The following is a 57,671-nucleotide window of genomic DNA, read 5'->3' on the forward strand; positions in this document are numbered from 1 at the left end:
TATTACATTTAGAACTCGAAACCAAATAACTCCTAACCAAAAAATGAAACACAACCTCCTTGATACGAAGGATTACATTGTATTCTTAATCTACTTTATTATTGTGGCGGCCTATGGCTTGTACATCTACAACAAGAAAAAATCTGCATCCACAGGCTCAAAAGACTATTTTTTAGCAGAAGGATCTTTAACCTGGTGGGCTATTGGCGCATCATTAATCGCTTCCAATATTTCTGCCGAACAGTTTATAGGTATGAGTGGTTCGGGCTTTAAAATGGGGCTGGCTATTGCTACTTACGAGTGGATGGCTGCGGCAACTTTAATTGTTGTTGCTGTATTCTTTATTCCGGTTTATCTTAAAAATAAGATCTCCACCATGCCTCAGTTCCTGCACCAGCGGTATAATGGTACTGTGGCCATGATTATGGCTGTTTTTTGGCTTTTACTTTATGTAGTGGTTAATTTAACTTCAATCTTATACCTGGGCGCCCTGGCTGTAAGCAGTATTTCTGGCTTTAACCTGGAATTTTGTATGTATGCCATCGCTATTTTTGCAATTATCATTACGCTTGGCGGCATGAAGGTAATTGGTTATACAGATGTTATTCAGGTTTTCTTTTTGATTCTTGGAGGCTTAGCCACTACCTATCTGGCCTTGAACCTGGTATCTGATCATTATGGAACTAAAGGAATTTTAGACGGGTATAGCTTAATGACCAGTAAAGCTTCAGAACATTTCCATATGATTTTAAAACCTGACAATGAGAATTACATTGACTTACCAGGTTTAAGCGTACTGGTTGGTGGTATGTGGATTGTGAACTTAAATTATTGGGGCTGTAACCAATACATTACCCAGCGGGCACTTGGTGCAGATTTGAAAACGGCCAGAAGCGGTATTTTATTTGCTGCATTTTTAAAACTTTTAATGCCAATTATTGTGGTACTTCCGGGTATTGCAGCTTATGTTTTATACAAAGATGGTGCATTTCAAACGGAGATGCTACAAGGAGGCAGCGTAAATCCTGATCGTGCTTACCCTGTTTTATTAAACTTATTACCAGCAGGGTTAAAAGGGCTTTCATTTGCCGCATTAACGGCTGCAGTAGTAGCTTCGCTTGCAGGTAAAGCCAATAGTATAGCCACCATTTTTACGCTTGATATTTATAAAAAAGTATTAAAACCCGAGGCTACTGAAAAAAACCTCGTTGTTACCGGAAAAATAGCAATTGTTGTTGCTATGGCATTGGGGGTAATTATTGCGCCGCATTTAGGGATCGATAAAAAAGGTGGCTTCCAGTATATACAGGAATATACAGGTTTTGTATCTCCTGGTATTTTTGCCATGTTTATATTGGGCTTCTTTTGGAAAAAAACAACTTCAAATGCAGCACTTTTTGCAACCATTGGAGGTTTTGGTCTTTCTCTTCTACTTAAATTCTTACCTGGATGGACAGATTTATCTTTCTTGTCGGGCATGGGATTCTCAGTAAAAAATTCAATAGGAATTTACGAAATACCATTTATTGACAGGATGGGTTTTGTGTTTGTATTCTGTATTATTGGTATGTACATTATAAGTATGATCGAAAATAAACAAGGTAAAGAGAATAAAGGACTGGAAATAGATGCGAAAATGTTTAAAACCACAACAGGGTTTGCCGTTGGTGCACTATTGGTTATTGGTTTAATTACTGCGCTTTATACCATTTACTGGTAGGCTAAAAGTGAATTAATTTTCATTAATCACCACTCATTATAAAATTAAAAAGGCTTCTCAAATTGATTGAGAAGCCTTTCTTTTTATAAATATAATCCTTATTGAGAACAAGGACCGTCGGGAATTTCTTTAGTAATTTTAAGTACTTTGGTTACCACAAGTGTCGAATCGAAATCATCAGAAACTGTTGCGGTATCTGATTTGGCAAAATAGCCTTGTAATTCTACATAAACGGGTTCATATGGTTTTTCGAAATTAAGATTGCTGTAAGATAGTTCTAAATTTTTAACGCTGTCGGCAACCCAATATTCGCGGCCATCTTCACATAAAGTAAAAGATTTCATCTCAGGGCCAAAAGTATAAAGACCTTTAACCGTTTTAATGTTGCTTTTTCCTTCAACGGATTTATCTGTTCTATTACAAGCGGTAACAGCCACACCAAGGAGCATAACAAATACAGTTGCTTGTTTAAATAATTTCATGTTTAAATAGTTTGATTAATTTGGCTTATCTTCTTTACGCTCAAATTAGCTGACAAAGCAGATGCCAAAAATGAAAAAATACCTACAGTAATGAATACTAAAACAAAATCTTTCCATTTTAACGCTATAGGATAGGCACTTATTAATGTTGTGTTTTCTTCTCCCATTTTTATAATACCCGTATAATGTTGGAAAAGGCAGAAAATTAGTCCGATGATGAGCCCCAATATACATCCTGACATGGTTATCATCATTCCTTCAAATAGGAATATTTTTTTGATCAGTTTCTTTTCTGCACCTAAACTACTTAAGATGGCAATATCTTTTAATTTATCAATTACCAACATAGTTAATGAGCCTATTATATTAAATATAGCAATAATTAATATAAAAGTAAGAATAACATACACTGCCCATTTTTCAGTATTTAGAATGTGATACAGCGATTTGTTTTGTTCTGCACGGTTTTTTACTTCAAAGGTTTTACCAAGTTTTGTGGCTGTTTCTTCCTGGAAACGATCTACATCCGTGCCTGGCTGCAGGTTTATTTCTATTGACGAGACATCTTTTTCTTCACCTAAAAGTTCTCTGGCAAACTCAAGAGGCACAATTATACCATTGTCAAACTCTTGCTGAACCTCAAAAACACCACTTACCCGGATGCTCTTTATAACAAAATCATCCGCAGGGTTAATGTTGCTTACCGAAATGTTCTTTTTAGGTGAATATATTTCCAGCTCTGTAAAAGGATCTACGGTATTTACAGCTAAATAACTTTGCAAAGCTGATCCTATTACTGCATTATAGCCGCTCTGGTTGTGCAAAATAAAACGGCCTTCTTTAATGGTACTGTCCAGTTTATCATTTTTAAGGTAATCAAAACTTACACCTTTTACCATGCCCACTGCTTGTTTATTATTGTATTTTAACAAGGCATTTTCCTGTAAAACCTCAGTAAAAGAATATACATCTTTATGGATTCGAAGCTGGTTGAAATAAGCTGTATTTGGATTAAATGTTTTGCCCTTTGCCGGTGTAATGGCAATTTGAGGTGTAATGGTATTAAACATGTTCAGTACCACGGTTTCAAAACCATTAAATACCGAAAGGATAATCAGCAGCGCTGCACTGCCCACCATTACACCAACCATTGATATCCCTGATATCAGATTGATTGCATTGGTTGATTTCTTTGCAAACAAATACCTTTTGGCGATGTAAAATGGCGTATTCACGGGATAAAGATAGTTAAAATGAAAGATGGAAAATGAATGGGGCGAAATGCAGCCCTTTTAAGTTCCTCCACTTCCACTTACATTAAAAAAATGGGTTATGTTGTTTTTCAAATCCAATGGATGTTGCAGTGCCATGTCCAGGATATACCTTACAATCGTCGGGAAGTAAAAATAGTTTTTCTTTAATGCTTTGAAGCAATTGCTGATGGTTTCCCCCTGGCAAATCAGTACGGCCAATGCTGCCATAAAACAATACATCACCACCAATCAAAAAATGATCGGCCTTGCTGTAAAAGCAAAGATGTGCAGGCGAATGGCCGGGAGCAAAAATAAGCTCTAAAGTACTGTGGCCAAAATTAACGGTTCCTGTTTCGGGTAGGAAAGTATCGGGCTCAGGCGAAAGTTCGTAACGGGTAAAACCCATTTGTGGGGCATAACCAGGTATTGCATGCAAAATTGGTAATTCTCCACTATGAAACTGTGGTTTTAGCCCCCAGGTATCAAAAATAAATTTATTGCCAAATACATGGTCTAAATGGCAATGTGTGTTTAACAATAAAACAGGTTTAAGCGCTTCTGCCTTTATAAAGTTGGCCAACTCATTTTGTTCCGATCCATCGTACATCCCCGGATCAATGATGGTACATTCTTTTGTTTCATCATACAAAACGTATGTATTTTCACTATACGCGTTAAACGTAAATATTTTAATGCTAATCATATTTGCTAAAGCTTAATTCTTCCACCTAAACGTAGAAATCATTTGATCGATATCTTTTTTAATAAATTTAACAACCGGTTCTATTGAATCGTATTGCGGCCGTTCATTAAAATAAAGTGCCCCCCTGAAATAATGCTTGGTACTGTCGGTTAGGAAAAACTGCACGGATGAGGCGGTGTTCCCTTCAATTGAATAATAAATTCCATAAACCTTATTTTCAGGATAACTGATCATTTTCTGATCAATAGCACTGGCTTTAATGGTGTGTTTAAAAGCGAGTTTTCTGGCGTCTTCTACCATTTCATCGTATTCAGATTTATTGGCTACATCGTAATAAGTGAGGTGTAAAAAACCATTAAACTGTTTAAAATGTAAATTATACCAGTATTTTTCTGCGTTTTTGCCTGCATCACTTTCCATGATGGCATATACCGGATAATTGAAGGTATAAGGAGCTGCGCTATTAAACGGCTGGTATTTTTTTTCCGGATAAACAATTCTGAAATATGCCTTTGGCTTTGGAGCATAGGAATTATTTTGGCAGGAGTCCATAAATAAAACGAGTATGACGGAAGCGAAAATTAAATCTCTTGTTTTCATTATTTTAATCATACTTTATGATTTATAAACCCTTTTACAATGTGTAAGGTAGGTATTTAAGGGTAAATATAAATTTAGCTGCTCCAAATTTCCCATGCCTTTTCTGCCTGGTGATATAACATTTCCAATCCATTTTTAATTTTGGCACCGCGGGCCGCCGCCTTACCTAAAAAAGCAGTTTCTAATGGATTATATACAATGTCGTAAGCCAAGTGCTTTGAGCCCAATAAAGAATAATCGATCTCCGGATAAGTATCTACATTTGGCGACATGCCAAGGGGTGTTGTATTGATTAATAAAGTATGGGATTGTATAACCTCAGCAGTTAAATCCTGGTATAAAACCGTGCCTGGTGTTTTCCGGCGTACAACGGTAATAAATTCTATATTTAACTTATTTAAAACGTACTTTATGGCTTTTGTAGCACCTCCATCTCCAAATACAAGTGCTTTGGTATGGTGAGATTCAAGCAGCGGTTTTAGAGATTCTTCGAAACCGTAGGCATCTGTATTATATCCTTTCAGGTAATTTTCTCCATCATTATTTTTGATGCAGATACAGTTAACCGCGCCAATTTCTTTGGCAACTTCATCAACCTCATTTAAGAAAGGCATTACATTTACCTTATGCGGAATAGTTACATTTAGCCCGCAAAGCGTGGGATCGTTTGCCAGCAAATCGGTAATGGAATTTATATGCGCTATTGGATAAAGCTCATACTGATAATCTTTAAGGCCTTCGTTTAAGAATTTTTCAGTAAAATATTTTTTTGAGAAGGAATGAGAAAGCGGATATCCGATTAAACCGTAGGTTTTCATTGTTGTAAAAATTTCGCTATTGCGAAGAATGAAGCAATTTAAAGCATTCGTTCCCCGCAATAACGGTAATACTATTATTTTCCTAAATTAAGGAAATGATCAAAGGTATCTCCACGTAAGCCTAAACGAATGGTTTCTAAAGGAATAACTTCTGCCGGAGCAATATTACCCAGGTTTACATTTGTGCCGATAAGTTTGATAAACCAAACTTGTTGTTCTTTTTGCGGAGCTTCCCAGATGATGCTTTCTTCCGGAATTTGGGTCAGAATCTCATCTACCAATCCTTCTCTTACTTCTCCACTACCTCTGTAAATACCTACATTTCCACCTTCGCGGGCTTCAGCAATTACTTTCCACGAACCGGCTTCCATTTCTGCTTTCATTAATTTAATCCATTTGTATGGCGCAAATATTTTAGCAGCATCTTTACTTCCAACTTCAGAAATTACAGTGACCTGTTTGGCCAGCTTACTGATAAAATCACACTTAATATCGTGCTCAATTTCAATTGATCCATCAGAAACTTCAGCGTATTCCATTCCGTACTGGTCTAAAACCCGTTGATAATCATCAAACTGATTACGGATAATAAACGCTTCGAATAAAGTGCCTCCAAAATAAGTTGGTATTCCTGCACTTTTATATAAAGCTAATTTCTCTTTAAGGTTTGGGGTAACATGACTTGTAGCCCAGCCCAGTTTAACAATATCTGTATGTACACCGGCAACTTCAATAAAGTCTTCTACCTGGCGCAGGCTTAATCCCTTGTCCATAACCATTGTTAGGCCTTTTTGGCGTGGTTTTTCTGGACGTTCAGGGACGTTTAATAATGGGTAATTCATATAGTGTACAAAAGTGAAAAAAAAATCGAGATTAATTGTCAATTTTTTTTAACAAGCTTATTAGCGAATGTATCGGTTTATAACGTTAAGAATTGCACTGTTATCCTGTAATTGCGGTAAATATTCAAATAAAATATAATGCTTTTCAGGATCAGTGGTTAAAGCGGTTTCCAGGTATTCAAGCGCATCGCCATAACTGCCTAAAGCAAAAAGATAGGCCACCATGCGGTAATATAATTCTGCAGCTTCCGGATTGTTTTTAATTGCTTCAGACATCGTTTCTGATGCTTCGCGCAATTTGCCTTGTTCGTATAAAACGGTACTAAAATCCAGCCAGGCTTCAATATCAAGTGGGTTGTATTCTAATACTTTTTCATAGGCTTCTATAGATTCATCAATCTGGCCCAGTTTATAATAAGCATCTGCCATGGCAAACCAAAAATCAGGATTTTCAGCTTCCAGTTCGATGGCTTTTTTATAAAAATGCAAGGATTCGAAATAACGTTCTTCGTGATTTAAAGTTACGCCAATGCCGAACCAGGCATCGGCCATCTTTGGATCCATTTTAACCGATTTCTTATAGTAAGAACGGGCTTCATCCATTTGCTCCAATTTCTCATAACACTCTCCAATAGCGCAATAAGTATCTGCATTGGGTTGCTCGTACTCAAAAGTATGTTTGTAAACCGTTATGGCTTCGTCGTACTTATCCAGTTGTACCAGTGCATTGCCTTTGTTAAAATAAGCAGAACTAAAATCTTCCTTAATTAAAATGGCGTAATCATAAGCGTCAATAGCTTTTTCCCACAAACTGAGTTTATGGTAGCTGTTGCCTAAATTATACCATGCCGCATAAGAATAAGGATCTGTATCAATATATTGCTGATAAAATTTGATGCTTTCTTCCTGTTTGTCTAAAACATCATAACAAAAAGCCAGTTCGTATAAACCGTCCTGATTTTCCATATTTTGCTCTAAACTTAGCTTAATATAGGTAATCGCACTTTCGTAATCAGACATGCTTTGATAAACATAAGCCATTTGCAACAAAATTTCATCTGTACTTTCGGCCAAACCCAGGGCTTTTTCATAATTTTCAAGCGCCTCGGCATAACGTTCGGTGTTTTGAAAAATATTACCGCGTAACAAATAAATATCAGGTTCTGATGGCTCAAGCAATTCAGCCTTTTGCAAAGCCATAAAAGCCTGCTCGTGGTTGTTGGTTAAAATATAAAGATGAGCTTGTTTGATTAAGAAAACAGTTGCATATGGGTGCTGGCTTACTGCATAATCAACTACCTGTAAAGCTTTAACCGGATCGTTTTTCTCAATGTAAAAATCTACTATATATTCAAAAGCATGCGCATCAAAAAAATACTGGTCCTTATTTCGGATCATCTCTTCGTAACGCTCTACTGAACGTTGCGCATCTTCGTTGGATTCAAAAAAGAATTCTTCTTCCATATCGTTATCATTAAAGAACCGTGCCAATTGCAGAAAAACAACATTATAAGTTTACAATATTTAATTATTCGTTTTAAAAATAATTATTAACATTAGTCTTTACGACAGATGTAAATACCTGAATATAAACTGTATTGATTGTGATTAAGATGTGTGAATAATCAAATGATTTTTGCAGCATCGCGGTTCCATTTCCCTACTTTTACAAAAGTAACATAAATTTATTCTAAAATCAGTAATTAAGAAGTCATGAAAAGAATAGTCATTTCTGCCTTGTTTTTAATACTTTTTGCGCCGAAATTATTTGCTCAAACCGGCGAGGAAGAATTGGTTAAGGCAGCCGTTAACAAGTTATTTACAGGGATGAGAACTGCGGATAGTACCCTGGCGCATACGGCTTTTGCCAATGGCAGTTTAATGCAGACCATTGTTAATAAAGAGGGAAAAGTTTCTGTTAAAACGGAATCGGTTAATGCGTTTTTAAAAATTATCGGTACACCTCGTAAAGAAAAATACGATGAAAGGATTGTTTTTACTAAAGTACTAATTGATGGCGCTTTAGCAAGCGTATGGACCGATTACAAGTTTTATGTAGACGATAAATTCAGCCATTGTGGAGTTAATTCTTTCCAGTTGGTAAAAGGAGAAGCCGGCTGGCAAATTGTTTATGTAATTGATACGAGGCGGAAAGATGCCTGTAAAGAATAATTCCTCCTGCCATTCCTGAGCCTACCGAAGCATCTTATATTAAGGTATTCCGGTAGGCTCAATGTGACAGAATTTTGGGTTAAATTATTTATTGTTTAAATCAGCGGCTGCTTTTTTAAATAAATCTGCTTGTTTTTCAAGATTGGCTTTAACATCTCCACTGGCTGATGAAGCTTGTTTTGTTTTAGTCTGAACAGTTGAATTATAAGCTTCGGCCAATTGTTTTGCTAAACCAGATAGCTTTAAACGGGCGATTACATCACTTATATTTTTAATCCCTTTTTCGGATATAGCCGGGTTTGTGTTTCTGGAAAGGTATTGGTAATACGCCCCAATTGTAGCATATACTTTATTTCTGTCCCCATTAGCCATAATATTTTCAAAAAATGGCTGGTGTGCATCGGCAGGTTCACTCACATATAAAGCAGCAATAGAAGGTGCTATATGGTCTTTTGTATCCTGATCAAACTGTGCCAAAGCAGCAATGCTTTCTTGCGGGGCAAGTTTAGCTAAACCTCCAATAGAAGCTGCAATTACTTTGTACGACCTGTCTTTTAGTCCATCTGTTAATAAAGATTTATAAGATGCATCTCCGGTTGCCGCTAATTTTGAAATGGCAGCCGATCTTACATCTGTGCTCTTATCAGTTTTTGCCAATTGAATTAAAATAGGCAATGCAGAGGTTTTTACCTGTGCATCTGTTAAGTTAAGGCCCCGGATGCTCATTACCTTTAAATTGGCAGCCTGATCTTTTAAGCCGCTTAACAATAATTCCTGGGCTTTTGCCTCTTTACTTTTTGAGGCAAAACCTAAGGCTTTTATCCGGTTTGCAAAACTTGGCGCATTTTTATATTGGAAATAATAATTTTCGAGCGTTTTATTATCCTGAACCTCTCCTACCAATATTTTATCTGCGTCAAGGTCAATTAAATCAGGTTTGCTGCTTACTTCAAAACTAAAGCTTTGTTCCCGGCTATCTATTAAAATATCTTTGCTTATTTTTTTTCCACCGGCATAAATATCAACTTTTAGAGGCAGATTGAAAACCTGAACTGAACTATCCTGAATTTGTTTAACCTTAATTATTGCTTTACCGTTATCATAACTGTAGTCGACATTCAGAATTGGGTGGCCACCATTATAATACCATTGATTAAAATAAGGGCTCCAATCTTTTCCGGTTACATCTTCCATAGCCAAACGCAGTTGATGAGTTTCGCCGTTTTTGAAAGCATTTGTCGTTAGATAACGGTTTAAAGATTTGAAGAAAGCTGCATCGCCCATTTGGTTTTTAAGTGCGTACAAAATGATTGATCCTTTAGCATAGCTGATGTTATCAAACATGTCTTCTTTATCGTTGTAATGGAAACGCGCCAATACCGGGCTTTCGCCATCTTTGGTTGAACCTAAATAAGATTGTAGCTTTTCGTAACGCGACTGATCTTCGGCATCTTTTCCAGCATCGTGCCCATGCCAGATTACTTCGCCAAAAGTGGCAAAAGATTCGTTCATGGTTAAGTTAGACCACGATTCTGCTGTTACATAATCTCCAAACCATTGGTGGAAAAGTTCATGGGCAATGGTGCCTTCTTCGTTTCCATCCAATAATTCGCGGTCTGTTTTTTGAACATGTTCTCCATGCAAAGTGGCTGTTGTGTTTTCCATTGCACCCGAAACATAATCGCGGCCCACAATTTGTGAATACTTATTCCATGGATAATCCAAGCCTAAAGTTGTGCTGTAAAACTGTATCATATCTGGTGTTTTACCAAAAATCTGTTTTGCATAAGGTGCATATTTTGGTTCTAAGTAGTAGTTCACTTCTTTTCCTTTCCAGGTATCTTTGGTTATTTTGAAATCGCCTACAGCCATCATAAATAAATAAGGTGAATGTGGTAAATCCATTTTCCAAGTATCGGTACGGGTTCCGTTTGCATTGGCTTTTTGCGTAACCAACTTACCGTTAGAAAGCGTTACGTATTTCGATTGTACAGTCATCGAAATTTCTGCCGTTGTTTTCTGATCTGGTTTATCTATAGTTGGAAACCAGGCTGATGAAGATTCAGTTTCGCCCTGGGTCCAAATTTGAGTAGGTTTATTTTTATCACTGCCATCCGGATTAATAAAATACAATCCTTTTGCATCCGTAATTGCAGCACTACCCTTTACTTTAAGCTCATCAGGCTTTGCTGTGTAAGCAATGTAAACCGTGTATTTTTCGGTGTTGGTGTATTTTTTATTTAAAGTAATGTATAGTTTATTGTCGTTGTAGCTATATTTTAAAGGCGTATTTCCTTTTAAGCCAACCAAAGAAACCTCTTTAATGTCCATGCCCTGCGCATCAAGAGTTAAAGAGTCTGTTGCATAGAAATGAGGCTTTAAAGTTACCCACTCCTTACCATACAGGTAGCGCTTTGCGTAATCAAAAGAAACATCCAGTTTGGTATGTACAAGATCGTTTACTTTGGTAGCAGTAACGCGATAAATTTTTAAATTATCTTTTGCTTCGGGTTGTGTTTGTGCTTTTAAGCCCGTAGCATACGATAAGCCTATAGCTATTAAGCCATAAAGCATGAAATGCTTTTTCATATTTTAATATTTATTTAAAGGGTTATTGGATAAGGGTAACGACTCAAAGTTACAATTTATAAGAAACTAAAATTTAATATGAAGCGGTTCTGTTAATTTTTTGTTTTTTTGTATAAACCACATATATAAAAATTATGCAAGCAGATATTAAATCAATTTTAAAAACATTAGGTGTCCAAGCCGAAAATGCTGCGTTTAGTACGGGCAGTAATTGGGGTGGAGAATCAAATTCGAAATCTTTAGAAAGCTTTTCTCCTGTTGATGGAAAAATAATTGCGACTGCAAAAATTGCCACGCCAGCCGATTATGAAACGGTTGTTGCCAAAGCACAAGAAGCATTTGTTTATTGGCGCACCATTCCTGCGCCTAAAAGAGGTGATGTGGTAAGGCAACTGGGCGATGCTTTAAGGGCAAATAAAGAAGCGTTGGGAACACTGGTTTCTTATGAGATGGGTAAGAGTTTACAGGAAGGTTTTGGTGAGGTGCAGGAAATGATTGATATCTGCGATTTTGCAGTAGGTTTATCGCGCCAGTTGTATGGTTTAACCATGCACAGCGAACGCCCTAACCACCGAATGTACGAACAGTGGCATCCGCTGGGTATTGTGGGTATTATTTCTGCTTTTAATTTCCCGGTTGCAGTTTGGAGCTGGAATGCTGCACTGGCTTTGGTTTGTGGAAATGTATGCATTTGGAAACCTTCAGAAAAAACACCTTTAACAGGTATTGCCTGCCAGCATATTTTAGCAAAAGTTTTTGAAACCAATAACGTTCCTGAAGGGGTTTCCAGCTTAATTATAGGTGATCGCGAAGTTGGCGAACTGATGACTAATGACGGGCGCGTGCCTTTGGTTTCTGCTACAGGGTCTACCCGAATGGGGAAAGCCGTTGCAGCTGCAGTAGGTGCACGTTTAGGGAAGAGTTTGCTGGAACTTGGTGGTAATAATGCCATTATTATTTCGGAACATGCTGATTTGGATATGAGCTTAATCGGTGCCGTATTTGGTGCGGTGGGTACAGCCGGACAACGCTGCACCTCCACCCGGAGATTAATTATTCACGAAAGTGTTTACGATACTTTTAAGGAGAAGTTGGTAAAAGCGTACGGACAAATCAGAATTGGAGATCCGTTGGATCAAAATAACCATGTAGGCCCCTTAATTGATACGGATGCAGTTGCGGCTTATCTTGATTCAATTGAAAAATGCAAAGCAGAAGGTGGAAATTTTGTGGTTGAAGGTGGTGTTTTAGAAGGTGGCGCTTACAGCAGTGGCTGTTATGTTAAACCTTGTATTGCCGAAGTTAAAAACGAGTATAAAATTGTACAACACGAAACATTTGCACCAATTTTATACCTGATTAAATATAAAACTTTAGATGAAGCTATTGCGCTGCAAAATGGTGTTCCTCAGGGTTTATCGTCGGCAATAATGACTTTGAACCTAAGAGAAGCAGAACAATTCCTGTCGGCGCAAGGCTCTGATTGTGGAATTGCCAACGTAAACATCGGTACATCAGGCGCAGAGATAGGAGGCGCATTTGGAGGCGAAAAAGAAACCGGTGGAGGTAGGGAAAGTGGATCTGATGCCTGGAGAGCATACATGCGCAGGCAAACCAATACCATTAATTATTCTGATACTTTGCCATTGGCACAAGGAATAAAATTTGATTTATAGAATTGATTTTAAAAAAAAAGCCCGGTTACCATTTGTAGCCGGACTTTTTTATGCTTGTATAAATTAGTTTTTCATCCTGTTTTGCTCAGATTCTAACCCTGTGCTTCTTCTTCTGGCTGGTTTAATTTCGTTCTGGCCAAAACGGTAAGTAAAGCTTATGCGCGCAACGCGGCTGTCGTAATTCTGACGGATGTTATAATCCAAGCCTGTTAACGTACTGTTTGCATTAAACCTTTGTGTTTTAAATACATCGCTTAACGAGAATTTTAAGTTCATTTTTTTCTCCATAAAAGATTTACTTAAACCCATATCCAGGCTGTAACGCTCTTTAATTGCAATGGTTCCACCATCTATCGGAGATTCGTAGCTGCCATTTAATTCGCCTGTAAAGCCTTTAACAATGGTAAAGGTATGTTGTGTTTTAAATTGAAAAGAGGTTTTATTTGTGCTTAATGGGCTGCCTCCAAGGTTTGGCGAATCATATTTTAAGTTAAAAACATTTAAGTTATTGTTGGTTTCCCACCACTTAAATAGTTTAACAGGTATATTAATGTTTAAGCCCCAAACTTCTTGCTTGGCTAAATTTTCATTTGTTTGGTACAGGGCTTTCCCGTCAGGAAGCAAGGCCTGGGTAATTAAATCGCTTGTTCTGCTGTAACTTAAAGAAGCGATATACTTTTTCATAAAAGTGTAATTCACCTCGAAATTATGCGTGTATTGCGGGTTTAAAAACGGATTACCTTTTTGATAAGTGTATTGATCCAGGTAATAGATGAAAGGGTTTAAATCATCATAACTTGGTCTGTCTATTCTTCGGCTATAAGAAAGGCCTAAATCGTTGTTTTTATCCAGGGTTTGGTTAATAAATACGCTGGGGAAGAAATCAAGATAATCTCTTTTTACAATTTTATTTTCTGTAATTGAGTTTCCTTTTGAGTTGGTTTGTTCTGCCCTTAATCCCAACTGGATGCTTGTAGATTTAAACTGCTTGTTTAAATTAACATAAGCTGCATTTACATTCTCATCATAAATAAACTGGTTGCTCCTGCTTGCATCATTCTTCCAGATATCGTTTACAAGCTGTTCGGCAGCAAAATTATTATTGGTGGTAACCCAGCTGCTTTTTAAACCCGCTTCAAATTTCATGGTTTTATTTATAGGCAAGGTATAATCTGCTTTAAGCGCCTTAATTTTAATATCCGTTGGAGTCGCATTTCGGGTAAAAAATGTTGGCCTGATAGGTGCGCCGCTTGCAAAATAATAGTTGTTGATGTAATTAATATCGCTGTTTCCTTTGTAATTCGAATAATCGGCATCAAAAGTTAGTTCCTGTCCGGCGGTATCCAAAACCGATTTATAATTAATGTTATAAGCAATATTTTTATAACTGTTTTTAGTAAAACTGGATGAGGTTGTAGTTGAATCTACTTTTGAAAAAGAAGGACCGATTAAGGTATTGTTGTCTTCCTGCTGATCACTTGTATTAGAATAACCGTTAACCAAAAAGCCAAGCGTATTGTTTTTGTTTAAGAAGATATCCAAACCGGCTTTATAACCATTGCTGTTGTTGTGGCGTAAGTTGCCACCACCCTGAGAAAAATAAGTATCGGGTTTTCCATCAACCCCTTTAGAAATCCGATCTATATAAATGTTTCTGCTGTTTTTATTGTAGAAGTAATTATAGTTACCATACAGGTTAAATTTTTTATCGCGGTGGTTTAAATCAATTCCGGCATTACCTCTGAAATTTTTACCTTGACCGGCACCAACATTTATGCTGCCATTTGTACCTGCGCTTTTACTTTTTTTAGTTTTAATATTGATGATTCCGGAATTACCGGCAGCATCGTATTTTGAAGAAGGATTGGTAATCAGCTCTATGGTTTCTATTTGCGAACTCTGCATGTTGCGTAATAAATTTGCCACATCAGCACTGCTCATATACGTTTGCTTACCATCCAGCATAATTAAAACACCTTGTTTGCCCTGCATAGAAATGTTGTCGTTCTGATCAACAGATACCCCTGGTGCTTTTTGCAAAAGTTCTAAAGCGGTAGATCCTGTGGCAATACTGCTGTTTTCTACATTCATAACCAGTTTATCGGTTTTGCGCTCAATTAAAGGCTTGGTAAAGGCAATGGTAACTTCCTTTAAGTTTTGGGATGTAGAACTTAATTGTGCCGATCCAAAATCTATTTTCTGATCTGTTTCTGCAAGTTTAACCGTTTTACTTTTCAGGGTTTTGTAGCCCATCATGCTTGCTTTGTAGTAATAATCACCTTTGGCAGATACTAAGAAAATAAAACTTCCACTCTGATCTGTAAAAGCTGTTTTAACAATACTTGAGTCTGCGGCTTTAAAAAGAACTACAGTAACGTAATCGGCCGGTTTATTATGTTCATCTAAAATAACACCTGTAACATTGCCCTTAGTGCCTGTTTGGGCATAAAGGTTGGTCATTGTAAAAGCAGTAGCGGCAGTTAATATTAGTTTGTAAAAAATGTTCATTTGAGGATGATTTTTAGTTTAAAAATTTAGCAAATAGCATCCTGCGCAGTGCGAACTACGCAAGCTTAATTTGCCGGCTTATTCAAAGTTTATTTCGGGAAATGAAAGCTTTCCCTTTGTTTTAGTTATGATTAAGACGATGGCTTTTTTAAAACGTTACAAGCATTTAAAAAAAAATGTAAAAGCTAAAAACAAAAAGCCCGGCTAACTATTACAGTTAACCGGGCTTTTACCCTAAATTATTCTTAAATTATTTTACGCCAAGTACATCTACACCTTGTTCAAAAACAACATCAACCGGAATGTTCTTTTTGGTTAAGCGATCCAGGTCTGTTTGTAATTCAGCCGGAACGATTGCCATTGTTTTTTGGGTTTTTTCAACAGCAGTTTTATCTCCATTACCTTGTAAAGTAATAATGAATGCGCTTAAATCATTCATGGCTATAGCAAACTTGTCAAAATTTACTTTATAGGTTCCTTTTGACGTGCGCTCGAAAGCACCTTTTTCTTTAAAATAATTAAAACATTGCATATTGGCTTTGCCATGCGCTTCTGATACACCAAAACGTACTGAGCGTAAAATGCCCGCCATAAAAGTGGTGTAGTAATCTTTTATATCACCCGTTAACTCGCCTTTTTTAAGTAAGCCTGTTACCATATATAAGCCTAATATGTCGGCTTTACCTTCTTCAAGCCAACTGTACTGTTCTTTTAAGGCCTCCCGAACGAAACCTTTGCCTGTAATGGTTTTTTTAATTCCAAGTCCATGTGCAACTTCGTGAAACATAACATTTGCAAAAAATGCGTCAAATTTAATGTACTGCTGTTGATCGGCATCGATTAACTCTTTGGCTATTGGAACAAGAATTTTATCAAATTTAGCCTTCATCGCATTTTTAAGCTGAGAACGGCGTGTGCCTTTTTCCTGCTGAATCTTTTCATCGTTAGGTAAATTTACGGCAATGGTTTTAGATCCCGCATTACAATCTCCGGCATAATACACAACATCATAAGCGTTCAATTCAGAATCTGTACCCGGTGTTTCCGTTTTGTATTTTGCGGCAACAGGTAAGCCTTTCTGTAAATCAGGAAGCATTTTAACATACTTGGCTAAGCGTTTGCTCCATTCTTTATCTTTGATTAAAACATAAGCCTCATAACTGGTACGGGCGTTAAATAGTTTATCTTCATAATTTTCAATAGGACCGATAATAATATCCAGCCCATTGGTTTTCATGTCTAACCAGGCGTAATCGCTTGCCGTAAAATTATCAGTTACCAAAGCATCAGCCCTGAGGTTGAGGTATTTTTTTAAGCCTGTATCTTCAGTTATTAATGCTGCCTGTTTTAATAATGAGGAAGCTTTTTGTAATTCAGAGGCAAAAAGAACATGGTAAGGAACTGTGCTTAACTTGCCCGTACTGTCTTTTTTAACCACAGAGTAAGCACCAAATTTATCAGCCAAATCAGATTTTTCGATCGTTTCCTTACTTATGCCGTACGGATAAAAAGATGCGCCTTCTGGCTTGGCGCCAACTCCGGTAACAAAGGGTTTGTCATTGTTCAACCTATCCCAGGGGCCATAATTAATGTTTACAAAATCGCGGGTTTTTTCGTCCTTAATTGTTGCAAGTAAACTATCGCGCTGCGGATAAGCTTGTTTCCAGTAAAGTTCATCCATAATTTCTGCCGCCTGAATTAAAAGCGGCAATATTTTACGGTCGTTAACACTTAATTCGTTAATGTTGGTTGTTAGCTTAACCCTTTCGTAAATAGGTAAACGATGCGCTACATAATCAACCAGGCTATCCCTTTGCTCCGTTGCCCCAGTATTGTCAGTTGATTTTGGATTGCTTGTGCAGGCTGAAAAAATGCTTGCTGAGAAGGCTAACGCCGATAAAAGTATGGTAGGTTTGTACAAATTTTTCATTCTTAAATTATATCGCTGCTAAATTAGTAAAATTTGAAAGCTTTGTATAAAGTTTGATGGAATGGATGAAGTTTAGCCTAACTTTGTAAATCATTTTTTAATATTGCAGCCATGGCATCTATCATTTCTTCAAAATTTCTGTCTTACTTTACCATTGCAGGCATTGCATTGCTTTCTGCCTGTACAACAAGTAAATATGCAGCTTCGGAAAAGGTTTACAAAGATAAAACTAAGGATTTTGCAAAAATAATTACAGCCACCCCACCGGTGGGCCAGTTATATGATTCGTTAATGGCGAGCAATCAGCAATGGATCGGTTCGGTGAATTTTGGAATCCGTAAACCCAATTTTGTTATTATCCACCATACCGCACAAGATAGTTTAGCACAAACAATTAAAACCTTTACCCTTACCAGAACGGGCACCAGTGCACATTATGTGATTGGCCGAGATGGTAAAGTTGTGCAAATGGTTAATGATTACCTGAGGGCAAACCATGCTGGTGTTAGTAAGTGGGGGAAAGATACAGACTTAAATTCTTCGTCTATAGGTATTGAAATGGATAATAACGGAACAACTGATATTTGGACCGATGCACAGATTAACAGCTTGATAAAACTTTTAGCTACGCTGAAAAAGAAATATAATATCCCTACGGCCAACTTTATCGGGCATGCAGATATTGCTCCAAAACGCAAACCAGATCCTAATAATTTTCCGTGGAAAAAGCTTGCCGACAAAGGTTTTGGTTTTTGGTACGACGATGTGCTTAAAAACCCGCCTGCAGATTTTGACACAACCAATGCTTTAAAGCTTATAGGTTATGATACAAGCGATTTAGGTGCGGCAATTACCGCATTTAAACGCCATTTTATACAAAGTGATTTAACGCCCAAACTTACCCCGGTTGATATTTTGGTGTTGTATAACGTGTATACGAAGTATTAAATCCTTTAGGGTTACAATTATACCTTTTTACGTTCTTTGCGGGGGGTAACGACAAAACATTGGTTTTAAAGATTTCTCGGCTACGCTCGAAATGACGAATGGATTGATTAACTCTATTTAAGCATGTTCTCGATTACTTAATACGTCGCCCCGAATTTATTTCGGGGTCTTTCCCGCTAACAGGTTGCTGAAATAAAAATAGCCACAGAAATCAGATTAACACAGGGGAGCTTAAAACTCTTTTCCGTGCTGCTCTTATTTCTGTGGCTTTATACCAAAAGGGAATTTATTCCTTTAGTTGGGCTTCTTAAAAGTATCTTTTAAAGTAACCGTTCTGTTAAATACCAGTTTTTCTGCAGTAGAATCTTTATCAAGGCAGAAATAACCTTTACGGATAAACTGGTAACGGCTTTCTAAATCTGCATTTGCCAATGCAGGTTCGATATAAGCATTTGGTAAAATGGTTAAACTGTCAGGGTTTAAATAATCTTTAAAGTCGCCTTCTTCAGCATCAGGAGTTTCAGAAGTAAATAAACGATCGTATAAACGGATTTCGGCTGTTTTGGCATGTGCTGCACTAACCCAATGGATTGTTCCTTTAACATTTAAACCGCTGTTATCATTTCCACTTTTTGAATCAGGGAAGTAAGTACAGTGAATTTCGGTTACTTGGCCATTTTCATCCTTCACAAAATTTTCGCACTTAACAATGTAGGCAAATTTTAAACGTACCATAGATCCCGGTGCTAAGCGGAACCATTTTTTTGCCGGAACTTCCATAAAATCTTCACGCTCAATCCACAATTCATTGTTGAAAGGAATAACACGTGTACCACCACCATCTTCAGCCTCAGGATTATTTTCGCCAATTAAATCTTCACTTTGTCCTTCCGGATAGTTGGTAATGACCAATTTAATCGGATCTAAAACGGCCATTACACGGTTGGCCGATTTGTTTAAATCTTCACGAATGCAAAATTCCAATAAGCTCAGTTCAATCAGGTTTTCGCGTTTTGCAATCCCTATACGTTCGCAAAACTCGCGAACACTCTTAGGCGTAAAACCTCGTCTGCGTAAGCCCGAAATAGTAGGCATGCGGGGATCATCCCAGCCATTTACTAAATTTTCATTTACCAGTTGAAGCAGCTTACGCTTGCTCATTACGGTAGATGTAAGGTTTAAACGGGCAAACTCGTACTGTTTTGATGGAAAAATTTCCAGTTTCTCTATAAACCAGTCATATAGTTCGCGGTGCGAAACATATTCCAGGGTACAAATAGAATGCGTAATGTTTTCTATACTATCACTTTGTCCGTGGGCAAAATCATACATTGGATAAATGCACCATTTATTACCCGTACGGTGATGTTCGGCATGTTTAATACGGTAAATTATAGGATCGCGCATTAACATATTCGGACTTGCCATATCAATTTTAGCCCTTAAAATATAAGCGCCATCGCCAAATTCACCATTTTTCATCCTGGTAAAAAGATCAAGGTTTTCCTCAATGCTTCGGTTTCGGTGGGGACTATCTTTTCCTGGCTCGGTTGGCGTACCTTTTAATGCTGCAATTTCGTCAGCACTACTCTCGTCAACATAAGCCAATCCTTTTTGAATCAGTTTTACGGCAAAAGCGTACAGCTCATCAAAATAATTTGATGCATACAGTTCATTTTTCCAGCTAAATCCAAGCCATTTTATATCTTCCTGCTGACTGTTAACATATTCAGTTTTTTCAGTTACCGGGTTGGTATCATCAAAGCGTAAGTTTGTATAGCCGCCATATTTTTGCGTTAAACCAAAGTTTAAGCATATGGCTTTAGCGTGGCCGATGTGTAAATAACCATTTGGTTCGGGTGGAAAACGCGTAACCAATGTTTTATACTTACCACTATTTAAGTCGTTCTCAACAATCTCTTCTATAAAGTTCAATGACTTTTCTTCACTCATAAAAACCTGTAAATTAAGGATGCAAAGTTAAAAAGATTGAGCGTAATTCTTCTTGTTTTAGTTAATGATTAATTTCAGAATCAAAATCTATACATTTACACCAACTTAATATTCAATATGAGCAAAATATTAAACCGCCCAATACGCGTTTTGGTGGCAAAAGTTGGCCTTGATGGTCATGATCGCGGCGCCAAGGTTATTGCTACTTCTCTTCGGGATGCAGGCATGGAAGTAATCTATACCGGATTAAGGCAAACGCCCGAAATGGTGGTGAATACAGCTTTGCAGGAAGATGTTGATGCCATCGGAATTTCTATCCTTTCAGGTGCACACATGACCGTTTTTCCGAAAATTATCCATTTTATGAAAGAAAAACAACTGGACGACGTTCTTTTAACAGGTGGAGGAATTATTCCCGAAGCCGACAGAGCAAAGCTTGCCGAATTGGGCGTTGGAGAATTATTTCCGCCGGGCACAACAATGGCAAGCATTGTAGCGTACATACAAAATTGGGTTACTGAACACAGAAATTTTTAATTATGGCATATCAGAATTTATTAACAGAAATTAAAGAAGGTATTTTTTACATTACGATCAATCGTGAAAAGGCATTAAATGCGTTGAATAAGGATACATTGGCAGAACTTGCCGATGCAATTGCATTTGCTGGTAAAACCGACGAAGTGAGAGGGGTGATTTTAACCGGTGCAGGCGAAAAGGCTTTTGTTGCAGGTGCAGATATTAAAGAGTTTTCTGATTACAATGGAAAACAAGGAGAAGAATTGGCTCAGCGTGGACAAAATGAAGTATTTAATGCAATAGAAAATGCTCCAAAACCATTTATTGCTGCAATAAATGGTTTTGCGTTAGGTGGCGGATTGGAACTGGCCATGGCTTGTCATATGCGTATAGCATCTGATAACGCAAAGTTAGGCTTGCCAGAAGTTACTTTAGGCTTAATTCCCGGATATGGTGGTACACAACGTTTAACCCAGTTGGTTGGTAAAGCAAAAGCCATTGAAATGATTACAACAGCCAACATGGTTACGGCGGTTGATGCTGAAAAAATTGGCTTGGTAAATTATGTAGTTCCGCAGGCAGATTTGATTAGCAAAGCCCAGGATATTTTAAATGTAATTAAACAAAGAGCACCTTTAGCGGTTGCTGCTGCAATAAAGTCTGTTGTTTCCTCTATAAACGGATCAGAAGGTTATAAAACTGAAATTGCTGAATTTGGAAAATGTTTTGAAACGGCAGATTTTAAAGAGGGTGTAGCCGCATTTGTGGAGAAAAGAAAAGCGATTTTTAAAGGGAATTAAATTTTTGCCTGATAATGCGGTTTTAATTAAAAAAGTGTGGAGAAAATTTCCCACATTGATTTTTTTTAAGTAATTATGTGCAGTCAAATCTCTAAAGCAGCTTTAAGGTATATCATGTTAGGCATATAACTGAAGTCTTTTCAGATTAACTATAAAGGACTACTCCTAATGAAAAAGAAGATACTGATAATCGATGATGAAGTAAACATTGGGCTTTTACTTTCAAAATTTTTAGTTAGAAATGGGTTTATTGTTTCCAATGCCATAACTGGCAACTCTGCCCTTGAAATTCTGGCTAATGAAACATTCGATCTTGTTCTCTGTGATTATCGTTTAGACGATACCGACGGCAAAGAAATTCTGATAAAAATTAAAGATAATTACCCAACAACTGGGGTAATTATTATAACGGGTTACTCTGATATTAAACTGGCGGTTGAGCTTATAAAACTGGGCGCTTACGATTATATAACCAAGCCATTATATCCTGACGAAATACTAAATACCATTAACAAAGCACTTGAAACGCAAAGGGCACTTAATGAAAGAAAAAGTTCTGGTCAGGAAAATAACAGCGGAGATGGCGAATATATTAACAACACCGAATACATTGATGGTAAAAGTGAGGTGTCCGCAAATTTGTTAAAACAGATTCAGCTAATTGCGCCAACATCTTACAGCATAATTTTAACCGGAAAAAGTGGCACCGGTAAGGAAGCGGTTGCCAAAACCATCCACTTAAATAGTTTAAGAAAAGATAAACCTTTTATCGCCATGGATTGCGGTTCCTTAACCAAAGAGCTTGCAGGGAGTGAGTTTTTTGGTCACGAAAAGGGCTCATTTACCGGGGCTTTATACACTAAAATAGGTCACTTCGAACAAGCTAATGGGGGTACATTGTTTTTGGATGAGATCGGAAATTTATCATACGAAATCCAGGCAACTTTATTAAGAACCGTACAGGAACGGAAAGTAAAGCGAATTGGAAGTACAAAAGAAATTGATCTGGATGTGCGTATTATTGTGGCAACAAACGAAAATCTTGCTGAGAATATATTAAAAGGAACATTCAGGGAAGATTTATACCATCGTTTTAATGAATTTTCTATTCACCTTCCATCCTTAAAAAAGCGTGGAAACGACATTCTGATTTTTGCTAATAAATTTCTTGCCATTGCAAACCAGGAATTAAATAAGAACATCAAAGGGTTTTCTGAAGGGGTAAAAGATTGCTTTTTAAATTACAGCTGGCCGGGAAATGTCCGCGAATTAAAAAATGTAATCAGGCGTGTGGCTTTATTAACAGATACCAGTATCATTCAGGTAGATGTTTTACCACTGGAACTGGCTAATAATGTCAAATTTTATGATGCTGATAAACAGCTTTCGCAAACTAAAAGCAAGTCGGCTGATAAGCCAAAAGATTTAAAAAACGCTGCGCAGGAAGCAGAATACAATACCATTTTAAGTGTACTTAAAGAGGTAAATTTCAATAAAACCAAGGCCGCCAAAATTTTAAAGATTGATAGAAAAACACTCTACAATAAAATTAAAGGTATCAAGATCGAGGATTTAGAATAAATAAATTTGAATAAAACAAAATTACCGGTTTTAGCATTTTAAAGAATACCCAATCATCCCAAATTATTATGTCGGTATTCTCCTATAAGCAGCGCAACAATATAAACCTTGTTATTATAATAGCACTTGGAATATTAATTGCTTATTCGTTACAAAGTATATTTAGTGCAATTTTAAGTACATTAGTGCTTTACACCATCATGCGGCCAGCCTATATTTACCTGGCAGAGAAAAAAGGATGGAACAGAAGACTCGCTGCCCTGTCGTTAATTACAGTTAGTATAATTGTTATTATTCTGCCTTTTTATGGTTTAAGCAGCATGGTTATCAGTAAAATTTCCGAACTCCGGAATAACGAAATATTTTTTAAAAATATTCTGGTCAAGCTTCAGCATTTAATCCCTGTAAAAATTAATCAGGAGTTAATCCAGGAAGGATTAAACAGGCTCGGGAACTGGGCTACACAACTTTTTCCCTCACTGATATCAAGTGCCGTAAATATTATTCTAAGCTTGCTTGTAATGTATTTTTTACTCTACTTTATGCTGATCGAGCGTAAAAAATTTGAGCGATCCTTAATTAAATATGCCCCGTTAAGGGAACAAAATGCATTGCGTTTTGGAGATGAAATGCGCAATACTACTTACGCAAATGTACTTGGCCAGGGGCTTATTTGCCTGGTGCAGGGTTCTTTAGTTAGTTTATCCTTCTACGTTTTAGGTTATCAGGATGCCATATTCTGGGGCGTGGTTACCACGTTTATATCATTTGTTCCGGTTTTAGGGCCACCGGTTGTTTTTGTGCCAGCTGCCATTTTGCAAATCGCCAATGGACATAACTTTGAAGGGTGGGCTATGCTTATCTTTGGCTTTGTGGTGATTATTAATATCGATAACGTACTCAGATTTATCATTGCAAAAAAAGTTGGCAACATTCATCCCATTATAACAGTAATTGGCGTAATTATTGGTATACCATTATTCGGTATATTAGGACTTGTTTTTGGTCCCTTGCTATTGTCTTATTTTATATTGCTCGTTAAAATTTATGAAAACAGTACGCTGGCTTCAGAAAGATTAGAAAGAATTAAAACAAATAACGAGCTAAATGAGTTATAAATTATAGCTTAACAATAAAATACTATAGTAGTTAGTATATTGTACATGAATTGTTAACCCTTAAAATACATAATTATGAATGATAACTCAAAAGTTGTAGTTGCCCTTTTAGCTGGCTTAGCAGCCGGTGCTGCCTTAGGTATCTTATTTGCACCAGAAAAAGGTGAGGAAACACGCGATAAATTAAGCCAGTCATTAAAAGATCTTGGCGATTCTATTAAAGATAAAGCAGCAGACGAAATCAATAACCTATCTAACTTGAAAGATAAAGTTGTGAGCTCCATTAAAACTAAACTGAGAAGTGTTGAAGAAGAATATAGCGATGATGTAGAGCACGCTTAATTTATAAAATATAAGCCGGGTAAATTCTGCCCGGTTTAAATACATCTAAACTATGCAAGAAAACAAAGAGAAAGGTATTGAAGATTTGGTGAAAGATGCCAAAGGCTATTTAGACGCAAGAATAGAATACACAAGATTATACCTTGTTGAAAAGGCTTCTAAAGTATTTGCAGATTTGGTAACAAGTACGGCAGTAATTGTATGCTTTATCCTTGCATTTTTGTTTGGTTCAGTAACATTAGCTTTATACTTATCATCAGTTTTGCATAGCTATGCCGCAGGTTTTGGTTGTGTATCTTTAATTTATATTGCGCTGGCTATAATTGTTTACCTTACTAAAGATAAATATATTGAGAAAGCAATTATTAATGTAGCCATTAGAAAATACTTTGATAAATTAGCTGATAAAGAGGAGGATGAAGATGAGAAGTTATAAAACCATCAGAAATCTGGAAGACCTTCAGGCAAAAAAACTTGAACTTAAGGTAGAATATACCTTAAAACAAAGTATGCTGAAAACGGATGGTAAAGCTTTTATTCATCAGTTTACTTTAGGTTCTCTAATTAAAAAATATGCTACACCAAGCAATTTGTTTAAGGTAGACGATAAGTTTAACATCAGCGGTACAATTATGTCGTTGTTGTTGCCTATGTTCATGAACAAAACCATTTTTAGAGGCTCAGGTCTTTTAACCAAAGCAGTTGTAGGGCTTGCTTCAGGCAAATTGGGCAAATCTTTAGATGCAGAACATTTATCAGCAATCTTTAATTCAGTAAAAGGTTGGTTTGGTAAAAAGGGAGAAAAGAAAGACAAGAAATTTATCGATTACGGCATACCGCCCGATAGCGAAACATATTAAACAAAAAAGCCTTGACACATGTCAGGGCTTTTTTGTTAATGATGTAATAAGGTTACTTACAAATCTGTTTTAATTTTCAACTCCTTTAATTGTTTCTCATCAATTGTACTTGGACTATCAATCATAACATCGCGTCCTGAATTGTTTTTAGGGAAAGCAATTACATCACGAATTGAGTCTAAACCTGCAAAGATTGAAGTTAAACGATCAAAACCAAATGCAATACCACCATGAGGAGGTGCACCAAATTCGAAAGCATCCATTAAGAATCCAAATTGTTTTTGAGCCTCTTCCGTGCTGAAACCTAAATGTTTAAACATTAAAGCCTGTAATTCTCTATCGTGAATACGAATAGAACCTCCGCCAATTTCAGTTCCGTTAATGACCATATCGTAAGCATTTGCACGTACTTCACCAGGATTGGTATCTAACATGGCAATATCCTCAGGTTTTGGCGAGGTAAACGGATGGTGCATGGCATGGTAACGTTCAGTTTCCTCATCCCATTCTAAAAGCGGAAAATCTAAAACCCAAAGGGCAGAGAATGTATTTTTATCACGTAAGCCCAAACGGTTGCCCATTTCTAAACGAAGCTCATTTAATTGCTTGCGAACTTTATCTGTTGTGCCAGCCAAGATTAAAAGTAAATCTCCTTTTTCTGTCTCAAAAGCCTCACTCCATTGTTTTAAATCGTCTTCATTGAAAAATTTATCTACAGAAGACTTAATAGTTCCATCTTCGTTATGGCGGGCATAGATTAAACCTGTAGCCCCTATTTGCGGGCGTTTGATAAAGTCTGTTAATTCATCTAACTGCTTACGTGTGTAGTTTGCCGCTCCTTTTGCATTAATGCCCACAACCAATTCTGCATTGTCGAAAACAGGAAATCCTTTTCCTTTTACCAAACCATTAAGCTCCACAAATTGCATTGCAAAACGAGTATCAGGTTTATCAGAACCATATAAACGCATAGCATCTGCATATTGCATGCGCGGTACCTCAGGCAAATCGTAATTGCGAACCTCTTTAAATAAGGTACGGATTAAACCTTCGAAAGTGTTTAAAATATCTTCCTGCTCAATAAACGACATTTCACAATCAATCTGTGTAAATTCAGGTTGGCGATCTGCGCGTAAATCCTCATCCCTGAAACATTTAACAATTTGAAAATATCTGTCAAAACCAGAAACCATTAACAATTGCTTAAAGGTTTGAGGAGATTGTGGTAAAGCATAAAATTCTCCACCGTTCATACGGCTTGGCACAACGAAATCTCGCGCACCTTCTGGCGTAGATTTAATTAAAACAGGCGTTTCTACTTCGATAAAATCTAAAGCATCTAAGTAGCGGCGAACCGACTGCGCCATTTTATGGCGTAAAACCAGGTTATTGCGAACCGGATTACGGCGCAAATCCAGGTAACGGTATTTCATGCGCAGTTCATCCCCTCCATCCGTTTCATCGTCAATTAAAAATGGAGGTAACTTGGCCGGATTTAATATTTCTAAAGCGGTAATTTTAATTTCTACATCACCTGTAGACATTTTTGGGTTTTTGTTGCTTCTTTCCACAACGGTACCACTGGCTTTAATCACAAACTCACGACCTAAGGTACGCGCTTGTTCACAAAGTTCACGGTTATCATCCATGTTAAAAACCAACTGAGTAATACCATAACGATCGCGGATATCTATAAATGTCATGCCGCCTAAATCTCTTGATTTTTGTACCCAACCACACAGGGTTACACTTTCGCCTAAATTTTGAAGGCTTAATGCACCACAAGTTACTGTTCTTAACATAATTATAATTCTATTTTGAGCGGCAAAAATACCGATTTTGTTTTAAAGTTTGTGGATGAAGATTTAAGGATTTTTAATTTAAAGTTATCTGCTGTCTGGTAACTAAAATTATTTTACAGGAGATTATCTTAATACTTTTCTTCCAGGGTTATCTCTACACTAATAATTTTCCAGCGGCCATTAATGTTTTTCCACTGATAAATTTCCTCTGTTTGGATGGTTTGTTTTTTAGAAAAAAAAAGGAGTTTTTTTACCAGAAGTATGGATTTTCTGGCAATTTTTTCAAGGAAAACTCCTTCCTCAAATGAAAATTTAATGCGGTAATGAGTAGTGTCAACCTTATTTGTTTTGTTAAAATATCGGTCAACTTCTGTAGCCAATTGCTTTTTATCCAGGATTTCGCCATTCGCTTCCACATATCTTACACCTTCATCAAAATAACTTAAGTAAGTTGTTGCAGATTTAGTTGTTAAAGCTTCGTTTATATCTTTATGCGCTTCGTCTATTGCTTTGATGATTAAATCGGTTTCCATGGCATGAAGTTAATTGTTTGTTTCAGTGATTTCAAATTTATGATGATTAAGTGCACGATTTTCCACAATTGTAAGCCGGGCTAAATACAGTATAAACCAAATTGTTGATTTTTTTTATACCTTGATGCAACGTTTTAATTTTCCCTATGTCTTATAAACAGAATCAACGAAATTTTGGAAGCCGTATACGTCGATAAGAACCTTCAATTAGTGAAAGAATGCATGCAGGGCAGCCGGGCAGCGCAGTTTGAATTGTATAAACTGTATGCAAAGGCAATGTATAATGTGGCGTTGCGCATTCTGAATTATGAAGAAGAAGCAGAAGATGTTTTGCAGGAAGCTTTTTTGGATGCATTTACCCGGATTGTTGATTTTAGGCAGGAAACTACCTTCGGACTTTGGCTAAAGCAGATTGTAATTAATAAATCAATCAATTACCTCCGTAAACGGAAATTCGAATTTGTAGGTACAGATGAAATTGCAGAGGTTCCGGATGAGTTAAGTGCTGATGATTATGATGTGCAACTGCAGGCAGATGAGATCAGAAAAGCCATTACTGAATTGCCTGATGGATATAGAGTGGTGCTAAGTTTGTATTTGTTAGAGGGTTATGATCATGAAGAGATCTCGCATATTTTAAAAATAAGTGAAAACACAAGTCGTACCCAATACATGCGGGCCAAGAAAAAATTAAAAAGTATTTTAGAATCGAAAGGGATGAGAGATGAATAATAGATTAGAAACCTTTGTTAAGGAGAACCGGAGAGCGTTTGATGTGCACGAGCCATCAGCAGGGCTTTGGGCAAAGATAGAGCAGGAGCTGGATAGCAAAAAGAAAAAAAAGCCGGTAAACCTGTATTTATGGATCAGTGCGGCAGCATCTATCGTAATTGTTTTAGGTTTAACCTGGCTTTACGCAGGAAGAATGTCAAATCGAGACATAGAAATCGCTGATGTTAATGCTGCCATTGCAAAAAAAGAAATTCATTTTGCAGGTTTAATTACCGAAAAGCGCGATAGCCTGGCCATTTTTGCTTCTGCAAATCCTGGTTTATATAAAAAATTTACCAGTGATTTAAGAAAGCTGGATGAAGATTACGAAAGGTTAAAAGCAGAGCTTCCAACTACACCAAATCAACTTTTTGTAGTTAAAGCAATGGTTAAAAACCGCGAACTCCAATTACAATTATTAAAACAACAATTGATGATTATTAACCAGGTTGACGATTATAAAAGAGTTAACCAGATATAATTAAACGGCAGATGCAAAAAATAGTGATGGTAAAATCTTGATACCTGAGTACACTATCAGTTAATGAAAATACGCTCATTGTATTTAAAAAATTAAGCCAGCCGGCAGGTTTAGATTTTTAAATGTTTAAAAATTAGAAACATGAAAACGATTAAAATATTTTTAGCCTTTATGGCTTTAGTTGCCGTAAAAACCAATGCACAACAGGTAAGTGTGCCAAATAACACATCTGAAAGCTATGCAGTAAATACAATTAGCGCTGCATCTGTAAGTAAATTGGTTATTAATCAGGATGTACAATCGGGAAGTGATGCTGAAAAAACAAAAACGTTTAGCAAAAGCTTTTCTATCGATGGTAGCGATAAAATTAATTTGAATAATCAATACGGTTCCATCTTGATTAAGACCTGGGATAAAAAAGAATTTCGTGTTGATGTAGACATAAAGGTGTACAGTAACTCAAGTAGCGATGTTCAGAAATTGCTGGATGAGGTAAGTATCGATGCCGTTAAAAATGGCGATTTAGTATCCGTTAAAACTGTAATGGGCGAAAGAAATGGTCGTTACGGCAGAAGCGTTAGAAATGGTGTGACCACCTGGCGCAGGGAAATTAAAGTAAATTATGTAGTTTATATGCCCTCAGCTAACCCACTTACCGTATCGCAACAATATGGTAATGTAGATTTAGGTAATTTTTCTGGGCCAACCTCCTTTAAAGTCCAGTATGGAAACCTTACAGCCGGCAATTTAAGCAACAGCAACAACTATATTAATGTTCAGTATGGTAAAGCAGATATTCAGGACTTAAATGCAGCAGTTGTAAAACACGAATACGGTGGAGGTGTTACCATAGGTGCTGTTGGCACTTTGGATCTGGATGCACAATATGTTACCGTAAATGTAAACAGCATTAGAAAATCTGCCGATCTTAAAGTTGAATATGGTGGAGGATTAACTGTAGGCAACATAGGAGGGAATTTATTATTGAATACCGAATATGCTAAAGTAAATATCAATAATGTTAAAGGTAATGCTGTAGTTAAACAGGGTTATGGTAGTTTGTCAATTGCCAGTGCAGGTAAACTTACCTTAAAAACGGAGTACACAAATGTTACACTGGGTACTTTAAATGGTGATGCAAACATTAATATGGACTATAACCGCTTAAATGTAGCTGAAATTACGCCTGCTTGTAAAAGTTTCACTTTTGTTGGAGAATACGTAAGTGTTGGATTGGGCTTTGGAAGTGGTTATAATGCAAATTTTAACGTTTCTACTTCTTATGCCGGATTTAAATACGGCTCGAATGTAACTTCACGATCAGCAGGTGACGATGATGAAATTAAAAGATATACCGGAAAAATCGGATCAGGTGGATCATCTGCCGTTTCGATAAAATCTGAATACGGTTCTATCGTCTTTAAATAAAAAAAATTAAAACCAAACAAGTTAGGTCTTGGCTATCATAGTCAGGACTTTTTTTAGTTAAAAATGTAACACATTAAAATCAAAAAAAAATAAAAGAACTAAAAGATCATTTATATGCAGCAGCTCTTCAAAGTATTGTTTTTTAACCTGGCATTTGTATCGGTTATTTATGCGCAACAACCTAAACAAAGTATCATTACAACCGATATTGATAATTTTTGGACCGCTTTTGATCAGCTTAAAACAACTACCGACAGTTTAAAACAATTGGATATTCTGCAGCAATGGTATGTAGATAAAGGAACGCCTGGCTTAAAAGCTTTTATGGAAGCTAAAGGTTATACCACCGCCTTATGGTTAAAATGTATTCGTGATTATCCTAAATACTGGGCTTCAATCCGGCCGAAAACGTATCAAGTTAAAAACCTGAGTAAACAATTTGATCCTTACCTGAAGAAGTTTAAACAGCTTTATCCAGAATTAAAGCCTGCACATATCTATTTTTGCATTGGTGCTATGCGTTCTGGAGGAACAACCCAGGGCGATAAGGTATTAATTGGAGCCGAATTGGCAACAGGTAATCCGGAGGTAGATCTTTCTGAACTGCCAAAAAATATTCAGACCTGGCTTAGTACCTATTTTGGAACCAATCCTTTTAAAGATATTGTATTGTTAAACATGCATGAATATGTGCATACACAAGAAAAGAGATCTGGAAATACCTTGTTGGCGCAAAGTCTTTTCGAGGGTACTGCCGATTTTGTAGCTGAATTAATTACGGGTAAAGTTCCTGGTATGCCGTACATGACTTATGGCAAAGCGCACGAAGTTGAACTGAAACAAAAATTTAAAGCCCAAATGTTTTTGACTAATTATGGCGATTGGCTTTACAATGGAGCCTCGAATACTTTTGGAGTTGGTGACTTAGGTTATTACATGGGCTATTCTATATGTAAAAACTATTATAATCAGGCTAAAAATAAAAAAACAGCTATCAAAGAATTAATTGAGCTGGATTACGGCGATGATGAGATTGTAGAAAATTTTCTAAGAAAGACCAATTACTTTGAAGGGGGATTTAATAAGGAAGAAATAATACAAGCTTATGAAAGTAAGAGGCCGGTTATTACCAAGCTTGATCCGTTTGCCAACGAAGACACAGCAGTTAACCCTGAACTGAAAGAAATGCAATTTCATTTTTCAAAACCCATGAAAAACAGGTATTCTATAAGTTATGGAAAAGGAGGGAAAGAAAGCTTTCCCCTGAGCAAAATTGTAGGCTTTTCTGAAGACAAGAAAATACTTACAATCAAAATGGAACTAAAACCTGGTAAGTCTTATGATTTTTTAATTACGGACCGGAGTTTTCAATCAGAAGATGGCTATCCCCTTGTTGAATTTCCTGTTAACTTTAAGACTAAATAAATACAACCAAATAAACCAGACCAATATGAAGCTTCGTCATTGACGAGGCTTTTTTTATATTTAGGCTCATTATGAAAACTTATTTATTCTTTTTTCTCTTTACAGGTGCATTTTTATTTGGACGTGCTCAAAGTACACCCGTAAAATGGGCTACTCAGGAAACATTTTTTGAAGAGCTGGAAGAGAAAAGTTTACCCGATTTTAGAGGCTTAACGGTAAATAAAGTCCCTTTTTTTAGGTCAGAACTTGAAAATCAAGTGGTGCTGATTAATTTCTGGTTTGAGAAATGCCCGCCCTGCATTGCAGAAATGCCCGAACTGAATAAGTTAGTAGATCAATATGCGGCTAAAGGCGTTCGGTTTATTGCCATCACATATGATTTACCTCATGCTGCTAAAAAATTCCAAAAACGAAATGGTTACAAGTATGAAATTGTTTCCTTAAGTATGGATGAAATAAGAAAATTGAATATTAACCATGGCTTCCCTTCTAATATTTTAATTGGCAAGGATGGGAAAATACACTATGCAATGGCAAATGTATCCTTCTCAGATAAAATGCCTGAGTTTAAAGCCAAATCTTTAGTGCTGGAAGAAAAGCTTAAAACAGAAATCGCCAAGGCCACAAAATAACGGTCAAATCGGGGAGGTTGGCAACACAAATAATTCTTAGAAAGAACCAAACCAAATCCTTGAAAATCTGTTCATAAATCAACCTGCTTTTTTATATCTTCGCTTTATCAGATAAAACAAATTTATGGAACTATTAACAAGCCCGGAGGCCTGGATATCGCTGTTTACGCTAACACTTTTAGAAATTGTACTTGGAATCGATAATGTGATTTTTGTAAGCATTATTTTAAACCGTGTTCAGGAAAAGTCTCAGAAAACGGCCCGCATCGTTTGGATGGTTACTGGTATTATTTCACGCTGCTTAATGCTTTTTGGATTAAGCTGGTTGCTTTCTCAAAAGGGAAAATATATTATCCCCGAATCGTGGTTTGGCAAAGGCTTTGATTTAGCCAGCATCGTAATGTTATTGGGCGGTTTGTTTCTGATTTACAAATCGGTAATGGAAATTCACCATAAATTAGAAGGCGAAGATCCGGCCCTAAATGCAGAAAATAAAAAACCACTGGGTTTTGGACAAGCCATTTTTCAGATCATGCTGATAGATGCTGTTTTTTCTTTCGATAGCATTATTACAGCAGGCGGTACTGCCAAACATGTCGAAGTAATGATTATAGCAGTTGTTATTGCCATGATTATTATGTTTACATTCAGTCCAAAAATTGCCGGTTTTATCCATAAACACCCAACATTAAAAATGTTAGCCCTTTCGTTTTTAGTGATGATTGGTTTAAGTTTGGTTATTGAAGGCTGGGATGCCAAAGCAGCCCATGAAATGCACCTTAAAAACTATATTTATTTCGGTATGGCATTCTCAGTTGGTGTAGAAGTATTAAATATGGTCTTTAGAAAACGTCAGCAGAAAGGTCGAGTTGTAGAATTAAACGATCCTAAAATAGAGGAAAAGAAATAGCTTTTTCAGCTTTACAAAATTATAATGTGCTTATCAACTTAAGGTAAGCACATTTTTTTTGAATCAGGTTATAAATAATTACTGATTTCAATCAAATTTAGATCAGGATCGCGCAGGTAAACCGAAATTATTTTCCCGTTTGCACCCGTTCTTTCCATCGGCCCCTCTTCTATTTCCACGCATTTGGTTTTCAATTCTTCCATTACGGCTTTAATGGGTAAATCGGTTATAAAACATAAATCGGCGCTTCCGGGCATTGGCTTAAAGGCCTTGGGTTCAAATTCGTTTCCGTACTGGTGGAGGTTAATTTTCTGATTTCCAAATTTTAATGCCTTTCGGGCATCGCCAAATTCGATAATTTCCATGCCCAAAGCATTATTGTAGAATTTACAGGTACTATCTATGTTCGCAACTGTAAGTACAAGGTGGTCTATATTTTTAATTTCCATGCCATAAAATAATAAGAACCAATGGTGTGTAAACTTTGTTTTAATTAGCAGGCTTAATTAACGTAAATGTATTGTCGCAAAGCCTTAATCGTTTAAACAAAATTAACCGAATTTTATATCTTTACCATATGCAAAATTTGCCGCCATTAGCAGAAAGAATGCGTCCTCAAAATCTCGATGAATACGTTGGTCAGCAACATTTGGTTGGAGCCGGGGCTGTTTTGCGTAAAGCGATTGAAAGTAGTCAGTTACCCTCCATGATTTTTTGGGGGCCGCCCGGTGTAGGGAAAACAACTTTGGCTTATATTATTTCTCAGGCATTAGATCGGCCTTTCTTTAATTTGAGTGCCATTAACAGTGGCGTGAAAGATATTCGTGAGGTTATTGACAGGGCTGCACAATTGAAAGACAGCTTTTTAGGTTTGCCAATTTTGTTTATCGATGAGATTCACCGTTTCAGTAAATCGCAACAAGATAGCTTGCTTGGAGCGGTAGAGCGAGGATTGGTAACACTAATTGGAGCAACTACCGAAAATCCTTCTTTCGAAGTAATCTCCGCTTTATTGTCCAGGTGTCAGGTATATATTTTAAAATCGCTTACCGAAGAAGAGTTAGCCGGTTTGTTGCAAACTGCAATAAAGAAAGACCAAATCCTTTCTGAAAAGAAAATTACCATAAAAGAACATGAAGCATTAATCCGTCTTTCTGGTGGCGATGCAAGAAAATTGCTGAACGTTTTAGAAATTGCAATTAACGGTATCGGAGGAAATAAAATTACGCTTACCAATGAGAATGTGTTAGCCCATGCACAGCAAAACTTAGCCTTGTATGATAAAGCGGGTGAGCAACATTACGATATTATTTCGGCTTTTATAAAATCCATTCGCGGAAGCGATCCAAATGCGGCGGTGTATTGGCTGGCCCGGATGATTGAAGGTGGTGAAGATCCCTTATTTATTGCCCGCAGGTTATTGATTTTGTCATCAGAAGATATTGGGAATGCCAATCCAAATGCCTTGTTACTGGCCAATAACTGTTTTACTGCCGTTAATGTAATTGGTTACCCGGAAGCACGAATTATTTTATCGCAATGTGTAACTTACTTAGCCAGTTCGGCAAAAAGTAACGCCTCATACGAAGCCATTAATAAGGCTCAAGCCCTGGTAAAACAAACCGGAAATTTACCAGTGCCCTTACACATTCGCAATGCGCCAACCAAACTGATGAAAAATATTGGTTATGGAAAAGATTACCAGTATGCACATGGTTACGAAGGTAATTTTTCTCCGCAAGAATATTTCCCTGACGAATTAAGCGGAACAAAACTATATGATCCGGGTAAAAATGCAGCAGAAGAAAAACTGCGCGAAAAGTTAAAACAAAACTGGAAAAACAAGTATAACTATTAGGTTCAGGTTGAAATATTTTTTTTCCCAATTGATGTAACATATTGCCCTTTGCCTATACTAATCAACCAGGTATTAAATTATTGTTTTTTAATGCCAACTTTATAAACCAAATAACAATTATGCTCAGTACTTTTTTAGATCATCAATGGAAATCATTCTGGCGCTCCAAAGGTAGAGGGGGCAGTATAGCCGGCCAGATTTTTTTGGGCTTTTTTATGCTGTATTTCCTCACCATCGCGGTTGGCGTTGGCTTTGGAATGGCGCCCCTGCTTCCAAAAATATTTCCCAATCAGGATGTTATAACCAGTTTTAATGGAATTATCCTTTTTTATTTTGCATTGGATTTTGTTATGCGTTTGCAACTGCAGGAATTGCCAACTTTAAGTATAATTCCCTACCTGCACCTCAAAATTGGCAAAAGTAAAATCATTAAATTTTTAAATGTTAAAGCGTTGTTTTCAGCATTTAACCTTTGGCCATTTTTTATTTTCCTGCCTTTTTGCTTTATTAAAATTGCACCTGCATACGGCGCGTTTACAACATTAATGTATATCATTTCTATATTTTCCATCATGGTTTTTAATAACTACCTGGTGTTGTATATTAAAAGAAAATCGATTACCAATGTAATGTATACGTTTATTGGTTTGGCCATTATTGCCACTTGTGCTGCACTTGAATATTATAAAGTTATTTCTATTATGAAGGGGTCTGACTATGTTTTCAGAATCATAGCTACCCACCCTTATCTGGGATTTGGTTTTACAATAATAGCCTTTGGGATATTTACTTTTAATTCTGGCTTTTTACGCCGTAATCTTTATGTCGAAGAATTAAGCGGTAAACAGGAAAAAAAGGTAAGTACTGACTATGCTTTTTTAAATCGATTTGGAAAAGTGGGCGAGCTGGCCGCCCTTGAATTAAAATTGATTCTTCGCCACAAGCGGCCCCGTTCGGCTGTTATTTTAGGTTTCTTCTTCCTTTTTTACGGGTTTATTTTTTATAAAGAGAAAGCCATAAATGCCGATGCTTTTGGGCAGATGATGTTTGGAGCAATTTTTATGACAGGTATTTCCGTTATTATTTACGGGCAATTTATGTTTGCCTGGCAAAGTGCCCACTTCGATGGGTTGTTGAGCAGCAAAATAAACTTTAAGGATTTTATAAAAGCTAAATTCCTTCTTTTTACCATTTCTTGCACCTTTATAACCTTACTGGCCAGTTTTTATGGCTTTTTAAGCCCAAAGCTGTTGCTGCTGCATGTAGCTGCTTACTTATATAATATAGGTTTTGGAACTGTAGTCGTGCTTTATTTAGCCACATTAAATTATAAAAGGCTTGATATTAAAAAAGCTGCAAGCTTTAATTATCAGGGAACAGGCGCTACACAATGGCTTTTAATGTTTCCTTATGCCCTTACGCCTATTTTAATTTATGTGCCGTTTGGAATGTTGAATAAACCATACTGGGGATTAATTGCCGTCTCTGTTTTTGGTTTAGCCATGCTTTTAATGCGTGGTTTCTGGGTAAATTACATCACAAAACAATTTGAGTTAAAAAGATATAAAATAGCCGAAGGCTTTAGAGAATAATATTATGATTTTAGAAGTAAAAAATTTACAGAAAGTTTATGGCGATAAAACCGTCGTAAACATACAAGATCTACAAATTGCAGCTGGAGAAACAGTTGGTTTAGTTGGGAATAACGGAGCAGGTAAAACCACTTTTTTTCGCATGCTGCTTGATTTAATCCGTCCTTCACAAGGTGAGGTTTTATCCAAAGGACAAAATGTAATGCAGGGCGATGAATGGAAAAACTATACCGCATCGTTTCTGGATGAAGGCTTTTTAATCGACTACCTTACACCTGAAGAATATTTTACCTTTATTGGTAGCTTACATAATTTAAGTGTGGCAGATGTTAGTGATTACCTGACGCGATATACAGAGTTCTTCAACGGAGAAATTATGAATAGCGGGAAATACATTCGTGATTTTAGTAAAGGCAACCAAAATAAAGTAGGTATTGCTGCAGCCTTAATGCAAAATCCAGAAATATTAATCCTGGATGAACCATTTGCCAACTTAGATCCAACCACCCAAATCCGTTTAAAGAAATTATTAAAAGAACATACAGGTAATATGACCACTTTTATTTCGAGTCATGATTTAAATCATGTTACCGATGTCTGTAACCGGATTATTCTGGTAGAAAAAGGACAGGTTATTCAAGATTTTAAAACCGATGAGCATACACTAAAAGCATTAGAAAGTTATTTCTCTGCATAAAATTGTACTAAGAATGATACATGTAAAAAAGGCATGCACTACTGCACATGCCTTTTTTCGGTTTTTATGAGGTTATTTTTTCCTTTAAAGCCAATAAATAGGTTCAATAATTATTTTTGGCACCGTGTTTGAATAAGCGATGGAATAGAATTATAAATCTACAGCATTATGAGTATTTCAAAAGTAAGAATAGCGACACTAAGTATAGGATTAGCAATAGGTGCAATGGCGTTTCAAAGTTGCGATAGTTTAACCAAAACACAAAAAGGAGCTGGTATAGGTGCAGCTGCTGGTGGTGTGCTTGGTGCCTTAATTGGTAAAAAAGCTGGTAACACAGCCGTAGGCGCGTTAATTGGTGGTGCTATTGGTGGTACAGCTGGTGCTTTTATCGGTCGCAGAATGGATAGACAGGCTGCTGAGATTCAAAAAGCAATCCCTAATGCAGAGGTAATTCGTGAAGGAGAAGGTATCATTGTTAAATTTGATAGCGGTATTTTATTCGATTTTGATAAAACAGCGTTAAAAGATGCAGCTAAAACAAATGTTCAAAGTTTGGCCGCTTCGTTAAACCAATATCCTGATACTGATATTAAAATTATTGGTCACACAGATAATAAAGGAACTGAAACCTATAATATGGGTTTATCAGAAAGAAGAGCAGCAGCAGTTAAAGCTTATGCAGTTTCTCAAGGTGTACCGGCTTCAAGATTAGTTACTATTGGTAAAGGTTTTGCTGAGCCAATCGCAGATAACGATACAGATGCTGGCCGTGCGGCTAATCGTCGTGTAGAAATTGTAATCGTTGCAAACGATGCATTAAAAGCAACTGCCGAAAAACAAGGATAATTTAAGGATCTATACTTCTACCTAAGGAAGATCAACATACCTTCAGCCCTAATGCTTTTGCATTAGGGCTTTTTTATGAATAAATATCTTCAAAATAGCTCACCACTAAAGATTTCATCAGCATTTCCTGTTCCAGCATGGTATAAGGGGGAATCGCTTTGATCAGCTTCCAGTGTGGCCACCCATCCTGGTCTACCCCTTCAAGTTCATAGAAATCCATTTCGCTCAATAGCCTGCACGTGGCAATGTGCATGAGCTCTTCCTTTTGTCGTTTGCTATATTTTTTTGGCCCTTTTCCTAATTCCTGCACGCCAATTAAGAATAACATCACCTTTAGGTCAGGAAAATCTGAATCAAACTCTTTTGAAATTTTTTCCTGTAAAACTTTCCACTTTGCATTAATCTCTGACGGTTTCATGTGGCAAAGATAGCGTTAAAAAGGATTAGACGTTAAGGTAAAAGGTTTATGGTTTGACATAAAAGCTCAATCATAATTGTATTTTTGATCACATTTATTAGTTATGGATACAAATTCAAATAAAATAATTAACGCGGGTTTACTGGCGTATGGCATGAGTGGAAAGGTTTTTCATGCGCCTTTTTTAAATGCACACCCAGGGTTTAATTTAAGGGCTGTTACCGAGCGAAGCCATAAAAAGGCACAGGTAGATTATCCAGGTATTATTAGTTACAACAATATTGAAGCGTTGTTAAATGACGGCGAAATTGAACTGGTTGTGATTAACACGCCAAATAACCTACATTACGAACATGCTAAGGCGGCTTTACAAAAGGGTAAAAATATTTTGGTAGAAAAGCCCTTTACCGCAACAAGTGCGCAGGCGAAAGAACTTTTTGAATTGGCAGATGGTGTAGGTAAGCAAATTTTGTTTTATCAAAACCGTAGATGGGATAGCGATTTTACAGCGGTAAAAAACGTAATTAACAGTGGCCGGTTGGGTAAATTAAACGAAGTGCATTTTCGTTATGACAGGTATAGAAATGTAATCGGTCCGAAAGCATTTAAGGAAAATCCGGGTGAGGCAAGCGGTTTATTGTACGATTTAGGCCCTCACTTATTAGATCAGGTCATTAGTTTATTTGGTCAACCTTTAAATTATCATAAAGTGTTGGGCAAAAACAGGAAGGATACCCTGGTTGATGATTATTTTACCATTCAGTTAACCTATCCGGATAGTATTCATGTATTTGTGACTTCGAGTATGTTGGTTGTTAATCCCCAGGCTGCATTTGTTGTACATGGTGTGGATGGAAGTTTTATTAAGCAGCGTGCCGATATACAGGAAGAACAATTATTGGCTGGGGTAAAACTTACAGATGAAATTTATGGCAAAGAAGCAGAAGATAAAGCGGGTTTATTAACCACCATTGATGAAAAAGGAAATAAGAAAAACGAAAATATAGTTTCGGAAACAGGGAGTTATCTGCCTCTTTTTGAAGCGGCTTACCAGGCCTTAGCCAATAATAAACCTTATCCCGTTACCAGGGAAAATGTAATAACACAACTTGAAATTTTAGAAAGTTAAAATATATGAATTCATTACCATTTGCATACCTCATACCCATATTTATCCTTACATTATACTTTATCCTCCGGAAGAAAAAGCCTGCAACTGAGCCGTTAACCGAAACAGATAAAAAAATATTAAATGATTATGTAGACTATTATCATAAACTGGATGCAGCCAAAAAAACATTATTTGAACAGAAAGTTGCAGAATTTTTTAGTTCGGTTAAAATAGAAGGCGTTGGAGTAGAAATGACCACGTTGGATGAACTTTTAATTGCCTCAAGTGCTGTAATCCCGATTTTTGGCTTTCAAGACTGGCAATATAAAAACTTAAGCAGTGTATTGCTTTATCCCGATACTTTTAACAAAGACTTTGAGTTTGAGGGCGGTGGCGACAGGAATATCATGGGGATGGTTGGAACGGGTTATATGAATGGACAAATGATTTTATCTCAATCGGCTTTAAGGCATGGTTTTTCGAAAAGTGCAGGAAAAGAGAATACAGCCATCCATGAATTTGTACATCTTTTAGATAAATCGGATGGAGCTACAGATGGCGTTCCGGAAAATTTAATGGGACATGAATATACCTTACCCTGGATTAAAATGATTCATGAAGAAATTGGACGCATTGAAGATAATAAATCTGACATTAATCCTTACGCCATTACAAATGAAGCGGAGTTTTTTGCCGTAGTGTCAGAATATTTTTTCGAAAAACCAGAATTGCTAAAGGAAAAACATCCGGATTTGTATGCGCAATTGAGCCGAATTTTTGCTCAAAATCCTGCTGCATAAATTATAGATAAAATAATTAATAAAAATTATGAAATTTTTAACCACCACTTTAACCTGCTGCCTGATTTCAATCATCAGCTTTGCTCAAAAAACGTATGTAATTAAACAAAATTATCCGGTGGGTAAAAAGTATGATTATAACATTACATCCGACCAGATTATAAAAGAGAAAGTGAGCGGGCAGGAAATTAACCTGACTCAAAATATTGGTACGGATTATACATTTGACATTACGGATGGTAAAGCAGGCGATAAAAATGTGAAAGTAATTTATAATCGCATCACGATGAAATCTGTAGCAATGGGTAATACCATGGTTATGGATTCTGATCAGGGTAATGAAGACAAGCAAAATCCTTTTTCCGGCTTAAAAGGGGCAACTTTTAACATGGTTTTCGGTTCCGACGGAGCAATTAAATCGGTTACAGGAATAAACGAAATGCTGGACGGAATGGTTGTTAAAATGACATCGGACAGTAGTCAGCTAAAACAGCTTAAAGCTTCTTTAAGTAAACAGTTTAATGCCGAAGCCATGAAGCAAACTATGGAATCATCTTTTAAACTTTACCCGGAAAAACCGGTAAAAATTGGCGATACCTGGACGGTGGATACGAAAATGCAAATGAGTATGCCTATTGAAACCAATACAACTTATGTACTTAAAGAAGTTAATGATGGCATAGCAACCTTAAATGTTAAAGGAACTTTGATTTCTAAGGGAAACTTTGAAACCATGGGAAACAATATGGAAACGGATTTAAAAGGGACGAATTCGGGTGATGTACAGCTTGACGTTAAAACCGGCATGATTTTAAACAGCCACCTTCGCATTGAGATGTTTGGTATTGTTAAAACAATGGGCCAGGATATTGATTTTGAGATTCAGGGTATTAATAAAATTATTGGTAAAGCTTTAAATTAGCTTTTTTTGAATTAAACTTAACGAAGCAATCCTAATGCGTTAGAATTGCTTCGCGCTTCGCAATAAAAATATATTTTCTATAGCGAAGATAGGTTATAAACTCCCTGTAAGGGCCACTAAAAATTCTGTTGGAATTTCAATATGCGGAATGTGGCCGCAAGCTTCAAACTCTACAATTTTAGCGCCTGGAATTTTAGCGGCGGTTTGTTTACCTAAAAATTTATACTGCCCGTGCAAGGCCTGCTGATCTGGCGTTAATAAGCCTTTGCCCACAATGGTTTTGTCTTCTTTACCAATAAATAGAATGGTTGGTACTTTTAAATTCTGAAACTCGTAAACAACGGGTTGTTCATAAATCATCGTAAAAGTTAAGGCAGCTACCTTCGCCCAACGCGGATAATCGGCACTAAAAGTAACACCGGCAGCTATGTCAACCAAGCTTTCATATTCTGGTTTCCATAAAGTAAAGTAAGAACTCTGATAATATTTACGAACACTTTCGGCGGTTGTTTTAAGCTCATTTTGATATTGCTGTTCTGTGGTAACATAAGGGACAAAAGTTTTGTAATCTTCCAGCCCAATTGGGTTTTCGAGTAAAAGTTTTTCCACTTTATCCGGATACATTAAAGCAAAACGAGTTGCCAGCATCCCGCCCATGCTGTGCCCCAAAACTGAAGCTTTCTGAATGCCCAGAGTATCTAATAACTTTTTATTCCATGCGGCCATTTGATGAAAGCTATACTGGATAAAAGGTTTTGACGATTTTCCAAAACCAATCTGGTCGGGTGCAATTACCCTGAAGCCATTTGAAGTTAAAGCCTTAATAACACTTCCCCAATAATATCCACCAAAGTTTTTGCCATGAAATAAAATCACTGTACGTCCATTTGCAGCTGCGGTTGGAGCAACGTCCATATAAGCCATTTTAATATCTTGCCCTTCAGTATGAATAGGTAAATACTTAACCGGATATGGATACTTTACATTTTCAAGTGTAATAGACAGCGTATCAGTTTTTTGTGCTCTTGTATATTGAGTTAAAAGGATAGAAATAACAAGTAAAATGAAAAATCTCTTCATGTTTTTTATAATTTATGAGTAATAACGAAAGCGAACCGGCCTAATTTAAGACTTAATTTATATTTTTGACCAACCAAATAGATTAAAAATCATGCCTATATTTTACCTTGGAGAATCGCTTTTAACCCTGAATTCTCTTTCAAAAATTATTTCAGAAGCGCAAACAATAGCCTTGAGTAAAGAGGCAGTTGAACGAATTGAGAAATGCAGAAATTACCTTGATGATAAGTTAAGCCATCATAAAGGGCCAATTTATGGTATAAATACCGGTTTTGGGTATCTTCAGCACATCAAAGTAGAAGAAGAAAACTTAACTAAATTACAGCATAATCTTTTACTTTCACATGCATGTGGAACCGGTGAGGAAGTACCGGCAGACATTGTAAAGTTAATGTTGCTTTTAAAAATCCAGTCGTTAAGCTATGGCTTTTCTGCTGTTGCATTGGCTACGGTACAAAGATTAGTTGATTTTTATAATCAGAATATCTTACCTGTGGTTTACACACAAGGCTCTTTGGGTGCTTCAGGAGACTTAGCACCCCTGGCACACCTGGCTTTGCCACTCATTGGAGAAGGCGAAGTTTTTTATGAAGGGAATAAAATAAAAACAGCATCATTATACCAAAAATTAAATTGGCAGGCCCTTTCTCTTCAATCTAAAGAAGGTTTAGCCCTAATAAATGGTACACAGTTTATGAGTGCTTATGGCATTAATATTCTTTTAAAAACACAAAATTTAAGTAAATGGGCTGATGCTGTTGCAGCAATTTCTATTGATGCCTTTGATTGCAGAATTGATCCCTTTCATCATTTAAGTCATCAAATAAGGCCGCATAAAGGGCAGCTAGAAACGGCGGCTAACATAAGCAAATGGTTGCAGGGAAGCGAACTCATGCAAAAGGAAGGTAAGCAAACCCAGGATCCATATTCTTTCCGTTGTGTGCCACAGGTACATGGCGCAAGTAAAGATAGTATCGCTTACATTACCACGGTTTTCGAAACGGAAATTAACTCCGTTACGGATAATCCAAATGTTTTCCCGGATGAAGACCGGATTATTTCAGCAGGGAATTTTCATGGACAACCCCTGGCTTTAAGTTTAGACTTTCTTTGTATTGCCCTTGCAGAACTTGGTTCAATCTCCGAACGTAGGGTATTTCAACTGATTTCTGGCCAAAGGAGCCTGCCTGCCTTTCTGGTTAAAGATGCCGGCCTAAATTCGGGCTTAATGATTACGCAATATACCGCTGCCTCTATTGTTAGCGAAAATAAACAACTTTGTACCCCATCATCTGTTGATAGTATTGTGAGCAGCAATGGCCAGGAAGATCATGTAAGTATGGGTGCAAATGGTGCCACCAAATGCCTACGTGTAGTGCGTAATTTAGAAAATATTTTAGCTATTGAGTTGCTAACTGCGGCACAGGCTTTGGATTTACGCCGACCGTTAAAATCATCAACTGCCATTGAGAAAATAATGGCCGCCTACAGAGAACAGGTTAGTTTTAACGAGGCGGATAGGATTTTAGCGGATGACATTCGTAAATCTGTTGAATTTATGAAAGCTCAGGCTGTAGATAAGTTTAATAGTAACTAAATAATGCTGAAATTGATTTATAACACCTCTGTAAAATAAAAGTTATTCTTAGCCGCGTTAAAACATCCTTAATACAGAGATTGTATGTTTGTATAATAACCGCGCAATTATGGATAAAAAATGGGGCTACTTACTTAGTCGTTTAGCCATTGGGCTTAGTTTTTTTGGACATGGACTTGTCCGGCTGCCAAAACTTGAAGAATTTAGCCATTGGATGGTTGGGCAGTTTTCAAAATCTATGCTGCCCGAAGTATTGGTTCTTCCTTTTAGTTATGCTTTGCCCATTCTGGAATTTATTTCAGGTTTACTAATCGTAATTGGATTGTTTACCCGTCAAGGATTACTTTTGGCTGGTTTGGTTTCGCTTGCCCTTATTTTTGGCACAACCATGATCGAAAATTGGGAAGCCTTACCTGCTCAGTTAATTCATGTAGCTTTTTTATCCTTGTTATTATCATATCTGCCGCACAATAGTTATGCGATAGATAAACTTATTAAAAGATAATCATAATTATATGTCGAAATTATTTTCCCCTTTAACAATAAAGGATGTTACTTTTAAAAACCGCTTAGTGATTTCTCCAATGTGCCAGTATTCGTCGGTTGATGGTTTTGCAAACGACTGGCATTTGGTTCACCTGGGCAGTCGCGCAGTTGGCGGCGCCGCATTAATTATTCAGGAAGCTTCAGCCGTTACAGAAGATGGAAGAATTACCTATGCCGATTTAGGCATCTGGAAAGATGAGCATGTTGAAAAATTAAAGCAAATAGTTTCTTTTATTCATGAAAATGGAGCAATTGCAGGCATTCAGCTGGCGCACGCTGGCCGAAAAGCAAGCTGTGAAGTGCCCTGGAATGGTGGTGAGCAGATAGCTGAAGGGCCAAATAGCTGGCAGCCTGTTGGACCCTCTCCTGTTTCATTTAAGGAAGGGCAAGTTTTGCCACATGAATTAACCATAAAAGAGATACAAGATATTGTTTTTGCTTTTAGAGCGGCGGCTAAACGTGCAGTAGATGCTGGTTATAAGGTTGTCGAGATTCATGCTGCGCACGGTTATTTGCTACACGAGTTTTTTAGCCCGATAAGCAATAAACGAACTGATGTTTATGGTGGGAGTTTCGAAAACCGCATTCGTTTGGTTATTGATGTTGTAGAAGCTGTACAATCTGTATGGCCAGAAAATTTACCTCTTTTTTTACGCATTTCAGCAACAGATTGGACTGAGGGCGGATGGACTGAGGAAGATTCAGTGCACCTTGCTGCGGTTTTAAAGGATAGAGGCGTTGACCTTATTGATACTTCTTCTGGTGGAAATGTTCCGGATGCGATTATTCCGGCAGGACCAAATTATCAAGTTCCCTTTGCCGATAAAATTAGAAATGAAATTGGAATTTTAACAGGTGCAGTAGGTATTATTGTAGAGGCTCATCAGGCAGAAGAAATTTTGGAACAGGGAAAAGCAGATTTGATTTTCATTGCCCGACAATCTTTACGTGAGGCATATTTTCCAAATCATGCCGCAAAAACCTTAGGTGATGATATAGAATGGCCCAATCAGTACGTGCGTGCTAAAAGATAATTATCTCAGAAATAAACCATAAAAAGCCGATATCCTTCGGCTTTTTTGTTATGCCACAAAATCAAAAGCTGATCGGAATGTTCTTAGTGGATTCTTTAATGAGTTTAAAATAGGTATAATCTTTGCTTATAATTTGATTAACTAAGGAAAACGTTCTCGATTAAAACAGCCTCATCATTTCGGTAATATTTTAAAATAAACCGAATTGCCTGCTTTCATCAGGAATACTAACTAAAAAGAAAAAATTATGGGCTTAAAAGAGTATTTTAAAAGACAATTATCACAAGTTATAGAATGGAATGATCAGCAAACCGAATTACTTGTTTATAAATTTCCTTCAGAAAATGATGAAATAAAAAACGCTGGTAAACTTATTGTATCGCCTGGGCAAGGAGCTATTCTAATTTACGAAGGAACAGTTACCGATCACATTACAACATCTGGTATTTATAATCTGGAAACAGATAACCATCCTTTTATTACTACACTATTAAAATTAAGGACCAATTTTGAAAGTGAGCATAAGCTTAAAATTTACTTTTTCCGAACTTCAGAAAATGTAAACCAGGGTTGGGGCACATCGCAAGCCATAAAATATGTTGATCCAGTATATCACTTCCCGGTAGAACTTGGCGCAAATGGAAGTTTTTCGTTCAAAATAAGTAACGCTTTACACCTTTTTACCCAGGTGGTTGGATCAAAAGATGTTTATACGGTCCAAGAGGCTCGACAGTTATTGCAAAGTCGTTTCCCACAAACATTAGCTTCTGTATTGGCAACAGCAGGTATTTCTTATCAACAAATAGATGCGCAGTTGGCTACCTTATCAGAAACTTTAAAAACACAACTTAATTTAGAACTTGATAAATTAGGATTTGAGCTTACTGATTTTAAACTGAATGGAACTGTGTTTGATGAAAGTACCAAAGAAAGAATCGGCAAAATTGCAAATATAACGGCTGATGCAATGGCGGCAGACCAAGGCGGGTTAACTTATGTAGAACTTGAAAAGCTGAAAGCACTTAGAGATGCCGCGAGAAATGAAGGTGGCCTGGCTGGTGCAGGCTTGCAGTTTGGCGCTGGAATGGAACTTGGAAAGGCATTTAATGTGGAAAAAGATGCACAGCTAAATAATTCTAATGCAGATCCTGTTGCTAAGCTACAACAACTCAAACTTTTACTTACGGAGGGAATTATTACGCAGGAAGAATTTGATGGTAAAAAGAAAGAATGGTTAGATAAGTTATAGTTAAACCTAAATGATATGAAAAAGATTATTGGCATTCTAATTACCCTTTTAGTTGTAGCATTTGTAGGAATAATTATTTTAAGGGTTTGGGGTATTACTATTATAAGCTTAGATAGCATATTAAAAAGTGGTTTAACCTTGATTTTACTTGGGGCATTAATTGTGGTTTTACTTATTGCATATGGCTTCTTTTTTAGAAATAAGCGTGCGGGGTACAATAAAAATACTGAAGGTAAGGCACAACCTAAACTATAATTAACGATATAAATAGAACTTAACGCTCTTATGGCTAAAAATATTAAAGCAATAAAATGCCCTAACTGTGGCAGTATTCACAAAACAGAAATTAAACCCGATTACTTTAGATGTGATAGCTGCCAAACAGAATATTACCTGGATAACGATGACATAAATGTTAATGTAAACTATAATCATAATTCAGCTCAGCCAACGTTTACTGCTCAACAAACATCAAAAAAAGTGGCGCTCATTTTTGGCGCTTTTCTCATGTTTGTTCTGATGGTATTCTTCTTCTTAGTACCCAGTTCTAAAAAAAGTAGAACCGATAAGATTGAGGAAAAAGAAAAATATGATTATTCAGGTATTGACAATGCAGTTTATATGAATTCCGTATCTGGCGAAGTGATGTATATGAGGATTGCCAGAGAACATTTAAGAGAGAAAAATGGCAATTATGATTTTGTGAATACACACATTGTAGTTGTAAATCCGATAACAAAAAAACAGGTTAAGGATCAAATTATTTTTAATAGAATAAGACGCCTTGACGATCATTCTATAAATTTTAAGATAACGTCAGACCACTCAATCTACATGCTTTATAATGAAACAAAACTTTTTAAGCTTGATAAAGCAGCAAACACTTTGGTTGATGTAACGGAAAGCATGTTTAAAAATTATCCTGAAATAAGTGCAGGTGTCGCTAAAATTAATTTTAACAATGATGATCTGGTTATTTTAACCAATGAGGGCAATAAATTCAATTACATAATCGCCTCAGATCAACTTTTTAAGGATGGGGATTGGAAAGCATTTGAAACTGCAAGAAATAAGCTAATTACTAAGCCATATTTTAGTTTTAATTACACGGATAAATTATCTAAAGTATTGCCCGGCGAGGATTACGATAGAAATAAACCAGGGAATTTTACACCAGACCGGAAGTATTTTCGACCTGAAATTTTATACCAGGATCAAACAAATCTGCTTATCTCTATGAATGCGAATGCCAGCGATAGGTCGCCACTAACGCTACAAAGCCTTGATGTAAATACGGGCAAAATTTTGTGGGTGTTGCCGGGGAAACCGTTATACTATAAAAATGTAACCAAATGTAAAGAGGGTTTTGCAGTACATTATTTTTCGGGCGAAGAAATGGATTACGTCAGTGGGGTTTACATCATTTCTCCTGAAGGGAAAATTTTATACGATTACCAAATGGGTAGAAACGAATAAGCTTATAGCATAAAAAAGCCCCTGCTCGTTATTAAGCAGGGGCTTTTTTATTTCTATTTTACCAAAGTAAAAGGAACATACAAACCGAAGGTAATGTTTCTACCGGTATTGTAAACGCCTAAGTTTGGATTTTCTGAATCAAACCTGCCTGGTTTAAATCTGCTTAAAGCATCGTAATATTTCTGATCTAACAGGTTATTTGCCGATACTGATAATTTAATTGGCTGTTTACCTAAATTAAAGGTAGCCCCAATACCAGCGTTTAGCAAAGTATAACCACTGGTTTTAGTTTCAAAATCCTCATCTATGCGGTTTTGTTTAAATGCCGAATTAATACCCACAGATAGGTAAGCATCATTGGTTCCCTTGAGCTTTGGCTCAAAACGCAATTCGTTTCTTAAATTTGCCGCCGGAATAAATGATAAAGGCTTATCCATTGAGGTGTTTTGTGCATGCACATAACCAAAAGTGTTTTCAAAATGGATAAATGGAACCGGATGAATGGTTAAGCTGGCTTCTGCACCATAAAGGTTTGCGTTTACCTGCCCGTAATGATATACGTTGAACTGATCTCCGTCTACCTCCCTTACTTCGCCATTATTTGAAGCATAAATATAGTTGTGGATATAGTTATTGTAAACACTGGCACTCGCACTCACTATCTTGCCCTCGTATTCTAAGGCAGCATCAATTTGATAACTGCGCTCCGGGTTTAAGTTTGGATTACCAACCTCATAGCGGAAAGTACCCTCGTGCACCCCATTTGAGCCTAACTCAGCAGGGTTTGGCGCACGGAATGCAGAACCAGCATTTGCTTTAAAATTCCATTCTTCATTAAATTGGTGTGTAAAACCTAAAGCACCACTCACGTTAGAAAACTTGTTCTCAAAAGGTGCAAATCTTTCCTCTCCATCATCAAATAACTGTTTGCCATTGTTCTTACGGAAATCGTAACGGGCACCTAAACTGAAAGTATTATTATCCCAGTTCTTTTTAGCATAGGCAAATACACCAATTCCGTAAGTATTATAAGCCGGAACTAAAAATTCTGTTCCTTTATTTTGACTATGGCCGGCATCTGCACTAACACCAAAAACGGGTTGCCATCCATTCATTTCATGGATGTAGTATTTTAAATCTGCATTGTAAGTTTTCAAGTCGAAGAATAAAGCAGGTTCCGGTCCGTCTAATTCGCGACGCTGATTTTGCTGATAACCAAAATCAGCTTTTAAATTACCATTGCCTAAAATGAAGTTGTTATTTAAAGCAATTTTAAAATGCCTGATGTCCTGGCGTGGATATTCTAAATCCCTGCTTTTATAGTCAGAATTGGTAAAAGGATCGCCGTCTTCTTTAACAAAATTTCCATTGTCATCTAAAGTCGGCTCGTAAAAACCGATATTGTTTCTAAAGTTAGATACGTTTAAGTGGGTGTAACCCCAACTTTTGTTCAAACCAACCATTCCACTTAAATCGGTTTCATTAAAACCCGAATTTGGAAAATAGCCTGTTGGTGTTTTAAATGAATAAGCATTTTTGTAGGTGCCGCGCGCTCTCCAAACAAAGCCATTTTCGTTGCCGTTCAGCATTAATGAGTTAGCGGTAAGACCATTATTTGTAGAGTAATTTGTAATAAATTCGCCTTTAATCTGCCCTTCGGGCGGGCTGCTGGGTTCTAATAAGTTTATTACACCACCCAAAGCGTCAGAACCATACATTAAAGAAGCTGCACCACGCAAAACCTCTACACGGTCTGATTTAAACTGATCGATTTCTATACCATGTTCATCGCCCCACTGCTGTCCTTGCTGTTTAATCCCGTCATCCAGCGTTACAATACGGTTATAACCCAAACCTCTTATTACAGGTTTGGAAATAGATGGCCCTGTGGTAATTTGAGATACACCAGGAATCTTTGTTAAAGCATCAATTAAATTGGTAGATGGCGCCAAAAGCTGGTCTTTTCCTACAACAGCAGAAGAAGCACTGTTTCTTTTGCTTGTACTGCTAATCAAACTGCCGGTAATAACAATCTCCTTGGTTTCAATGGCAGTAGGCTGTAGGCTGAAATCTAAATTGCCGCTGCTGGCTAAATTAACTGTTTTGGTGGCCGTTTTGTAACCCACATAATGCACCTCAACCAAATATGTGCCTTTGGCTGGTAAGTTATTTAAGGTAAATTCTCCATTATTATCCGTTACAGCAGTAACGCGCAAATCCGGAATAAAAATGGTGGCGCCAGGTAAAGTTTGCTGATTACTGGCATCCGTTACTTTACCCTTAATGTCTTTTAAAATTGCTGCAAATGCAGTATTCGTAAATATTGTATATAGAATTACAAGGCCGATAAGCTGTAATTTTTTCATGTTATTAATTTTTTAGATGGAAAATGGAATACTCGTAAACCCCCGTTTAAAACAGAATCTTGCCGTATTACATTAATAAATATTAGAAAGCAAACACTTAATTGTTTGCTAAAGCAGAAAAAATTAAGCCAAAGGGGGACCTCGTAAAGTCGTTCTTTTTAATTCGGTATAAAAACTCTTTAAAACAGGCTCGGTTTGTCCGAATAATTTAGCTGAAAGAAAGATTTTATAAAGATGATGCGTTTGAACATAGTTTTTTTCAAAGCCCGCATTACAGATTAAACAATTTTCTGCATGCGCCTGAACGTGTGTTAAGTGTTTGCAGTTAACCTCTTTTGGTACCACCGGAATAGGCTCATGATGGTGTATAAGGTTCCAGGGTGTTAACGCAATAGCAAAAACAACCAGCATAATAGCTGATAAATAATTTTTAATATGTTGCTTTTGCTTTTTCAATGAGCCAAAAGTAGTAAATAGTATCCAAATATATATCTTTGAAGCGTAACATTGCTTTTATAGTGAATATGACTACAACTCTAACCAACGGTTTAAATTTAAGCCAAAAACAAACACCAACAGGCCCCGAACTAAATTGTAAAGGCTGGATTCAGGAAGCAGCATTGCGTATGCTTTTAAATAATTTAGACCCTGATGTAGCCGAAAGGCCCGAAGATTTAATCGTTTATGGTGGTCGCGGCAAAGCGGCAAGAAATAAGGAGTCCTTAAGCCTGATTATAAAGGCACTTAAAGAATTGGAAGACGATGAAACCCTTTTAGTTCAATCGGGCAAGCCCGTAGCCGTATTGCCTACGCATAAAGATGCACCGAGGGTTTTAATTTCTAACTCGCAACTGGTTCCAAAATGGGCTACCCAAAAACATTTTGATGAATTGGAAGATAAAGGATTAATGATGTATGGTCAAATGACCGCCGGATCCTGGATTTATATCGGTTCGCAAGGTATTGTGCAAGGTACTTACGAAACTTATGCGGCCTTAGCTAAAAAGCATTTTGAGGGCAGTTTAAAAGGTAAGCTGAATGTTACGGCTGGTTTAGGCGGCATGGGCGGCGCACAGCCTTTGGCCATAACCATGAACGAAGGCGTTTGTTTGGCAGCTGATGTAGAAGAGTGGCGCATACGTAAACGCTTAGAAACCCGTTACATTGATGAGATTATTTTTGACCTCGATGAAGCGATTGATAAAGCTTTGATGTATAAAAAAGAGGAAAAAGCCATTTCTATTGGTGTGGTTTGTAACGCTGTAGAATTGTTGCAACGCCTGATAGATCGTGGAATTACCCCTGATACTTTAACCGACCAAACTTCGGCACATGATCCTTTGATAGGATATTTCCCCGAGGGATTAAGTGTTGATGAAGCTGCGGCCTTACGTACAGGTAATCCTGAAGAGTATGTAACCAAATCTTATGCAACCATGGCTAAACACGTAAAACAAATGCTCGAATTACAAAAACGTGGTGCCATAACCTTCGATTATGGGAATAACCTGCGTGGAAGAGCTTTGGAAGTTGGCGTAGAAAATGCATTCGACTTTCCTGGATTTGTACCTGCTTACATCCGTCCATTATTTTGTGAGGGAAAGGGCCCGTTCAGATGGGCAGCTTTAAGTGGCGATCCGCAGGATATATACGAAACAGATAAGCTGATTTTGGAACTTTTTCCTGAAAATGAAAGTTTACACCGCTGGATTAAAATGGCACAGGAGCGCATTGCTTTTCAGGGTTTACCTGCCAGAATTTGTTGGTTAGGCCTGGGTGAAAGAGAAAGGGCCGGATTGGCATTTAATAAGCTGGTTGCAGAGGGTAAAGTAAAAGCACCAATCGTAATTGGTCGCGATCATTTAGATACTGGTTCCGTTGCTTCGCCTAATCGTGAAACAGAAGCCATGTTGGATGGATCTGATGCGGTGGCAGACTGGCCGGTGTTAAATGCATTAATTAATACCGCCGGAGGCGCAAGCTGGGTATCGCTACACCATGGTGGTGGCGTTGGTATTGGTTATTCTATTCATGCCGGCATGGTTATCGTTGCCGATGGAACAGATGAAGCTGCCGTTCGCTTAAAAAGAGTTTTACATAACGATCCGGCAATGGGTGTAATTCGCCATGCTGATGCCGGTTACGATATCGCAAAAGATACTGCCCGTAAGTTTAGATTAGGACTAAAGGATTAAGCCATGAAAAAAATCATTATTGCTTTACTAACAATATTAAGTTTTTCTGTTTATGCACAAGATGAAACTTTTGAGCAATTAATGATTAACGGAAAGGCAGAATTTAAAAAAGAACACGAAGCCCAAAATTATGATCTTGCAGTAAAAAATCTGGAAAAAGCGGTTCAGTTAAAACCTGATAATGCAGAAGCACATTACTTTTTAGGCTATGCATACAGTCGCTTAAATTCAAAAGATGGCAAGGGTATTATTGGAATGACCTTACCCATTTTAATTAAAACAAGCGAGCATCTTGAAAAGGTTAATAAACTTTCTCCCAAATATAAAGGAGAAATGCTGATACTCGATCCTTACAGTAAGATTAGTAGCGAGTGGGGCTCAATGGCCATGAATTATATTTTTCACAATAAAATAGATTCAGCAAAATGGGCCTTTGCAGAAGGCATTAAAAGAGGTGGCTTTGATTCATTTGTAATTAAAACGGCAAAAAATGCTTTAGATGCCTGCACAAAAGATGCAATTTTAATTTCTTATGGCGATTCGTGGACTTTTCCATTATGGTACTTGCAATATAATGATGGCTATCGAAAAGATGTATCCATTATAGATCTCGGCCTGCTGAATACTAAATGGTATCCACATTTTTTAACAGGGAATAAAACAATCGAATTTGGTTTACAAAAAGCAGTAATAGATAGCCTGGAGTACATTCCATGGAAGGAAAAAACCGTTACTATTAAAAATACCCAAAGCGGTGGTGTTTTCAGCTGGAAGGTTAAACCTCGTTATGCAGGTCAGTATTTAGGGAAGGATGATATTTTAGTACTTAGTTTATTAAAGAAAAACGAATTTAAACGTCCGGTTTATTTTACTCGTTTATTTGATGATGATGCAAGATTATCTCTAACAGATAATATTACGGAAGGTGTTTCGGTAGATAAATTAAACATTGATAAAGGTGCAAATCCACTTCCGAAGGTGTTTAAAGCCGAATTGATTAATACATTGGAACTGGCAAAAGAGGTAAACTTTAATAGCGAACAGGAAGTTAATCAAATGAATTCAATGCGATATCTGATTTACGTACAAGCTAAAAAATACATTGAAGAAAATAAAAAGGCAGAAGCAGCAGATATCTTGCAGCTTATAAAGACTTATTTGCCTGAAGATAAATTTCCGGTTTCAGTTGAATTTAAGAACGAAATTGAGCGCACAATAAAATTAGCAAAGCAATGAAATTGATTAAAAAGCACATCATTAACATCTTATTCATTATTTTATTCCTGGTAATCATTTTTGTGCCTGATGCAAAAGCCATGCTGATCCAGGGTTTGATTAAAGTAGGTTTCTATTCCCCTAAAATAGAAGAAACTAAAGTTGGTGTAAGCAACTTAAACGGCATTCAGTTTAAGAATGTAAAAGGCGAAGTGGTTGATTTAGGCGATTTAAAAGGTAAGGTAATCTTCCTGAATTTCTGGGCAACCTGGTGCCCGCCCTGCAGGGCAGAAATGCCATCGCTTAATAAATTGTACAATCAGTTTAAAGACAATAAAAATGTGGTTTTTATTTTTGCGGATGCAGATGGTAACCTGGCGAAATCATCGGAATTTATGCTGAACAGAAAATTTGAAATGCCTGTTTATAAGATAGAAAGCGAGATTCCGACACAGATTTTTGAAAGTGCTTTGCCAACAACAGTCATTTTTGATAAGCAAGGGCGTTTATCTTTCAGGCATGAAGGCATTGCTGATTATTCCAATAAAAAGTTTGTAGATTTTCTGAATAAACTCATAGGTACTTAACCTCGAAAAAGAAAATTGGAAAGGTCCTGATGTAAATCAGGACTTTTTAGTTTAATACTTCCCCGTTATGCTTATTATGGATTTACAGTCATTTTGATTCATCAAATGATCTAAAAATTTTAATATATGTAGTTAACTACATATATTTGTTTTATAATATTTAATCATGCAAAAGGAATTTAAAATAGAACGTTTGGATAATCAATTTTGTGAAGCGATTATCGGGTTAATTTTGCCCATCCAACAAATAGAGTTTAATGTAGATATAGATTTAAATGCGCAACCAGATCTTTTAGATATAGAAAGTAATTATGATGGAACCGGTGGCGCTTTCTGGGGTGCCAAAATAAATGAAGAACTTGTAGGAACTATTGCCCTGATAGCCATTCCGGAACATAAAACAGGCGTAATCCGGAAGATGTTTGTTAAAAAAGATTTCAGGGGAAAAGAACTGGGCATTGCGCAGGAACTATTTGCAACGCTTATTAATTATTGCCGCGAAAATGGTTTTAATGAGATATATTTGGGTACAAAAGATGTATTGCAGGCGGCCTGCCGTTTTTACGAACGCAATGGCTTTGTGAACATTCCGGCTGAAAGTTTACCTGCTTATTTTCCAAGAATGGAAGTCGACAATGTATTTTATAAGCTTAGTTTAAAACCCGTTCAATAATGGAACAAAATGTAATAGATGCTTCCGGATTACTTGCAATTTCTACACGTTTACAGCGTTTAAGCGATCAGATTCGCAAAGATGGGGTATTAATTTACAAAGCTTTTGGTATTGATTTTCAACCCAAATGGTTCCCGGTTTTGTATACATTACATAAAAAATCTGCGATGAGTGTAGTTTTACTTTCCGAAGAAATTGGCTATGCTCATCCTTCAACCATCAGTTTATTAAAGGAACTGGAAAGGGAGAAACTCATTCGTTCTAAAAAAGATAAAACTGATACCCGGAAACGCTTGGTGGAGCTTACCGAGAAAGGCGAAACTTTATTATCGACCATGAAACCGGTTTGGGATGTAATTATACAGGCAACTGCAGAAATTACCAATACCCAAAATAATTTAATGAAGGCCATTGTTGAAGTTGAAGAGGGGTTGAGGCAAAAGGGTTTCCTGGAAAGGGCTCAGGCTTATTTTCCGGATAAAACCATAAAAACAGATCTGTAAAAATCTCCAAAACCCCATGGCTTTTTACTACTTTTGCTGCTATGATTTCATTTTTCGAAGCTTCGCTTAAGCAACTTTCCATTCACCATACAGGTAATAAATTATTGGATGAATATTACAGACTTTCTGATAAACCGCTAAATATAAGTGATGAAATTTTGGGAAATTTGTTGATGCAATATTTCTTAAAACCTTTTGAAAAGGTAAATGAAGTCTATCGTTTTTATCATCCTAACGATAATTTGCAGCTTAACGAAGTGTATCATTTTGTACATGAGATTTTTGAGAATAATGAACTTTTTCACGAAAATTCTCAGCAGCTGGCTAAACATTTACATGATGTTGCCAATCATCCAAAGATTAAATCGGGCGAATTTTATGTCGCATTTTTTCATAATGTTCAAATTGAAGGGGAGCAGCTGGATGTGGTTGGGATCTTTAAATCGGAAACAAAAGACACTTATTTAAAAGTTTATCCTGAGGATGATGGTTTCGGAATGAGCTTTGAACAGGAAGCCATTAGCATTAATAAGTTAGACAAAGGTTGTTTGATTTTTAATACCGACCAGGGCGAAGGCTACAAAGTGGTGGTTTTGGACCAAACCAACCGGAGTACAGAAAGTGCGGTATATTGGAAAGACGAATTTTTAAAATTGAAAATCCGTAACGATAGTTATAACCAAACCAACAATGTACTTGGCGTTTATAAAAACTTTGTCACACAGAAGCTGGACGACGATTATGAAATCAGCAAAGCAGATAAAATTGATCTGTTAAACCGTTCTATGAAATATTTTAAGGAAAAGGAAACCTTTGATATTGAAGAGTTCGGAAACGAAGTAATTGGTAACGCTGAGGGAATAGAATCTTTTAAAAACTATAAGAAAAATTACGAAGAGGAATACGAAAGTCCGATTGCAGATAATTTTGAAATTGCCGAATCAGCAGTTAAAAAACAAGCCCGGGCCTATAAAAGTGTTTTAAAGCTGGATAAAAACTTTCATATTTACATTCATGGCAACAAAGAACTGATTGAGAAAGGTTACGATGATGATAAGCTAATGAATTACTACAAGGTTTTCTTCAGAGAGGAAGAATAAATACGCCTGGCTGTATTCAAATTAAATTCTTTGTTGTGCTTTAAGCGCCAGATATTGATTGACTACATTTACCGTTAAATTTTGTGGCGGTGTTAAAAGACTCAGTATGCCATATTTGGCAAGCTCTTTTACCATCAGTTTCTTTTCGTAGGCAAATTTTTCTGCTACAGTTTTAATGTAAATGCCTTCAACATCCTTGGCAGGCTCTTCGCTAAGCGATTTCAAGGTGGTGTTTTCAAAAAACACCACTAAAAGTAAATGGAACTTCGCTATTCTTTTTAAATAAGGCAACTGTCTTTCCAATGCAGACATGCTTTCGAAATTAGTGAAGAAAATCATCAGGCTGCGCTGTTTTAACGTTGCACGCACACTGATGTATAAGGCTTCCATATCTGTTTCCAGGTAACGGG

At 36.9% G+C, this 57,671-nt stretch carries 55 protein-coding genes (1 of these 55 cut by a window edge); 36 read left to right on the forward strand and 19 right to left on the reverse strand.

Annotated features, from left to right (window positions below; genetic code table 11):
- Nucleotides 1-43: 43 nt before the first annotated feature.
- On the forward strand, nucleotides 44-1,720 hold the full coding sequence (locus R2Q77_RS04975; RefSeq protein WP_316802603.1) for a sodium/sugar symporter: 1,677 nt from the start codon (nucleotides 44-46) through the stop codon (nucleotides 1,718-1,720).
- 98 nt (nucleotides 1,721-1,818) lie between these two features.
- Here the strand turns inward: R2Q77_RS04975 and R2Q77_RS04980 are convergent, their stop codons facing one another.
- The 7 genes from R2Q77_RS04980 to R2Q77_RS05010 all read right to left on the reverse strand — a co-directional run bounded on the left by R2Q77_RS04980 (nucleotide 1,819) and on the right by R2Q77_RS05010 (nucleotide 7,882).
- Nucleotides 1,819-2,202 (reverse strand): hypothetical protein, encoded by a 384-nt coding sequence (locus R2Q77_RS04980; protein ID WP_316802604.1) that lies wholly within the window; start codon nucleotides 2,200-2,202, stop codon nucleotides 1,819-1,821.
- Between the two features lie 2 nt (nucleotides 2,203-2,204).
- Entirely contained in the window at nucleotides 2,205-3,437 is a 1,233-nt protein-coding gene (locus tag R2Q77_RS04985; protein ID WP_316802605.1) for an ABC transporter permease, read from the reverse strand.
- Between the two features lie 82 nt (nucleotides 3,438-3,519).
- Nucleotides 3,520-4,158, reverse strand: a complete 639-nt coding sequence (locus R2Q77_RS04990; protein WP_316802606.1) for an MBL fold metallo-hydrolase — start codon at nucleotides 4,156-4,158, stop codon at nucleotides 3,520-3,522.
- Between the two features lie 12 nt (nucleotides 4,159-4,170).
- Nucleotides 4,171-4,758: a gliding motility lipoprotein GldD gene (gldD, locus tag R2Q77_RS04995; protein WP_316802607.1), complete on the reverse strand. Its 588-nt coding sequence runs from the start codon at nucleotides 4,756-4,758 to the stop codon at nucleotides 4,171-4,173.
- A gap of 74 nt (nucleotides 4,759-4,832) precedes the next feature.
- Nucleotides 4,833-5,576 (reverse strand): shikimate dehydrogenase, encoded by a 744-nt coding sequence (aroE, locus tag R2Q77_RS05000; protein ID WP_316802608.1) that lies wholly within the window; start codon nucleotides 5,574-5,576, stop codon nucleotides 4,833-4,835.
- Nucleotides 5,577-5,650: 74 nt separating this feature from the next.
- Nucleotides 5,651-6,418, reverse strand: a complete 768-nt coding sequence (locus tag R2Q77_RS05005) for a phosphosulfolactate synthase (protein ID WP_316802609.1) — start codon at nucleotides 6,416-6,418, stop codon at nucleotides 5,651-5,653.
- Between the two features lie 60 nt (nucleotides 6,419-6,478).
- The gene (locus R2Q77_RS05010) at nucleotides 6,479-7,882 is read right to left on the reverse strand and encodes a tetratricopeptide repeat protein (protein ID WP_316802610.1); all 1,404 of its coding nucleotides are present in this window, start codon (nucleotides 7,880-7,882) and stop codon (nucleotides 6,479-6,481) included.
- A 249-nt stretch (nucleotides 7,883-8,131) separates the two neighbouring features.
- Between R2Q77_RS05010 and R2Q77_RS05015 the strand changes: the two genes are divergently transcribed.
- Complete coding sequence (locus R2Q77_RS05015) at nucleotides 8,132-8,590, forward strand: nuclear transport factor 2 family protein (RefSeq protein ID WP_316802611.1); 459 nt, start codon at nucleotides 8,132-8,134, stop codon at nucleotides 8,588-8,590.
- Between the two features lie 84 nt (nucleotides 8,591-8,674).
- Here the strand turns inward: R2Q77_RS05015 and R2Q77_RS05020 are convergent, their stop codons facing one another.
- Complete coding sequence (locus R2Q77_RS05020) at nucleotides 8,675-11,179, reverse strand: M1 family metallopeptidase (RefSeq protein ID WP_316802612.1); 2,505 nt, start codon at nucleotides 11,177-11,179, stop codon at nucleotides 8,675-8,677.
- Between the two features lie 134 nt (nucleotides 11,180-11,313).
- On the opposite strand from R2Q77_RS05020, the gene R2Q77_RS05025 reads away from it, so the two are divergent.
- Complete coding sequence (locus R2Q77_RS05025) at nucleotides 11,314-12,855, forward strand: aldehyde dehydrogenase family protein (protein ID WP_316802613.1); 1,542 nt, start codon at nucleotides 11,314-11,316, stop codon at nucleotides 12,853-12,855.
- 63 nt (nucleotides 12,856-12,918) lie between these two features.
- On the opposite strand, the gene R2Q77_RS05030 is transcribed toward R2Q77_RS05025, so the two are convergent.
- Entirely contained in the window at nucleotides 12,919-15,363 is a 2,445-nt protein-coding gene (locus R2Q77_RS05030; protein WP_316802614.1) for a TonB-dependent receptor domain-containing protein, read from the reverse strand.
- Between the two features lie 250 nt (nucleotides 15,364-15,613).
- Nucleotides 15,614-17,293 carry a dipeptidyl-peptidase 3 family protein gene (locus R2Q77_RS05035; protein WP_316802615.1) on the reverse strand — a complete coding sequence of 560 codons (1,680 nt, stop codon included), beginning with the start codon at nucleotides 17,291-17,293 and terminating at the stop codon, nucleotides 15,614-15,616.
- A 111-nt stretch (nucleotides 17,294-17,404) separates the two neighbouring features.
- Here R2Q77_RS05035 and R2Q77_RS05040 point away from each other — a divergent pair, with 111 nt between their 5' ends.
- Nucleotides 17,405-18,241 carry an N-acetylmuramoyl-L-alanine amidase gene (locus tag R2Q77_RS05040; protein WP_316802616.1) on the forward strand — a complete coding sequence of 279 codons (837 nt, stop codon included), beginning with the start codon at nucleotides 17,405-17,407 and terminating at the stop codon, nucleotides 18,239-18,241.
- Nucleotides 18,242-18,535: 294 nt separating this feature from the next.
- On the opposite strand, the gene R2Q77_RS05045 is transcribed toward R2Q77_RS05040, so the two are convergent.
- Nucleotides 18,536-20,194: a glutamine--tRNA ligase/YqeY domain fusion protein gene (locus R2Q77_RS05045; RefSeq protein ID WP_316802617.1), complete on the reverse strand. Its 1,659-nt coding sequence runs from the start codon at nucleotides 20,192-20,194 to the stop codon at nucleotides 18,536-18,538.
- A gap of 117 nt (nucleotides 20,195-20,311) precedes the next feature.
- On the opposite strand from R2Q77_RS05045, the gene R2Q77_RS05050 reads away from it, so the two are divergent.
- The 7 genes from R2Q77_RS05050 to R2Q77_RS05080 all read left to right on the forward strand — a co-directional run bounded on the left by R2Q77_RS05050 (nucleotide 20,312) and on the right by R2Q77_RS05080 (nucleotide 25,414).
- On the forward strand, nucleotides 20,312-20,731 hold the full coding sequence (locus R2Q77_RS05050) for a cobalamin B12-binding domain-containing protein (protein WP_316802618.1): 420 nt from the start codon (nucleotides 20,312-20,314) through the stop codon (nucleotides 20,729-20,731).
- A 2-nt stretch (nucleotides 20,732-20,733) separates the two neighbouring features.
- Nucleotides 20,734-21,513 carry an enoyl-CoA hydratase/isomerase family protein gene (locus tag R2Q77_RS05055; protein ID WP_316802619.1) on the forward strand — a complete coding sequence of 260 codons (780 nt, stop codon included), beginning with the start codon at nucleotides 20,734-20,736 and terminating at the stop codon, nucleotides 21,511-21,513.
- A gap of 168 nt (nucleotides 21,514-21,681) precedes the next feature.
- Nucleotides 21,682-23,094: a sigma-54 dependent transcriptional regulator gene (locus tag R2Q77_RS05060; protein WP_316802620.1), complete on the forward strand. Its 1,413-nt coding sequence runs from the start codon at nucleotides 21,682-21,684 to the stop codon at nucleotides 23,092-23,094.
- Between the two features lie 68 nt (nucleotides 23,095-23,162).
- On the forward strand, nucleotides 23,163-24,212 hold the full coding sequence (locus R2Q77_RS05065) for an AI-2E family transporter (RefSeq protein WP_316802621.1): 1,050 nt from the start codon (nucleotides 23,163-23,165) through the stop codon (nucleotides 24,210-24,212).
- Between the two features lie 75 nt (nucleotides 24,213-24,287).
- On the forward strand, nucleotides 24,288-24,554 hold the full coding sequence (locus tag R2Q77_RS05070; RefSeq protein WP_316802622.1) for a YtxH domain-containing protein: 267 nt from the start codon (nucleotides 24,288-24,290) through the stop codon (nucleotides 24,552-24,554).
- 52 nt (nucleotides 24,555-24,606) lie between these two features.
- Entirely contained in the window at nucleotides 24,607-24,990 is a 384-nt protein-coding gene (locus R2Q77_RS05075; RefSeq protein ID WP_316802623.1) for a phage holin family protein, read from the forward strand.
- Nucleotides 24,977-25,414, forward strand: a complete 438-nt coding sequence (locus R2Q77_RS05080) for a hypothetical protein (protein WP_316802624.1) — start codon at nucleotides 24,977-24,979, stop codon at nucleotides 25,412-25,414. The genes R2Q77_RS05075 and R2Q77_RS05080 overlap by 14 nt, the downstream gene beginning before the upstream one ends.
- Before the next feature lie 56 nt (nucleotides 25,415-25,470).
- Here the strand turns inward: R2Q77_RS05080 and aspS are convergent, their stop codons facing one another.
- Both aspS and R2Q77_RS05090 read right to left on the reverse strand, forming a co-directional pair.
- Nucleotides 25,471-27,216: an aspartate--tRNA ligase gene (gene aspS, locus R2Q77_RS05085; RefSeq protein ID WP_316802625.1), complete on the reverse strand. Its 1,746-nt coding sequence runs from the start codon at nucleotides 27,214-27,216 to the stop codon at nucleotides 25,471-25,473.
- Between the two features lie 128 nt (nucleotides 27,217-27,344).
- Entirely contained in the window at nucleotides 27,345-27,749 is a 405-nt protein-coding gene (locus R2Q77_RS05090) for a DUF4440 domain-containing protein (protein WP_316802626.1), read from the reverse strand.
- 174 nt (nucleotides 27,750-27,923) lie between these two features.
- Here R2Q77_RS05090 and R2Q77_RS05095 point away from each other — a divergent pair, with 174 nt between their 5' ends.
- The 6 genes from R2Q77_RS05095 to R2Q77_RS05120 all read left to right on the forward strand — a co-directional run bounded on the left by R2Q77_RS05095 (nucleotide 27,924) and on the right by R2Q77_RS05120 (nucleotide 33,396).
- Complete coding sequence (locus tag R2Q77_RS05095) at nucleotides 27,924-28,481, forward strand: RNA polymerase sigma factor (RefSeq protein ID WP_316802627.1); 558 nt, start codon at nucleotides 27,924-27,926, stop codon at nucleotides 28,479-28,481.
- The gene (locus tag R2Q77_RS05100) at nucleotides 28,474-29,001 is read left to right on the forward strand and encodes a hypothetical protein (protein ID WP_316802628.1); all 528 of its coding nucleotides are present in this window, start codon (nucleotides 28,474-28,476) and stop codon (nucleotides 28,999-29,001) included. The genes R2Q77_RS05095 and R2Q77_RS05100 overlap by 8 nt, the downstream gene beginning before the upstream one ends.
- A 141-nt stretch (nucleotides 29,002-29,142) precedes the next feature.
- A complete protein-coding gene (locus R2Q77_RS05105) occupies nucleotides 29,143-30,429 on the forward strand; it encodes a hypothetical protein (protein ID WP_316802629.1) in 1,287 nt (428 codons plus the stop codon).
- A gap of 114 nt (nucleotides 30,430-30,543) precedes the next feature.
- Complete coding sequence (locus R2Q77_RS05110; RefSeq protein ID WP_316802630.1) at nucleotides 30,544-31,854, forward strand: DUF2268 domain-containing putative Zn-dependent protease; 1,311 nt, start codon at nucleotides 30,544-30,546, stop codon at nucleotides 31,852-31,854.
- Between the two features lie 71 nt (nucleotides 31,855-31,925).
- Nucleotides 31,926-32,486 (forward strand): TlpA disulfide reductase family protein, encoded by a 561-nt coding sequence (locus R2Q77_RS05115; RefSeq protein WP_316802631.1) that lies wholly within the window; start codon nucleotides 31,926-31,928, stop codon nucleotides 32,484-32,486.
- 124 nt (nucleotides 32,487-32,610) lie between these two features.
- On the forward strand, nucleotides 32,611-33,396 hold the full coding sequence (locus R2Q77_RS05120; RefSeq protein WP_316802632.1) for a TerC family protein: 786 nt from the start codon (nucleotides 32,611-32,613) through the stop codon (nucleotides 33,394-33,396).
- A 68-nt stretch (nucleotides 33,397-33,464) separates the two neighbouring features.
- On the opposite strand, the gene R2Q77_RS05125 is transcribed toward R2Q77_RS05120, so the two are convergent.
- The gene (locus R2Q77_RS05125) at nucleotides 33,465-33,845 is read right to left on the reverse strand and encodes a VOC family protein (protein WP_316802633.1); all 381 of its coding nucleotides are present in this window, start codon (nucleotides 33,843-33,845) and stop codon (nucleotides 33,465-33,467) included.
- Nucleotides 33,846-33,973: 128 nt separating this feature from the next.
- Here R2Q77_RS05125 and R2Q77_RS05130 point away from each other — a divergent pair, with 128 nt between their 5' ends.
- From R2Q77_RS05130 to R2Q77_RS05145, 4 genes are all read left to right on the forward strand, one after another.
- Nucleotides 33,974-35,254: a replication-associated recombination protein A gene (locus R2Q77_RS05130; RefSeq protein WP_316802634.1), complete on the forward strand. Its 1,281-nt coding sequence runs from the start codon at nucleotides 33,974-33,976 to the stop codon at nucleotides 35,252-35,254.
- 119 nt (nucleotides 35,255-35,373) lie between these two features.
- Nucleotides 35,374-36,846, forward strand: coding sequence for a DUF5687 family protein (locus R2Q77_RS05135; RefSeq protein WP_316802635.1), 1,473 nt, complete (start codon nucleotides 35,374-35,376; stop codon nucleotides 36,844-36,846).
- A gap of 4 nt (nucleotides 36,847-36,850) precedes the next feature.
- A complete protein-coding gene (locus R2Q77_RS05140) occupies nucleotides 36,851-37,543 on the forward strand; it encodes an ABC transporter ATP-binding protein (protein ID WP_316802636.1) in 693 nt (230 codons plus the stop codon).
- A 168-nt stretch (nucleotides 37,544-37,711) separates the two neighbouring features.
- Nucleotides 37,712-38,389: an OmpA family protein gene (locus tag R2Q77_RS05145; RefSeq protein WP_316802637.1), complete on the forward strand. Its 678-nt coding sequence runs from the start codon at nucleotides 37,712-37,714 to the stop codon at nucleotides 38,387-38,389.
- A gap of 73 nt (nucleotides 38,390-38,462) precedes the next feature.
- Here R2Q77_RS05145 and R2Q77_RS05150 read toward each other — a convergent pair whose 3' ends face one another.
- Nucleotides 38,463-38,807 (reverse strand): hypothetical protein, encoded by a 345-nt coding sequence (locus R2Q77_RS05150; protein ID WP_316802638.1) that lies wholly within the window; start codon nucleotides 38,805-38,807, stop codon nucleotides 38,463-38,465.
- Nucleotides 38,808-38,910: 103 nt separating this feature from the next.
- Between R2Q77_RS05150 and R2Q77_RS05155 the strand changes: the two genes are divergently transcribed.
- The 3 genes from R2Q77_RS05155 to R2Q77_RS05165 are packed head-to-tail and all read left to right on the forward strand — an operon-like array spanning nucleotide 38,911 to nucleotide 41,640.
- Nucleotides 38,911-39,936: a Gfo/Idh/MocA family oxidoreductase gene (locus tag R2Q77_RS05155; RefSeq protein WP_316802639.1), complete on the forward strand. Its 1,026-nt coding sequence runs from the start codon at nucleotides 38,911-38,913 to the stop codon at nucleotides 39,934-39,936.
- 5 nt (nucleotides 39,937-39,941) lie between these two features.
- On the forward strand, nucleotides 39,942-40,718 hold the full coding sequence (locus R2Q77_RS05160) for a zinc-dependent peptidase (RefSeq protein ID WP_316802640.1): 777 nt from the start codon (nucleotides 39,942-39,944) through the stop codon (nucleotides 40,716-40,718).
- A 28-nt stretch (nucleotides 40,719-40,746) separates the two neighbouring features.
- Nucleotides 40,747-41,640, forward strand: a complete 894-nt coding sequence (locus R2Q77_RS05165; protein WP_316802641.1) for a DUF6263 family protein — start codon at nucleotides 40,747-40,749, stop codon at nucleotides 41,638-41,640.
- Between the two features lie 93 nt (nucleotides 41,641-41,733).
- On the opposite strand, the gene R2Q77_RS05170 is transcribed toward R2Q77_RS05165, so the two are convergent.
- Nucleotides 41,734-42,720, reverse strand: a complete 987-nt coding sequence (locus tag R2Q77_RS05170; protein ID WP_316802642.1) for an alpha/beta hydrolase — start codon at nucleotides 42,718-42,720, stop codon at nucleotides 41,734-41,736.
- 91 nt (nucleotides 42,721-42,811) lie between these two features.
- On the opposite strand from R2Q77_RS05170, the gene hutH reads away from it, so the two are divergent.
- The 6 genes from hutH to R2Q77_RS05200 all read left to right on the forward strand — a co-directional run bounded on the left by hutH (nucleotide 42,812) and on the right by R2Q77_RS05200 (nucleotide 48,622).
- Nucleotides 42,812-44,317 carry a histidine ammonia-lyase gene (gene hutH, locus R2Q77_RS05175; protein WP_316802643.1) on the forward strand — a complete coding sequence of 502 codons (1,506 nt, stop codon included), beginning with the start codon at nucleotides 42,812-42,814 and terminating at the stop codon, nucleotides 44,315-44,317.
- Nucleotides 44,318-44,426: 109 nt separating this feature from the next.
- A complete protein-coding gene (locus tag R2Q77_RS05180; RefSeq protein WP_316802644.1) occupies nucleotides 44,427-44,822 on the forward strand; it encodes a DoxX family protein in 396 nt (131 codons plus the stop codon).
- Between the two features lie 10 nt (nucleotides 44,823-44,832).
- Nucleotides 44,833-45,897 (forward strand): NADH:flavin oxidoreductase/NADH oxidase, encoded by a 1,065-nt coding sequence (locus tag R2Q77_RS05185; protein ID WP_316802645.1) that lies wholly within the window; start codon nucleotides 44,833-44,835, stop codon nucleotides 45,895-45,897.
- Between the two features lie 247 nt (nucleotides 45,898-46,144).
- Nucleotides 46,145-47,146 carry an SPFH domain-containing protein gene (locus R2Q77_RS05190; RefSeq protein ID WP_316802646.1) on the forward strand — a complete coding sequence of 334 codons (1,002 nt, stop codon included), beginning with the start codon at nucleotides 46,145-46,147 and terminating at the stop codon, nucleotides 47,144-47,146.
- A 15-nt stretch (nucleotides 47,147-47,161) separates the two neighbouring features.
- Nucleotides 47,162-47,401, forward strand: a complete 240-nt coding sequence (locus tag R2Q77_RS05195) for a hypothetical protein (protein ID WP_316802647.1) — start codon at nucleotides 47,162-47,164, stop codon at nucleotides 47,399-47,401.
- Nucleotides 47,402-47,431: 30 nt separating this feature from the next.
- Entirely contained in the window at nucleotides 47,432-48,622 is a 1,191-nt protein-coding gene (locus R2Q77_RS05200) for a hypothetical protein (protein WP_316802648.1), read from the forward strand.
- Nucleotides 48,623-48,675: 53 nt separating this feature from the next.
- Here the strand turns inward: R2Q77_RS05200 and R2Q77_RS05205 are convergent, their stop codons facing one another.
- A complete protein-coding gene (locus tag R2Q77_RS05205) occupies nucleotides 48,676-50,988 on the reverse strand; it encodes a TonB-dependent receptor (protein WP_316802649.1) in 2,313 nt (770 codons plus the stop codon).
- Nucleotides 50,989-51,111: 123 nt separating this feature from the next.
- Nucleotides 51,112-51,444: a hypothetical protein gene (locus R2Q77_RS05210; protein ID WP_316802650.1), complete on the reverse strand. Its 333-nt coding sequence runs from the start codon at nucleotides 51,442-51,444 to the stop codon at nucleotides 51,112-51,114.
- Nucleotides 51,445-51,512: 68 nt separating this feature from the next.
- On the opposite strand from R2Q77_RS05210, the gene hutU reads away from it, so the two are divergent.
- From hutU to R2Q77_RS05240, 6 genes are all read left to right on the forward strand, one after another.
- The gene (gene hutU / locus R2Q77_RS05215) at nucleotides 51,513-53,183 is read left to right on the forward strand and encodes a urocanate hydratase (protein WP_316802651.1); all 1,671 of its coding nucleotides are present in this window, start codon (nucleotides 51,513-51,515) and stop codon (nucleotides 53,181-53,183) included.
- 3 nt (nucleotides 53,184-53,186) lie between these two features.
- Nucleotides 53,187-54,419: a tetratricopeptide repeat protein gene (locus R2Q77_RS05220; RefSeq protein ID WP_316802652.1), complete on the forward strand. Its 1,233-nt coding sequence runs from the start codon at nucleotides 53,187-53,189 to the stop codon at nucleotides 54,417-54,419.
- On the forward strand, nucleotides 54,416-54,985 hold the full coding sequence (locus R2Q77_RS05225; protein ID WP_316802653.1) for a TlpA disulfide reductase family protein: 570 nt from the start codon (nucleotides 54,416-54,418) through the stop codon (nucleotides 54,983-54,985). Before R2Q77_RS05220 ends, R2Q77_RS05225 begins: the two co-directional genes overlap by 4 nt.
- Nucleotides 54,986-55,151: 166 nt before the next feature.
- Nucleotides 55,152-55,658, forward strand: coding sequence for a GNAT family N-acetyltransferase (locus R2Q77_RS05230; protein WP_316802654.1), 507 nt, complete (start codon nucleotides 55,152-55,154; stop codon nucleotides 55,656-55,658).
- Nucleotides 55,658-56,161 (forward strand): MarR family winged helix-turn-helix transcriptional regulator, encoded by a 504-nt coding sequence (locus tag R2Q77_RS05235; protein WP_316802655.1) that lies wholly within the window; start codon nucleotides 55,658-55,660, stop codon nucleotides 56,159-56,161. Before R2Q77_RS05230 ends, R2Q77_RS05235 begins: the two co-directional genes overlap by 1 nt.
- Nucleotides 56,162-56,202: 41 nt before the next feature.
- Complete coding sequence (locus tag R2Q77_RS05240) at nucleotides 56,203-57,261, forward strand: nucleoid-associated protein (protein WP_316802656.1); 1,059 nt, start codon at nucleotides 56,203-56,205, stop codon at nucleotides 57,259-57,261.
- Between the two features lie 21 nt (nucleotides 57,262-57,282).
- Here R2Q77_RS05240 and R2Q77_RS05245 read toward each other — a convergent pair whose 3' ends face one another.
- A protein-coding gene (locus tag R2Q77_RS05245) for a DUF58 domain-containing protein (RefSeq protein ID WP_316802657.1) crosses the window boundary here: on the reverse strand, nucleotides 57,283-57,671 show its 3' portion. Its footprint extends 958 nt past the window's final position; the window shows 389 of its 1,347 coding nt (coding positions 959-1,347); the start codon falls outside the window, past its right edge; the stop codon is at nucleotides 57,283-57,285.

Source organism: Pedobacter nototheniae, from assembly GCF_032678625.1.
In the GTDB taxonomy this organism is placed as follows: domain Bacteria; phylum Bacteroidota; class Bacteroidia; order Sphingobacteriales; family Sphingobacteriaceae; genus Pedobacter; species Pedobacter nototheniae_A.

Coding starts and splice junctions, on each gene's coding strand:
- R2Q77_RS04975 (WP_316802603.1), top strand. CDS start 44: ATGAAACACAACCTCCTTGATACGAAGGATTACATTGTATTCTTAATC.
- R2Q77_RS04980 (WP_316802604.1), bottom strand. CDS start 2,202: ATGAAATTATTTAAACAAGCAACTGTATTTGTTATGCTCCTTGGTGTG.
- R2Q77_RS04990 (WP_316802606.1), bottom strand. CDS start 4,158: ATGATTAGCATTAAAATATTTACGTTTAACGCGTATAGTGAAAATACA.
- gldD (WP_316802607.1), bottom strand. CDS start 4,758: ATGAAAACAAGAGATTTAATTTTCGCTTCCGTCATACTCGTTTTATTT.
- aroE (WP_316802608.1), bottom strand. CDS start 5,576: ATGAAAACCTACGGTTTAATCGGATATCCGCTTTCTCATTCCTTCTCA.
- R2Q77_RS05005 (WP_316802609.1), bottom strand. CDS start 6,418: ATGAATTACCCATTATTAAACGTCCCTGAACGTCCAGAAAAACCACGC.
- R2Q77_RS05010 (WP_316802610.1), bottom strand. CDS start 7,882: ATGGAAGAAGAATTCTTTTTTGAATCCAACGAAGATGCGCAACGTTCA.
- R2Q77_RS05015 (WP_316802611.1), top strand. CDS start 8,132: ATGAAAAGAATAGTCATTTCTGCCTTGTTTTTAATACTTTTTGCGCCG.
- R2Q77_RS05020 (WP_316802612.1), bottom strand. CDS start 11,179: ATGAAAAAGCATTTCATGCTTTATGGCTTAATAGCTATAGGCTTATCG.
- R2Q77_RS05025 (WP_316802613.1), top strand. CDS start 11,314: ATGCAAGCAGATATTAAATCAATTTTAAAAACATTAGGTGTCCAAGCC.
- R2Q77_RS05030 (WP_316802614.1), bottom strand. CDS start 15,363: ATGAACATTTTTTACAAACTAATATTAACTGCCGCTACTGCTTTTACA.
- R2Q77_RS05035 (WP_316802615.1), bottom strand. CDS start 17,293: ATGAAAAATTTGTACAAACCTACCATACTTTTATCGGCGTTAGCCTTC.
- R2Q77_RS05040 (WP_316802616.1), top strand. CDS start 17,405: ATGGCATCTATCATTTCTTCAAAATTTCTGTCTTACTTTACCATTGCA.
- R2Q77_RS05045 (WP_316802617.1), bottom strand. CDS start 20,194: ATGAGTGAAGAAAAGTCATTGAACTTTATAGAAGAGATTGTTGAGAAC.
- R2Q77_RS05050 (WP_316802618.1), top strand. CDS start 20,312: ATGAGCAAAATATTAAACCGCCCAATACGCGTTTTGGTGGCAAAAGTT.
- R2Q77_RS05055 (WP_316802619.1), top strand. CDS start 20,734: ATGGCATATCAGAATTTATTAACAGAAATTAAAGAAGGTATTTTTTAC.
- R2Q77_RS05060 (WP_316802620.1), top strand. CDS start 21,682: ATGAAAAAGAAGATACTGATAATCGATGATGAAGTAAACATTGGGCTT.
- R2Q77_RS05065 (WP_316802621.1), top strand. CDS start 23,163: ATGTCGGTATTCTCCTATAAGCAGCGCAACAATATAAACCTTGTTATT.
- R2Q77_RS05070 (WP_316802622.1), top strand. CDS start 24,288: ATGAATGATAACTCAAAAGTTGTAGTTGCCCTTTTAGCTGGCTTAGCA.
- R2Q77_RS05075 (WP_316802623.1), top strand. CDS start 24,607: ATGCAAGAAAACAAAGAGAAAGGTATTGAAGATTTGGTGAAAGATGCC.
- R2Q77_RS05080 (WP_316802624.1), top strand. CDS start 24,977: ATGAGAAGTTATAAAACCATCAGAAATCTGGAAGACCTTCAGGCAAAA.
- aspS (WP_316802625.1), bottom strand. CDS start 27,216: ATGTTAAGAACAGTAACTTGTGGTGCATTAAGCCTTCAAAATTTAGGC.
- R2Q77_RS05090 (WP_316802626.1), bottom strand. CDS start 27,749: ATGGAAACCGATTTAATCATCAAAGCAATAGACGAAGCGCATAAAGAT.
- R2Q77_RS05100 (WP_316802628.1), top strand. CDS start 28,474: ATGAATAATAGATTAGAAACCTTTGTTAAGGAGAACCGGAGAGCGTTT.
- R2Q77_RS05105 (WP_316802629.1), top strand. CDS start 29,143: ATGAAAACGATTAAAATATTTTTAGCCTTTATGGCTTTAGTTGCCGTA.
- R2Q77_RS05110 (WP_316802630.1), top strand. CDS start 30,544: ATGCAGCAGCTCTTCAAAGTATTGTTTTTTAACCTGGCATTTGTATCG.
- R2Q77_RS05115 (WP_316802631.1), top strand. CDS start 31,926: ATGAAAACTTATTTATTCTTTTTTCTCTTTACAGGTGCATTTTTATTT.
- R2Q77_RS05120 (WP_316802632.1), top strand. CDS start 32,611: ATGGAACTATTAACAAGCCCGGAGGCCTGGATATCGCTGTTTACGCTA.
- R2Q77_RS05125 (WP_316802633.1), bottom strand. CDS start 33,845: ATGGAAATTAAAAATATAGACCACCTTGTACTTACAGTTGCGAACATA.
- R2Q77_RS05130 (WP_316802634.1), top strand. CDS start 33,974: ATGCAAAATTTGCCGCCATTAGCAGAAAGAATGCGTCCTCAAAATCTC.
- R2Q77_RS05135 (WP_316802635.1), top strand. CDS start 35,374: ATGCTCAGTACTTTTTTAGATCATCAATGGAAATCATTCTGGCGCTCC.
- R2Q77_RS05140 (WP_316802636.1), top strand. CDS start 36,851: ATGATTTTAGAAGTAAAAAATTTACAGAAAGTTTATGGCGATAAAACC.
- R2Q77_RS05145 (WP_316802637.1), top strand. CDS start 37,712: ATGAGTATTTCAAAAGTAAGAATAGCGACACTAAGTATAGGATTAGCA.
- R2Q77_RS05150 (WP_316802638.1), bottom strand. CDS start 38,807: ATGAAACCGTCAGAGATTAATGCAAAGTGGAAAGTTTTACAGGAAAAA.
- R2Q77_RS05155 (WP_316802639.1), top strand. CDS start 38,911: ATGGATACAAATTCAAATAAAATAATTAACGCGGGTTTACTGGCGTAT.
- R2Q77_RS05160 (WP_316802640.1), top strand. CDS start 39,942: ATGAATTCATTACCATTTGCATACCTCATACCCATATTTATCCTTACA.
- R2Q77_RS05165 (WP_316802641.1), top strand. CDS start 40,747: ATGAAATTTTTAACCACCACTTTAACCTGCTGCCTGATTTCAATCATC.
- R2Q77_RS05170 (WP_316802642.1), bottom strand. CDS start 42,720: ATGAAGAGATTTTTCATTTTACTTGTTATTTCTATCCTTTTAACTCAA.
- hutH (WP_316802643.1), top strand. CDS start 42,812: ATGCCTATATTTTACCTTGGAGAATCGCTTTTAACCCTGAATTCTCTT.
- R2Q77_RS05180 (WP_316802644.1), top strand. CDS start 44,427: ATGGATAAAAAATGGGGCTACTTACTTAGTCGTTTAGCCATTGGGCTT.
- R2Q77_RS05185 (WP_316802645.1), top strand. CDS start 44,833: ATGTCGAAATTATTTTCCCCTTTAACAATAAAGGATGTTACTTTTAAA.
- R2Q77_RS05190 (WP_316802646.1), top strand. CDS start 46,145: ATGGGCTTAAAAGAGTATTTTAAAAGACAATTATCACAAGTTATAGAA.
- R2Q77_RS05195 (WP_316802647.1), top strand. CDS start 47,162: ATGAAAAAGATTATTGGCATTCTAATTACCCTTTTAGTTGTAGCATTT.
- R2Q77_RS05200 (WP_316802648.1), top strand. CDS start 47,432: ATGGCTAAAAATATTAAAGCAATAAAATGCCCTAACTGTGGCAGTATT.
- R2Q77_RS05205 (WP_316802649.1), bottom strand. CDS start 50,988: ATGAAAAAATTACAGCTTATCGGCCTTGTAATTCTATATACAATATTT.
- hutU (WP_316802651.1), top strand. CDS start 51,513: ATGACTACAACTCTAACCAACGGTTTAAATTTAAGCCAAAAACAAACA.
- R2Q77_RS05220 (WP_316802652.1), top strand. CDS start 53,187: ATGAAAAAAATCATTATTGCTTTACTAACAATATTAAGTTTTTCTGTT.
- R2Q77_RS05225 (WP_316802653.1), top strand. CDS start 54,416: ATGAAATTGATTAAAAAGCACATCATTAACATCTTATTCATTATTTTA.
- R2Q77_RS05230 (WP_316802654.1), top strand. CDS start 55,152: ATGCAAAAGGAATTTAAAATAGAACGTTTGGATAATCAATTTTGTGAA.
- R2Q77_RS05235 (WP_316802655.1), top strand. CDS start 55,658: ATGGAACAAAATGTAATAGATGCTTCCGGATTACTTGCAATTTCTACA.
- R2Q77_RS05240 (WP_316802656.1), top strand. CDS start 56,203: ATGATTTCATTTTTCGAAGCTTCGCTTAAGCAACTTTCCATTCACCAT.